Here is a 57,671-nt window from a genome sequence, read left to right as displayed (position 1 = left end):
TAAAAAAATGGGACTTGCTGCTGTAAAAGCTGCTGAGTTTATTAAATACGAAGGTGCTGGAACTGTAGAGTTCCTTGTAGATAAACATCGTAACTTCTACTTCATGGAAATGAATACACGTATTCAAGTAGAGCATCCAATTACTGAACAAGTGATTGATTTCGATTTAATACGTGAGCAAATTTTAGTGGCTGCTGGTGTGCCAATTTCAGGTAAAAACTACACGCCAAATTTACATTCTATCGAGTGTCGTATCAATGCCGAAGATCCATTTAACGACTTTAGACCTTCTCCAGGACGTATTACTACTTTACACGCTCCAGGAGGTCATGGTGTGCGATTAGACACTCATGTTTACGCTGGCTATGTGATTCCGCCTAACTACGACTCAATGATTGCAAAATTGATTACTACAGCGCAAACACGTGAAGAAGCGATAAACAAAATGAAACGTGCTTTAGATGAATTCGTTATCGAAGGGATTAAAACAACCATTCCATTCCACAGACAATTAATGGAGCATCCAGATTATTTGGCAGGTAATTATACTACCAAATTCATGGAAGATTTCGAAATTCAACCTGAAGAAGATTAATATTACAACTCCGAAATTTATATTTCGGAGTTTTTTTATGCTGTTTCCCTTTTCCGTATTCACTACAAAGGGTCAGGCTATCCGCTAAATCTTTTTATTGTCATATTGAGCGTAGTCGAAATATCTTTAACAATAAAAAGGATATCGCTTCTATCCTTAACAGGTATTCCTTTGCATTAAAATTTACATTACCTATTTTTACTAACACCTAACACCTAACACCTAACACCTAACACTTTGAACCTATCCTATTGGGAAATAAAATCATGGCTATCCAATGTAGACTTTACTATTGTTGGTAGTGGCATTGTTGGATTAAGCTGTGCATTACAACTCAAACAGCGTTTTCCTAAATCAAACATATTGATTCTTGAAAAAGGCATTTTGCCTCAAGGCGCAAGTACAAAAAACGCAGGTTTTGCCTGTTTTGGAAGTTTAAGTGAAATCATAGATGATTTGAAATCACACTCTCAAGATGAGGTGTTTCATTTAATTAAAAAACGTATTGATGGTTTACAACTATTACGAAGTACATTAGGAGACAAAGCTATCAATTACCAACAGTTTGGAGGCTATGAATTGTTTTCAAAATCTGACAACTTATTAGAGGAATGCAAAGCGAAGCAAGAACACGTGAATAAGTTCTTAAAACCTTTGTTCAGCACAGATGTATTTCGTTTTGAATCTAATACATTTGGATTTCAGAATTGTCAAAGTGAATTGTCTGTAAATCAGTTTGAAGGGCAAATCGATACCGGAAAAATGATGGCATCATTGATGCATTTAGCCCTAAAAAAAGGAATTAGAATACTTAATAATATAACTGTTGAAAAATTTTCAGAAAGCACACATTCAGTGAGCATTAAAACTAACCTATTTGAGTTTGAAACCTCAAAATTGTTTATCGCTACTAACGGATTTGCTTCAACTTTAGATATTTCCGAAGTAAAACCTGCTCGTGCTCAAGTTTTAATTACGAAACCTATAGATAATTTACAGATTAAAGGTACGTTTCATGTAGATAAAGGCTATTATTATTTTAGAAACATTGACAATAGAGTTTTATTTGGAGGAGGAAGAAACCTTGATTTTAAAGGTGAAGAAACTACCGAATTTAATCAAACAGATTTAATTCAGAATGAATTAGAACGACTTTTAAAAACCACGATTTTACCAGAAACTCCTTTTGAAATAGACCATCGATGGAGTGGTATTATGGGAGTTGGAGCCCAAAAAAAAGCCATCGTAGAACCGTTGAGTGATAATGTGTTTTGTGGTGTGCGTTTAGGAGGAATGGGAGTTGCTATAGGAAGTTTGGTAGGAAAAGAATTAGCCAATTTATTGTAAATATTAGCAATGAAATTCATAAAACGTTTTTTAAAGTTTCTTCTCAAAACTGTGTTTTGGTTCATTGTAATGTCTGTGGTTGTGGTTCTAATTTTTAAATGGGTTCCAGTGCCAATGACGCCTTTAATGGTAATTAGAAACACTCAACAAGCCGAAAGCCAAAAAAATGGATGGCAACACGATTGGGTTCCTCTAGAAGAGATTTCTACACAGTTACAATTAGCGGTTATTTGTAGTGAAGATCAAAATTTTGTGACGCATCATGGATTTGATATTAAAGCTATTGAAAAAGCTTACGAGAACAACAAAAAGGGTAAAAGGATAAAAGGAGGAAGCACCATTTCTCAACAAACAGCTAAAAATGTTTTTCTTTGGCCACATCGAAGTTGGTTACGTAAAGGCTTTGAAACGTATTTTACTTTTTTAATTGAATTGATTTGGAGTAAAGAACGTATCATGGAAGTGTACCTTAACAGTATAGAAATGGGTCCTGGTATTTATGGTGCAGAAGCAGCTTCATATTACTGGTTTAATAAACCAGCTTCAAGATTAACTAAGTATGAGGCTGCAGCAATTGCGTCCATTTTGCCAAACCCTTTAAGTTATAAGGCAAAGCCTTCAACGAGTTATATTGAACGCAGAAAATCATGGATTATAAAACAGATGCAATTTTACGGACCACTAATGTACCCAAAACGAGATGATGACAAATAAATTGAAGCAGGTATTATTTGATGGATGTCAATCGTTTGTAAATTACCGTTTACAGGCGATTCAAAAAACAATTGATGAAATTCAAGTGTCACTTAATTCAGAAACCAAAAGTTCTGCAGGAGATAAGCATGAAACTGGTCGTGCAATGCTTCAGTTAGAACGAGAAAAAGCAGGACAGCAACTTGCAGAAATTCAGAAATTAAATCAGGTACTTTTAAAAATTGAAACAGCAAATAGATCTAAATCAGTCAGCTTAGGAAGTGTTGTCTACACAACTAAATTTAATTATTTTATCGCTATAAGTGCTGGAGAACTTAAATTTAAAGATGAGGTGTTTTATGCTATTTCTACAAATACACCAATTGCCAAATTGTTATTAGGAAAGCAAAAAGAAGATAAAGTTACCTTTAGAGGTCAAGAGTTTGATGTTATTGAAGTAAGATAGACTCTATTGGATTCGTTTGTATTAGCTAACCGATAAGTTATTTATTGATATCTATATAAACTATAGATCCTTCAGAAAGCTCTTTAAAGTGTTCAAAATATAAAACGTCATTTTTATAACTTACTTCAATTAAATAATGACTTCCTTTAAAGTAACTTTTTATAACGTTTACTTTAATGCTAGAATTTTCAACTATTTGTAGTTGATTGGCATAAACTATTTGTCCATCAATCTCGTTAAACTCCCCAAAAAACGAAGCAATTAAAGGTGTTTTTGGGTTTCTGTAGAGGTGTTCTGGCGTGTCTATAGTTTCAATTTTGGTCTCATTTAGAAACATCATTCTATCAGCAAATCCTAAAACGTCATTTTTATCATGTGTAGCAACAACACAAGTAATGTTTTTCTTTTTTAAGTATTTAAAAACACGACGTCTAAGGGACTGTTTTTTAAAGTTATCTATATGACTAAACGGTTCATCAAGTAAAAGAATTTCTGGTTGTTTGGCTAAAGCTCGTGCTAAAGCAACACGCTGTTTTTGTCCACCACTCAAGTATTTTACTTTAGTTTTAGAAAACGGAGTTAACTCAACAACATCTAATAATTCATTGGTACGTGATTTTTTTTCCTTTGGAAAAAAATTAGACAAAAACTGACCTATGTTTTCTTCAACTGAAGTATATGGCATTAAATCGAACTCTTGAGCTACATACTTCATAAAATCGTAACCGATGACTAGATTAAATTTTGGACCAAGAATTTCTTCATCTTTCCAAAAAACGTGACCACTGTCTAAGTCATATTCACCATAAAGAAGCTTTAATAATGTGGTTTTACCAGAACCACTTTCGCCTATAACAGAAATATGTTCACCTAAGCCAGTTGTAAAAGAGATGTTATCTAAAATTTTGGTTTTGTTATAGCTAAAGGATAGGTTTTTAACGTGAAGCATAGAACAAAAGTACTATAAAAAAACCGCTATATTTTAATATAACGGTTTTTGTAATTTTAATTGAGAGCTTATTATTGTTTTATAAACTTTTGTGTTCTGATAGTGTTATCTGAAATAATACTTATAATGTAATTACCAGCAGATAATTGTGAAACATCAATTGTATTAGAATTATTTAACGAATCTGCCATTATACGTCTTCCGCTAATATCAAAAATATTGAAAATAGCGTTGTCTAAATTTAATCCAGTTGTAATGTTCAGTACATTTTTAGTTGGATTAGGAGATAAAATAAAATCTGAAGCAAATTCATTATCATCAACACCTAATGTTTCGCAAGATCCATCACCAGAACCTTCAATAGCAGTAAACGATTGGTTAATTGGAGGATTTAAAAACACTTCACATTCAGAATTTGGCCAGTAAATGACTAGGTGTGATATTTCAGTATCTGTACCAATACCAAAATGTGTGTTTAAAGAACTCATATATTCAAAGCCTTCACCACTTCTTACGTCTCTAATTTGAGTACCACTACTTGTATAAATTTCAACTCGTGCGCCAATACCATCAATATTACTTGCAGTACCTACTGTGTTGATTTTTATCCAGTTGTTATCTGTAGTAAGATTCCAATAGATATTACCATTGTAATATGCATCTATAAATCCATCATTATTTAAATCGCCTAAAGCTCCATTTTTATAATTGATTTGTGTATCATCAGCATCTTCAAAAGTTAAATCACCTTTACCATACATAATCATTCCATTGCATAAAATATCTAGATAACCATCATTATCTATATCATAACTAACATTTTCATGTCCATTAGGAGCACCACTTACTCCAGCTCCAGATGTAACATCTGTAAAAGTACTGTTGCCATTATTGCGCATTAGTTTATGATTACCAGAACTAGCACCAACAAAGACATCCATATCACCATCATTGTCATAATCTGCCCAAGTAGAAGACCAAGTTTGCATTGGATCTGCAAGACCTAAAGCACTAGCATTCTCAGTATAAGTACCATCACCATTATTGGTAAGCATCACATTAGTTCTTCTAGCGGTTTCACCTCCACACTTAGCGATGAACATATCCATATCTCTATCATTATCGTAATCAATCCAAATAGAACCATAATGACCTCCTGAATCGTAATCTCCTAAGCCACCTTGGTAGAATGTTAAATCACCAGATCCATCATTTATATAATATACGTTTGGAGCTACATCGTGACAAACAAAAGCATCTAAATTACCATCTTGGTTAATGTCAACAAAGTTAGAGCGTTGTGAAAATACATATTCTGAACCAGAAATTTCAGTAAAGCCATTTCCTGTTCCATCACTTTTCATGAATGTCACACCACTTCCAGAACCATAAAGTAAGTCTGTGTGACCATCTTTATTGAAATCGGCAGCAGCCATACTCCAACCTGGTAAAAAATCAGCATTAGGAGTTGAAATATCTACTTCATTAAAACCTCCAGAAGCTAATTGATAATGTATGTTCACATTAGTTGAAGTTACAGATACAATATCGTCTAAATGATCTCCATTCATATCTACGACGGTTAGATCATAACCACTAATTCCCATATTTTGTTGTGAGAAATTAACTCGTGATGGAATTAAAGTTGTGAAATTAACGGGTCCAATCCAATTGCTGTAATCTGAGCCACCACAATAGCCACGAACATAAATCTCGTATGAGGTGTTTTCAGTTAATCCAGAGATAACATGAGGGTTGTTTGTTGAGGTTGTTGTTCCTGATCCAGAAGGAGTTCCTGTGCCTAAGACTTGAACAACAATTTCCCAAGAGGTTTCTACATCTCCAGCATTCCAATATACATTTGCGCCATCTTCTGAAACAAAGGCTACATATAAATTGTCGATATTTGGACAAGCAGGAGGTGTTTCAGATCGTAATGTAGGTGAATTAAAACAGACACCCCAACCATAAGATCCCATATCATCATATAAGATTCGATATTTAAAATTTGAGAGCTGAGATGCTGTAAAGGAAGCTATATTTAAGATTTCACTAACCGGTTCTGCATTACCACTACAAAAATTTGATGTTGGAGCACCATTTGTTTGAGATAGTACATCTCCAAAATTTTGCCAAATTCCAGCATCATTATCCCAGTATTGGATTCTTAACTCTTCATTTTGAAAAATGTTTAAAACATAAGAACTAGTAACATATACCCAAGTCTCGCCAGCTGTATGAGCTGTAGTTAAATCAATGGTGTTAGACTCTAAAGCGATATTGTTTATAGAATTTGATCCAGCTTCATCTTCATCATAAGAAAAGCTTGATGAATCGTCAGTAGGATTATTAGTAAAAATGTCTGGACTAGCATCATATGAACCTGTAACAGTCCAATTGCTATTAGGCCAATTTGCAGGTTTATTTAATACCTGAGCAAACGAGACACAGTACACTGTAAGAAATGCTATTAATGTAATTTTTTTCATAATTATTTATGGATTAGGTAAATAGTTTCTAAAAATAATAAAAAAAACCCTCCAAATCTTATTTGGAGGGTTTTTAATCGAATAATTTTATTAAGGACTAATTTTTTATTAATTTTTTTGTACTTGTTCCATCAGTAGAGTGAATTTTTAATAAATATACAGCTGTATCTAATTGACTAACATCTATTTTACTAAAGTTTGTGCCTACTGTTTTTACCAATTGTCCATTTATATTAAAGATATCTATTTTCGTAATATTTTCAGTATTACCTTTAAAATAAAGAGTATTGTTTACAGGGTTAGGATATAAAATTAAAGAATTCGTTTCAAAAGAATTTAAGCTTAATGTACCAACGCTAGCAGCAGAACAATCATAATTATCATCAGTTATTTGCTCACCAGGACTGTTTGTACAATCGGGAGCACCTGAACCACCACACGCTGTAAAAAATTGATCTTGAAATACTCCATCATTATAGAAGCATATATTAGCATCTTCACCAGCATCGATATATTTGACTTTAATATGAAATAATAATTTAGGTGTTGATGTTATTTGAATATCTGGAATATTACTTGATATAAAAGATTCAGAGAAATTTTGTTGGAATGAGAGTGATACTCTTGACACTGTATTGTCGTTTTGTACAAAATCTTTATAAGCAGGAAGCGTAGCAAAATTACCACCTAAAATAGAATTAGTAGGTTGACTATACTCAATGGCATTATTTGAAGAGATATTTTCTCCAAATGCTAATGTATTATAGTCAAAATAAACTTGCCCTGAACCTACATAAAAATCTTCAGTAGAAGCAATTAAAATATCAGCTTCATAATAATAGTCGCTACCATCATTTGTAATTTGGGCATTAGCAAATGATAAGGTAATATTTGCCGCTAATTGTTCGGCTCCTGATCTTTGAAATTGTTGACCACGACCAATATTTGGGTTAATTAACGTATTCACATCAGTGTTTTGTATTTGTGTATTTATATCTATATCAGCATTACTATATCCTGAGCCACCAATAAGTTGGATAACTCCACTGGCATCAGAATTTTGTATTTGTTGGTTAGCATCAAAATCACCAGAGTACATACCAAATTTACCATTAGATAAAGCAACTACAGCATTGTTTGTGCCTTCAACAGCATTTGAGCTTGATGATAGGTCTAAAACGGTATTTGAAGGACTTAAGAAATAAGTATTAGCACTCAACACACCAATATGGTTACGATGCTTTATAGCAATATAATACCTGTCTTGTTCTTGTTCAAAACTTAAAGGAGAAACACCATCTACATCAACAACATCACCATCACGCTGTAAAAGAGCAGATTGAGAATCTATAATTAAAGTATTGTCGTCTTTATCACGAAGTTCAACAAAAACCCAATCGACAATAGCATCAGATCCAGTAGTATCAAACACAGTAGCATTGGTTGTTAAGCCATCAGCATAAGGGCTAGTTGTAGCATTAGAAGTTAGCCAACCATTAAGGCGTAAATCATCACGCATTAAGTCGTTTTCTCCAGAATTTGGATTTAAAGAAGCTCCTTCTAAGTAAACAACAGGAGACACAGCAAGATCACAATGTACACCAGAACCTTCAACTGCTGTAAATGATTGGTTAATAGAAGGGTTTAAAAATGTTTCACACCCAGAATTTGGCCAGTAAATCGTAATATGAGATATGCTTGTATCTGAACCGATACCAAAATGAGTATTCATGGAGCTCATATATCTAAAACCATCACCACTTTTTACATCTCTAATTTGCTTACCACTATCAGTGTAAATTTCAACACGAGCACCAATACCATCGATGTTACTTGTTGTTCCTACAGTATGGATTTTAATCCAATTGTTATTTGTTTCTTTATTATTTGTATAAATACTTCCAGAGTTAAAAGCATCAATGTAACCATCATTATTTATATCTCCATATGCTCCAGCTCCAGGGAATACATCGGTATGGACTGTAAAATTCATGTTTCCATCACCAAATAATAAGTTTCCTCCAGAAACTAAATCAAGATTACCATCATTGTCAAAATCGTATGTGACAGTCTCAGTAGAAGTAAGTGTTAATGCGCTAATACCTGAACCAGCAGTAATGTCTGTGAAGTCCATAGTACCAGTTCCAATAAGGTTGTTTCTCATAAGCTTATGACTACCAGAACTTGCACCAACAAAAACATCCATATCACCATCGTTATCAAAATCTCCCCAAGCAGCAGACCAAGTTTGCATAGGATCTGCTAAACCAATAGCACTTGCATTTTCAGTATAATTTTGGTTTCCATCATTGGTATGCATTTGATTCATTCTTCTAGCTGTCTCTCCACCACATTTAGCGATAAACATATCTAAATCTCTATCATTATCATAATCAATCCAAATAGAACCATAGTTTCCTCCAGAAGAATAATCACCTAAACCTCCTTGGTTAAATGTAAGATTTCCACTTCCATCATTGATGTAATAAACATTAGGAGCTACGTCATGGCAAACAAATGCATCTAAATTTCCATCTTTATTAATATCAACAAAATTTGAACGTTGTGAAAACACATCTTGAGGTCCAGATACTTCGGTAAATCCATTTCCAGTACCATCACTTCTCATAAATGTTACACCATTTCCAGCACCATAAAGTAAGTCGGTATAACCATCTCTATTATAATCTGCTGCAGCTAAACTCCATGAAGGAAGATAATTAGCATTAGTTGTAGTAATATCTTGTGTAGTAAATCCACCACCAGCATTTTGCTTTCTAATATTAACATTTGTAGACGAAATTGATACAAGGTCGTCTAAATGATCACCATCCATATCTACACAACCATATCTGTAAGATCCTGAAGCTCCTGAAGAACTAGATGTAAATGTCACAGGAGTAGGTACAGGAGTATTGTTTGTTGCTTCAAGACAGAATGCCACATCAGAAAGTCCTGTTCCTTCAAAATCATAAATTTGAATAACAAGATCATCTCCAATATTCCATCCTCCTATCGTTTCAGTAGCAAAGGTGTCTGTACAAGCAATTTCTACTGTACCTGTTGAATTATATACTACTATTCCTGGGTTTCCTGGGTTTTGAGATGAAAAGTATAATCCGTAAGTAGTGGCAGTCCAAGTAAAAAATTGATCTAAACCTGAAGCTCTACAAGACCCTTGTACACCACTATCTGTGGTGCCATCTGTTGAAAACGGAAGGAAAAAAGAATTAGCACAACCATCTCCATCAGCAGCAGGTGTAATTGGAATTGCACCTGAAAAAATATCATTTGCAGGTTGAGCAAAATTTTGAAAACTAAATGCTGTAAGAGCGATAGTTAGTAAGAGTAATTTTGTTTTCATAATATTTATTTTCAAATTTTTAGTTTAATTATTCACATTCTCCATCTAAGGAGTTTATCCACTCTTCAATAAGTCTAACGCCTTCAACATGTTGAAGTGTTCTTCCTAAAAGAGGCATTCTATATTGTTCTTCTGTAGAACTAATTCTGAAATGTAAAACAGATTTATCAATTTGTCCTTTTGCAATAATGTGTGTTAAAGGAGATATTTGAGTGTCTGGTGTAACACAAACACCTTTATTGGTATCATCATTATTTTCATTAAACGCTAATCGCATCGGACGATATTCACAGTAACTTTCTTCAGAATGACAATGCGCACAGTTAATATCTAAGTATGAACGAACTCTAAGTTCTAAAGGAAGAGATTCATCACTCCAATCAACTGTTGAAACAATAGTTGAAGGAACATTATCTTCTAAATAACCAACTTCAATCCATTTGTCTAACTGATTAAGTGTGCCATTAGAATAGTTATATTCTTTATTTAAATTTTGAGGTTTAGGACCAATAGGTACTGGTGTTCCAAATTTATTATGGCACGAAAAACATTCATTACGAGAAGGAACGCGATAATTGACAGACTTTTGAGTTTCATCATCATCAATCCAATCAAAACCAACAAAGCTACCATTGGTTGTAAAAGAAGCTTCGGTTTGTTCTTCATTCCATACGTAATTTGCAAAATCCCAACCGTCATCAGTCATAAACATTAAACGTGTTTCTATAATCTTTGTATCTCCAGAAGGAATGATATTGTCATAATAAAAGTTTTTTATAAGCATTGCTCCTACGGGAAAATCTAAAGGTGTGTGGTCACTATTATAACTTGCTATTGATCCTTCTGGCATCCACACAAAACGTTTTTTATGCGCATAATCTGTAAACAGAGGAGAATTTAAATTATAAGGCAAAACTCCAGAAACAGGTTCTAAATTTTTTAAGTCGCCTTGAAAAAAATTGTACTCTGATAAAGTTGCATAAGGCATTTCATCAGGATTATATACAACTGTTTCTTCTTCAATAGGCACATAATCATCACTACTATCATCGTTTGCACAAGACTGTATTGACACAATCAAGACAACAATTAATAATGATTTTAAGTAAATTTTAAACATCAATAGTAAAATTTGGAGAGTAAATATAATTACTTATATTAAAATATGTACAAATAATTAGATGTAATACTCTTTTTTTCAGACAACAAGGACACTTATTTGTCTTTGTTTTAGACGATTTAGGACAAAAAAGTCTAAGTTTATCAAACCTCTCTACTTTATAACAATCTCACCACAAAAAACCCTAATTGTTTTTAGCTGTTTTTTTATAATAGATTTTGATCTAACAAATATTCTGCTATTTGAATGGTATTAGTTGCTGCTCCTTTGCGAAGATTATCACTTACAATCCATAAGTTTAATGTATTTGGTTGTGAGCCATCTCGACGAATTCTACCAACAAATACATCATCTTTTCCATGAGCATAAATTGGCATTGGGTAAATGTTTACATCAATATTATCTTGTACAGTAATACCTTTAGTGTTGTTTAATAACTGTCTTATTGTTGAAAGGTCAAAATCATTTTCAAACTCAACATTTACAGCTTCACTATGTCCTCCAGCTGTTGGAATTCTTACAGCTGTTGCAGTAACAGCAATGGTGCGATCGTCTAATATTTTTTGAGTTTCACGTACTAATTTCATTTCTTCTTTGGTGTAACCATTGTCTTCAAAAACATCACAATGTGGAATTGCATTTTGATGAATAGGATAATGATAGGCCATTTCACCCTTAATTCCTGCAGCTTCGTTTTCTAATTGTTTTACAGCTTTTACTCCTGTTCCTGAAATAGATTGATAAGTTGACACTACAATACGTTTGATTTTGTATGTTTTATGTAAAGGTGCCAAAGCCATGACCATTTGAATGGTTGAGCAATTTGGATTTGCAATTATTTTATCGGTTGAAGTTAGCTTGTCAGCATTAATCTCTGGTACAACTAATTGTTTAGAATGATCCATTCGCCAAGCTGAAGAATTATCAATTACTGTAATACCTGCTTCAGCAAATTTTGGAGCCCATTCTAGAGAGGTGTTTCCTCCTGCAGAGAACAGAGCAATATTGGGTTTGCTATCAATAGCTTCTTGTATGCCAACAATTTTATAGTCCTTATTCCTAAATGTAATTAATTTACCTATAGACTTTTCGGAAGCTACAGGAATTAATTCTGAAACAGGAAAATTACGCTCTTCAAGAACCTTTAACATGACCTGACCAACTAAACCAGTGGCTCCAACTATTGCTACTTTCATTACCATTCAATTTTGTTAAACAAAAGTAGGTATTTATTCATTTTTATAATCTAAAAAGTATAAAAAAACCACCTCAATTGCTGAGGTGGTTAAGATTAAAAATATGTAATGTAGCGGTAAGCTATTTTATTTTTTTAATAAATCTCGAATTTCAGTCAGTAAATCATTATCTGAAGGTCCTGCAGGTTCTTCTGGAGCAGGTTCTTCTTTTTTCTTTGTTTTATTGATGCCTTTAATCATCATAAACATTACAAAAGCTACAATAATAAAGTCTAGTAAGTTAGTAATGAAATCTCCATAAAGCACAGCAACTTCTCCAACAACTTCACCAGCTTCATTAGCTGTTCCTTCTTTAATAATATATTTCAAGGCTTTGAAATCTGTGTCAAAAATGAGCCCAACTAAGGGAGAAACAATGCCACCAGTAAACGATTTTACAACATTGTTAAATGCGGCACCCATTACAAATGCTACTGCAATGTCTACCAAATTGCCTTTCATGGCAAATTCTTTAAATTCTTTAAGCATAATGTTTAGTGTTTATTAGTTAGTTAATACTAAATTGTTAGACTCTAATTTAGTAAAAAAGTCACAAATAACAAGTGTGTTTTTAAACTATGTTAAGAAAACACGCTTAACTCTAGCAGAAATTGAAGTGATAATTTCATAAGAAATTGTTCCAGCAGCTTTTGAAAACTCACTTGCTGAGTGTGGATGTTTGCCAAAAATAATCACTTCATCACCTTCGCTGCAATTTATGTCTGTAACATCTACCATAATCATATCCATACACACATTACCTATGATAGCAGCAGGTTTATTATTAATAAAAACAAAACCCTTACCATTGCCATAAATTCTGCCAATACCATCGGCATGACCAATAGGAATTGTTGCTGTTTTTGTAAACGATTCACTTTTGTAAGCTCTATTATAACCTACAGTTTCTCCTTTTTCAATTTGATGAATTTGAGAGATTACAGATTTTAATGTTGCTATGGGTTTTAAGTTTTTGTTTTCTTTTTCTGAATTTCCGAAGCCATATAATCCAATTCCAGTTCTAACCATATCTAAATGCGCTTCAGGATAATTTAAAATTCCTGAAGTGTTACAAATATGAAGCATAGGTTGATAACCGATTCTTTTAGAAAACTCTTCAGCAATTCCTTTAAAACTTTCAATTTGTTGAAGCGTAAATTCTTTTTCTGAAAGATCTTCGCTAGCAGCTAAATGTGAAAATATAGATTTAGCTGTTATGGCATCTGTTTTTTCTAATTTTGAAATAATGTAATCAATCTCATCATTCCTAAATCCTAATCTGTTTAAACCTGTATTGAATTTAATATGAACAGGATAATTAGTTTGTTTCCTTTCTGAAGCAACAGCAATAAATTCATTTAAAATTTTAGCATTGTACAAACTTGGTTCTAAACACCTTTCAATTAGTGTTTTTAAGTTTGAAGCTTGAGGATGCAACACTAAAATTGGAGTCGTAATACCAGCATCTCTAAGTGCAACGCCTTCAGACACGTAAGCAACAGCAAAATAATCAACTTTTAAATCTTGTAAATAATTAGCAATAGTATTGGCATCGTTTCCGTAAGCAAATGCTTTAACGACGGCTAGTATTTTTGTGCTTTTTTGTGTTTTAGATGTTATGTACTCGAAGTTATGTTTGAGTGCTTTTAAATCTACTTCAAGTATAGTGTCTTGTGCTTTAGGCATCAGAACTATTGTTTTTGGTCGTTACCTCTTCGACATCGTTAACATTCATATTTCTTACTTTATCTCGAAGCATGGCTTTGTAAAATGCAGCACGACTTAAAGGTTCATATTCGTCAACTTCACCAAGAAGAACAAGGCTATCACTTTTGGCTTTTCGATAGCTATATTGTGCTAAATTACCAGTACGAGTACATATGGCGTGTACTTTTGTGACATATTCTGCTGTTGCCATTAAGTTTGGCATTGGACCAAAGGGATTGCCTTTAAAATCCATATCTAATCCTGCAACAATAACTCGAATTCCTTTATTGGCAAGGTCATTACAAACACGTACAATTTCATCGTCAAAAAATTGAGCTTCGTCAATACCAACTACATCACAACCGTCGGCCAAAATAGGAATATTGGCTGCAGCAGGAACAGGAGTAGATCTAATTTCGTTAGCGTCATGAGACACTACCATGTCTTCATCGTAACGCACATCAATTGCAGGCTTAAAGATCTCAACCTTTTGCCTTGCAAATTTGGCGCGTTTTAGTCTGCGAATCAATTCTTCTGTTTTACCAGAGAACATTGAACCGCAAATAACTTCAATCCATCCAAATTGTTCTTTATGATTTACTGTATTTTCAAGAAACATTTTGTAATTTTAACACTAAAACAAACCGTTTGGTCGTTTTCCGTAAAGGTGGCGTAAATTTATTAAAAATCAATCGCATAAATTCGTTTTAAATTTAAAAAGTTATGAAGAAGAAGTTAGAATCTGATTTAGTAAGCATTGCTCACAGAATTTTAAAACTTAAAGGCAAGGAGGATGTTGCTAAGATGCATGCTGAAGTTTCTGCTTTACATGAAAAATTGAGTGTTCTAAAGTTTGCGCATGAAAATTTTGAAGGCGATATTCCTACTATTGGAAGTAACTCTTCATTTTTTGGGATGTTAGATACAGCATTTAACAATAAAGTGAGCGATAATATTGAAATTGAAGATAGAATCTATGTCAATCTCGATGAAAAAGAGGACGATCACATTTTCGAACCAGCGATAAATAAAATTAAGGACATGGTCGCTCAAATGCCGCAAGAATCTCAACAAGTTGATGATATCGTAGATACTATTGTAGTAGAAAATGAAACTCCAGTAGCACATTTAGAAGATATCACAGCAGGTTTTGAAAACATACCAGAGTTTGAACCTGTTTCTGAAGCTAATGCAAAAAAATCATTAAATGATAAACTTAAAAAAGGCGCTTTAAATATTGGATTGAATGATAAAATTGCTTTTATAAAACAACTGTTTGATGGTAAAACAGAAGATTACGATCGTGTCATTTCTCAATTAAACACCACACAATCTTTTGAAGATGCCACTCGATTTATTAATGACATTGTAAAACCAGATTATAATAATTGGTCTGGAAAAGAGGAGATTGCCACTCGATTTATGGAAATTATTGAAGGCAAGTTTGCTTAATAAATTAATAGTTTAAATACACCCAACCAATTATAGGCTTTATGTTTTCAGAAATGTCTAAGATGTAAAAATAAGTTCCAACAGGAAGTAATTCTGAACTCTTAGGAAATCCTCGATTTGCGCGACCATTCCAATTGTTTTTATAACCTTTATTGTAAAATACAAGTGTTCCGTAACGGTTATAGATTTTAATGGAATTTTCTGGATATAACTCCAAACAAGGAATTATTAATACATCATTAAAACCATCATTATTAGGTGAAATACCTTGAGGAATTTTTAAACAATTATTCACTGAAGTTTCAGCGGAAGCTTCATTATTTGTATCATCTCTATCCACTTCATTTACCTCATTTAAAACAGCGATATTTAGCAAATCTTCTGAAGAAATCACACGAACAGTAAGCGTTAAACTTTCAGATTGATTAAAATCTAACGAAGACAAACTCCACACAGAAGACAATTCATCATAAGTTCCTGCTGTGGTTACATGAGAAAGATATTGATAACCAAAAGGTAACTGTTCTAAAATTTCAATTTGTGTAGCGGTTGTTGTGCCAATATTAGTTGCAGTAATTGTAAAATCAATAATGTCATTTAAATGTACCGACGTTTCTGAGACCGACTTCAACACTTCAATATCAACATTTGAGGTGTCTTCAATCACATTAAGTGTGGCTTCAGTTTGTGTGGTATCAATGTTATTTTGATTGCTAAAGTTTGAGTTGTTGTTTAAATAACTTCCAAGCGTGTCTGATGTAATTTGAACTGAAAACGTACAACTTTCAACACCTTCAGGAAAAGTTAAGTTAGTTAATCCAACAAAATTATCTCCTATATTTCCTATAAAAGTAGCAGTGCAACCATTGGAATTAACCCAATTTGGAAGACTCGCTAAGCGTAACTCTGTTCCTAAATTATCTGTAAATGAAATATTTGTTTGTGCTGGATTATTAGCAAGATTATGAACAGTAAATGTTAGTGTGCTTTCAAAACCTGAAAAAATAGTGTCTGGCATATAATTTTTGGTAAGCGTTGGAGCTACGACTTGTGCATTACTAATAGAACTATTGGTTTCTGGTGTGAGCTCTTCATTATTTATAGCGCTTGGAAATACATCAGCAGCATTGTTAAAAACACCTCCAAAATTTGGAGCCATTACAGGAATTAAAACACGAACTGTTGATCCAGCTTCAAGCAAAGGAATTGTTCCAGTGATGGTTGAACCAGACACATTAAAATTTGTAATGCAGCTTGCTGTTCCTGTTTGAACTTGACACGTTGGATTGCCTACAATTGTAAAAGCAGGATTTAAAGTATTAGTGAATGCGGCATCAATTGCTGTAGAACTTGTATTACTATTAGTAATATCAACAACCCAATTAAATGTAGAATTTACAGGAATTATTGGTGAAGAAGGAAACGTTTGAATAATTAAATCAACACAAGGAGTAAAATAAGTAGTTACGCTAAACCCATTGTTTGTGTAGTTGTCATCAAAAGCTCCTCCATAAGAAGCGACATTAACATTATTGATTACAGGAATAGGTTCATTATTACAATCTGGAATCCAGGAATGAACCGTTCTAAAAGTTACTGAAGATCCTGCAGGCATTAGCCAGTTATCATCTTCAGTTATTTCCCAAAAAGTAGATTCGCTTGCAGACGATTCAATTTCAACATCAATGTTTTGAATAGAAATGGTTCCGCAAGATGCTCCTCCAGAAGCAGCAACACATTCTACACTTCTTAATATTCCAATAGCATTAAAACCAGAATTTGCATGTACATCTATAAGACTCATAAAGGTATCTTCGTCACCAATGTTACTTACAGTAATTTCATAGGTAACATTTCCCCAAGGCATCGGATTTTGATCTGAACTACCAATAGGTAATAGAGGATCTATTTGTGTTTTTGTAACGGTTAAATCTGAAGAAGGACATTTTTCAACAGGAATAAGGGTTACATAATCATCATCAAAATTATTACTGTAGTCGATGTCTATAATATCATCATTAAGAATATTTATCGCACTTCTAATTTGAGAAGTTGAAAAAATAGGATTCGGATTGCATTCAGGTTCAATGTAGTTTAAAACGGTTTCTATAGTAATGGTAGCTCCAGCAGGAATATCAAAATTTAAAGTGCTCCAGAATTCGCTATTTATATTAAAAAAAAGATCGTCACAATCTATTGATCCTGTGGTTCCTGTGCAAGTCACACTTATCAAATTCCAAGTACCAATTGCTGGTGTCAAATTTTGAAGAAAAAACCGAATAGGAACGTCAAAAGTTCCTAAGTTAGTAACTACAGTTTCTAAAACAACTAAGTCATTCCAATCATTAATGCTTCCACTTGTAGGTTGAATGACTTCAGTTTCAATTACCAAATCTGTAAGTAAACATGCTTCAGGAGATAATAAAGGTGTGTTGACAATATTTGATTCGTTTGGAGAGATATTATCATGACTTAATTGAAGTTCTATAAGACTTTCGATATTTATAACATCGGGATTTTCTGCACAATCACCTTCAAGAAATTTAACAACGATTTCAAAAGTTATAGAGCTGTTAACAGGAAAGACAATTTCTTCTCCAAACACAAAAGCTTCCGAAGTGTTTTCTAGATTAATCACATTTGTTGAGAAAGGAAGGTCATTAGGACATATAGCGCCATTGGTTGTTGCTACACAGTCTAAAGATTGCACTTGAATAAGAGGTTCTCCATTTTCTACAGGATTACTAATCATATTCATTATAAAACCATCTAAAGGAAATGCAATGCTGCTATAATGACTAATTGTTACTTGATAAGTTACTTCGTCTCCCCAAGCATTTATTGGAGTGCCTTCGCTTGGTGAAATTTGATTAAGAGCTACTGTAAAATCAATATCAATATCTGTGACATCTATAGAAATGATTGATGTATTATTAGTGTCATCAATATCTATGACATCATTAGGCGGAAATACTGAAGCATTAGTTGCAATGCCTCCTATAAAAGTTGGCGCAATTACAGTCACTTTTACCTCAATGCTGGAGTTTGTTGGCAATGATGTTACTGTTCCAGATAAGGTATTTGTAGTATCATCTAGATTAAAATTGGTAACAATTCCTGCACCACTAGTGGCATTTTGATAAGTATAAGAAATGACATCTATATTAGGGTTTATCTCTTGTGTAAAGGTTGCATTATTAACTGCATTTCCAGAATTAAGTATGGTGATTATATATTGAAATTCTTGATAAATATGAACTTGAGACACATCAACATCACTAGTGTTTTGTGCTTCTACTAAAATAGCTAAATCTGTGCTTTGTGCTTCAGAATAAAAAGAAGTGATAAATAAAAAAAGAAAAAGGAAATACCGATTAAGCATTGGTTGATTTGTATTTTAGATATCAATTTCTAATAATGGGTGTGTTAATATAGACTAAAGATTGTAAATTTGAAAACAATCAAAAAAATAATGCCTAAACTTTATATCGTTCCAACACCTATAGGAAATTTAAAAGACATGACGTTTAGAGCTGTTGAAGTTCTGAAAGATGTCGATTTAATTTTAGCAGAAGACACACGTACTTCAGGAAAATTATTAAAACATTTTGAAATTAGTACACAAATGCAAAGCCACCATATGCATAATGAGCATAAGATGGTAGAAGTTTTAGTACAAAAACTCAAAAGCGGAGTATCAATTGCGCTCATTAGTGATGCAGGAACACCAGCCATTTCAGATCCTGGATTTTTATTAACTAGAGCTTGTGTTGAAAATGATATTGAAGTTGAATGTTTGCCTGGAGCAACTGCATTTGTTCCTGCTTTAGTAAATTCTGGACTACCAAATGATAAATTTGTCTTTGAAGGGTTTTTGCCAGTTAAAAAAGGTCGTCAAACACGATTGAAGCTTTTAGCAGCTGAACCACGTACCATGATTTTTTATGAAAGTCCGCATAAACTCATAAAAACACTTTCAAATTTTTGTGAGTATTTTGGTGAAGAACGACCAGTGTCTGTATCTAGAGAGTTAACCAAACTCTATGAAGAAACCACACGAGGCACAGCAAAAGAAGTCTTAGAATACTATACAAATAAGCCTCCAAAAGGCGAAATCGTTATTATTGTTGGAGGTAAGAAAAATAGTTTTTAAAGAGTTGCCATTTTGAATTCATTTCAGAATCTCATTATTTTTAAGTGTGAAACTGAAACAAGTTCAGTTTGACGAAAGTGTGATGTTTAATAGTTAAAATGGAAGATTTACTTCACAACATAAGACAATGCAGAATTTGCGAAGCACATTTACCTCTTGGTCCTCGACCAGTCGCAACAGGACATCCAGATTCTAAAATTGTGATTATTGGTCAGGCACCTGGAACCAAAGTGCATCAATCAGGAATTCCTTGGGATGATGCTTCGGGTAGACAATTACGTAAATGGCTAGATGTTTCTACAGAAGTGTTTTATGATGAATCTAAGTTTGCTATTATTCCAATGGGATTTTGTTATCCAGGAAAAGGCAAAAGTGGTGACTTACCTCCTAGAAAAGAATGCGCACCACAATGGCATCAAGCTTTATTTGATGAAATGAAACAAGTAGAATTGGTGATTTTAATTGGGATGTATGCACAGAAGTATTATTTAAAAGAGAAAGCAAAACGAACTTTAACTGAAACGGTTGCCAATTATAAAGACTACTTACCACAATATTTTGTCTTGCCACATCCTAGTCCGAGAAACCGATTTTGGTTAGCTAAAAATCCTTGGTTTAGTGATGAGGTTTTAAACGTTTTAAAGTTGACTGTTAAAAAGGTTTTGAAAGATTAATCTGTATTTAGATTTTTTAGTCACTTGCTTCGCAATGTATTTTTGTTCAAAATATATTTTGATTTCAGTAGCCTTCAGAATGACAAAAACCGTTTAAATATGTCATTCAGAGCATAGCGAAGAATCTTTATTAAAACAAAGATTTAAAAAGATTTTGAACTTATAATAAATCCACCACATCCGCAAAAGGGATCATATTAATCTTTTAATGCTTTTATAAAAGATATAAGTTCTTCATTAAAGAAGATTAGTATTATACTAAAAATAGAAACAACGAAAACCATAAGTAACACTACACACAAAATAGATTTATGGAAGTGTTTTCCTTTGAGTTTGGGTAATATTTTTATTTCATTGTTAATCATTACTGCTAAATAAAGAAAACAGTTTTTATTTAATGCTTGTAATCAGTAATATGGTTTTTCAAAGTATCTAAAGTATTTTTATTTGAATCTTTTTCATATTTTCCGATTGACTCTATTTTAGAATCATTAAAGTTCTTGAATTGTTCAATTCTGATAGATTTTCCAAGTTCTTTAATGATAACACCTAGTAAAATTATTAGCCCAATAATGTTGCGAGTATCTTTTAAAAATTTCATATAACATATTTTTTGCTAATGTATTAAGCAGGAAATAGTTTACTGTGACATGGTTTGCATTGAAACAGAAAAGCAAAACACCTCTCCATTTCTGAAGAGGTATTTAATCTAATTATATCTAAACGCAAAGCGTTCTAAAAATCTAACAATCTAGATTCCTGCCAAGGCAGGAATGTCAATTTAATACAGAGAACCATCATGTTTTCCAACCTCAAAACCATGTTTTCCTAAATATTGGTTGCCGCTTTCAACAGCACCTTCTTCAATATCTGTTCCCATAGAATCATTCCAACGGTTTAGGTAGCCAAACAGCGATATGACACCAAGCATTTCTACAATTTCGCCTTCATCCCAATGTTGGTATAAACGGTCTTTAATTTCAGCATTCACTGCATTTGGAACTTGAGAAGCTGCTAAACTAAAATCTAAGGCAGCGCGTTCAGCTTCAGAAAAAGCCGAGTGTGTTCGGTATTCCCAAATATTATCTAACTGTTCTTGTTCTGCGCCATAACGTTCGGCAGCTCTAATAGCATGAGCTTGGCAATAACGACAACCTGTCGAGTTACTACTAACCCAAGCAATCATACGCTTTAAAGCAGAAGTCACACGACCTTCATTTGCCATAACGGCTTTGTTGAGGTTGATAAATGCTTTTGAAATTGCAGGACGACGTTGCATCGTAAGTACAGAATTTGGACAAAAGCCAAGCGTTTCATTAAAGAATTCTGCCAATTCTTTGGTTTCTAAATCGTGCTCTGGAGATAAAGGTGTAACTAATGCCATATAAATAGAAATTTGAGTTTTTTAGTAGTATTTTTGACTAAGATAATACATAATTACTTAAACAAGTAATCACTTAAATTTTAATATTATGTCTCATAAAGTCGTTACACATTGGAAAGGAAATTTACAGTTTGATTCAGATAATCCTAGTGGTAAACTCGTCACGATGGATACGTCTCCAGAACATGGAGGACACAACTCTGGATTGAGTCCGAAAGCCATGATGTTATCCTCTTTAGCTGGTTGTTCTGGTCTTGATGTGGTTTCAATATTGAAGAAAATGAAAGTTCCTTTTTCTGATTTTAGAATAGATACTTATGGCGAGTTGACCGATGAACATCCTAAATATTATCATACAGTTTTAGTTGAATATCATTTTTATGGAAAAGATCTGGATGACACCAAAATAAAAAAAGCAGTTGATCTATCTATTGAAAAATATTGTGGTGTGATGGAAATGTTTAGAAGATTTGCTGAAGTAAAAACATCTATTCATTACCACAATATTTAGCGTAAATTTTCTATATTCGTACATGCGTTGGACTCTCAAACCAAAACCAGATTCTAAAACTGTTGAAGATTTACAGAAAGCACTTCAGGTAGATGCTTCTGTTGCAACTTTATTAGTACAACGAGGTATTGAAACTTATGAAGCTGCCAAAACGTTTTTTAGACCAAGTTTTAACGATTTACATGATCCTTTTTTGATGAAGGATATGGATTTGGCTGTAGCTCGAATCGAAAAAGCATTGTCAAACAATGAAAATATTTTAGTGTATGGCGATTATGATGTTGATGGAACGACATCTGTTGCACTTATGTCTTCCTATTTAAAAAGCAAATCAGATCAAATTGCGACCTATATTCCTGATCGTTATGATGAAGGTTATGGTGTGTCCTATAAAGGCATTGACTTTGCTCATGACAACGATTTTACCTTGATTATTGCCTTAGATTGTGGCGTAAAAGCAATTGATAAAGTGGCTTATGCTTCAGAAAAAGGCATCGATTTTATCATTTGCGATCATCATAGACCTGGAGACAAATTACCTAAAGCTATTGCTGTTTTAGATCCAAAACGTGACGATTGTGATTATCCTTATAAGGAACTTTGCGGTTGTGGTGTTGGCTTTAAACTCATTCAAGCTTTGGCTTCAAAAGAGGGTCAATCTGTTGAAGATCTAGTTGTGTATTTAGATTTAGTAGCAACTGCCATTGGAGCAGATATTGTGCCTATAACAGGAGAAAATCGCGCCTTGGCTTATTTTGGATTGCAAGTTATAAATACCAATCCAAGATTAGGGATTAAAGCCTTGATTTCCGAAGTAAAAAAAGATAAACTTACCATTACAGATGTTGTGTTTATCGTCGCACCTCGAATTAATGCGGCAGGACGAATGAAACATGGTAATTATGCAGTAAATTTATTAACTGAAACGGATGAGTTTTTAGCTGAAGAGCATGCTAAAGAAATCAATACATTCAATCTCGACAGACGTGAAGCTGATAAACAAATTACTGAAGAAGCCTTAATTCAAATTTCTGAAAATAATGAAGTAAATAGATTAACCACAGTAGTTTATAATGCGTCTTGGCACAAAGGTGTGATTGGCATTGTGGCTTCTAGATTAACCGAAACCTATTACAGACCAACCTTAGTGTTTACCAAAAGTGGGAATCAATTAGCAGCTTCTGCACGATCTGTAAAAGGCTTCGATGTATATAATGCTTTGGAAGCTTGTAGTGAGCATATTGAACAGTTTGGTGGACATAAGTATGCTGCAGGACTGACATTAAAGGAAGAAAACTATGCTGCTTTTAAACAGGCTTTTGAAGATGAGGTGTCTAAAACTATAGATAGAGACTTACTCATACCAGAAATTAAAGTTGATGCCCAAATTCAACTAGATGAAATCACACCAAAATTTTACAGAATTCTTCGTCAGTTTACACCTTTTGGACCAGGAAATATGACACCAATTTTTATGACACAAAATGTAAAAGATTCAGGCTATGGTAAATGTGTTGGAGAAGATGATAAACATTTGAGATTAACTGTCGTGTCACCTCAAGCGCAGTCGAGAGGGCCGAAGTTTGTAGGAATTGGTTTTAACCTCGGAAATAAGATTGATCTGATCAAAGACAACAAATCCTTTGATGCAGTTTATTCTATTGACGAAAACCATTGGCAAGGTAGAACAAGTTTACAGTTAAAGTTGAGAGATATCAAGGCATAATATTCCAAACAGGTTTACGTTACTCAAAATATGAAACTCACCATAACGATTCTTTGTTGTTGTTTTCTAAAGATTGTTTTTGCTCAAAACCTAGTAATGAATCCTAGTTTTGAAGACTTTCAAGATTGTCCTAGAGACATTAGTTTCTTTCACCTAAACGTCAAGAACTGGTCAATTCCAAATAATGGTACTACAGATTATTTTAACTCTTGTAGTGAAAAAATGGGTTTTGATAATTTTATGGGTTATCAAAAGGCAAGAACAGGTAATGGTTATGCAGGAATCTATGTTTATATAAAAAAAGATTACAGAGAATACATTCAAGGAAAGCTTAAATCCACCTTAAAAAGAGGGAAAAAGTATCAAATCAAGTTTTATATCAGTTTAGCTGAAAATTCAAGATATGCATTAAAAGAGCTTGGCTTGACAATGCTATTCAAAAAATTTAATGCTATGAAAAGCAATACAAATATTCGCTCTAAAGCGATCTCTAAAAGGCACCCAAGAATAAAGTTTAGACCAATTTTTAGTAAGGCATTTTATGACGACGACAAAGAATGGATGGAAGTCTCATTCACATATACTGCTGAAGGATTTGAGAATTACTTCATCATTGGAAACTTTAACCCAAATTCGTCAACCCTAAAAAGTAAAACAAGGAAATCAAAATATGAGTCCTTTTCATACTATTACATAGATGATGTTTCAATCGAACCTTTTGAAAAGGAAAATATAGAAGCAACTGCTGAGGTTTCAGAAGCACCAGAAATTAAGACCGATCAAGTCTATACTTTTAAAACTATCTTATTCGATTTCGATAAAGCAGATTTATTACATAATTCCATAGATGAATTAAATCTACTTTATAATCATCTCATTAAAAACCCTAATTTAAAGATTGAAATCTATGGTCATACAGATAATGTGGGTTTAGATTCAAGAAATCAGGAATTATCAAAACAACGCGCAAAAGCTGTTGCAGACTATCTAAATTCAAAAGGGATTAACCAATCTAGAATTACCTTTTTTGGTTATGGAAGTTCTCAACCCATTTCAGATAATACAACAGAAAAAGGTCAGCAAGCAAACCGACGTGTTGCATTTAAATTGATTGAAAAACTAAAATAACGCCATTCTTTATTTTAGTTTTGTGCTATAATTTAAATTAAGAGAAATTGACTAAAACCGATCCATACGCAGCACTTCGATATCGAGAATTCAATATCTTTATATTGGTTCGATTTGCATTGGTATTTGCTTGGTCCATGCAGTTTGTCATTATAGAATGGCAAGTCTATGCACTCACGAAAGATCCATTGTATATTGGAATCATTGGCTTGATGGAAATTATTCCAGCCTTAGGCATGGCTTTGTTTGCAGGACATATTGTAGACCAACGCGAAAAACGCAATTTATTAGCTTTGTGCATTGCATTGTTTTCATTGATTAGTTTTGGTCTATTTTGGATTACCTCACCAACCATTACAGAAACATGGTCTGTTAATCGAATTCTATATACTATCTACGGATTTGTGTTTTTTGGTGGACTCTTACGTTCCTTTTTTGGACCAACGATTTTTTCATTGGTAGCACTTATTGTTCCGAAGAAAGTCTATCCTAATGCAGCTACATGGAATAGCTCTACTTGGCAAATGGCTCGAGTGCTAGGCGTAACCTTTGCTGGGTTTTCAATTAGTTGGCTTGGTACAGATGACCAATCTGGAGTGCATTGGTCGTTGTGTATTGTATTTGTTTTGGTATTGTTCTCGTTAACGATGCTATATCGAATTAAACGCAAACCAATTTTAAATCCGAATATTGGAGAACCGATGGTTCAAAGTTTAAAGGAAGGTGTATCGTTTGTGTTTAAAACTAAAGCTATTCTTGGTGCATTGACCTTAGATATGATTTCGGTATTGTTTGGAGGAGCTATTGCTTTGGCAGCAGTTTTTGCAACCGATATTTTGAAAGTTGGTTCTGAAGGTTTTGGTATTTTGGTTGCTGCTCCAAATGTAGGTTCGTTTTTAACGATGTTGGTCACAGCTTATATTCCAATTGTACGGAAAGCTGGATTGAAACTACTAATTGCTGTATTCGGATTTGGGTTAAGCATTATTGCTTTTGGCTTATCGTCTATATTTTGGATTTCAGTTGCTGCCTTGTTCTTTAGTGGTGTGTTTGATGGTGTCTCAATGGTGATTCGGCAAACCATCCTTCAGTTGAAAACTCCTGACCATATGAGAGGTCGTGTGTCTTCGGTAAATTCGATGTTTGTAGGATCTTCAAACGAATTAGGTGCTTTTGAAAGTGGATTAACTGCTAAATTAATGGGAACAGCAACTGCTGTAGTTTTTGGAGGAAGTATGACCTTGATTACAGTTATCACTACTGCTTTGGTATCACCTTCATTTAGAAAATTAGACTTAACCGAAGATATGGAAGCTCATGAAAAAGAGTAATACTTCCTTTTGAATAAAAAATGTCTATGAGTTTGTGTCATTCAGAGCGGAATATAATGAAGCGAAGAATCTTAATTGAAAGAGATTTCTCGACAAAGCCTGTGCTGAGCGAAGTCGAAGTACTCGAAATGACAATTATTTAAAAGTCTTTAACTCAAAACTATTTCCATCAAAAACACCATAGGTATAATACTGAATCCAATCGCCTAAATTGATATATTTTGATGTGTCGTTTAGTTCAATATCTAAAGGCAAATGTCTGTGTCCAAACACAAAATAATCACGATGTGATTCTTCAAGTTTCCGTTTACAATACTGCACCAACCACTCGTTGTCTTCGCCTAAAAACTTAGCGTCTTCATCTCCAGAAATAAGCTTGTTTTTTACAGACATATAATGTCCAATTCGCATTCCGAAATCTGGATGCAAAACACGTTTAAACAACCATTGACAAATAGGATTGGTGAATACTTTTTTCATGCGTTTGTAGCCTTTGTCTCCAGGACCTAAGCCATCACCATGACCAATAAAAAAAGATTTGTCGTTAAATGTAAATTCCTTTGGTTTATGATATACAGGAATATTAAGTTCTTCTTCAAAATAACCATTCATCCACAAGTCATGATTACCAACGAAGTAATAAATAGGAATTCCAGAATCACTAATTTCAGCTAATTTCCCTAAGGTTCTAGTGAATCCTTTTGGAACAACGCGTCGATATTCCATCCAGAAATCAAATAAATCACCAAGCAAAAAAATAGCAGCAGCATCATGTTTTATGTCATCTAACCAAGCCACGAATTTTTTTTCACGAGGCAAAGAAGCTTCTTTAGTTGGAGCACCTAAATGATTGTCTGAAGCAAAATAAATTGATTTGCCTTCAGGAATTTTTATGTGCGTTGGTTTAGTCATTATCTGAAGCGTACCATTCTGCAAAACTGGTTGCCGTTTCTCTTAGTTTAAGAGAATACAATTTTATGTTTTTAGGAAGACGTTGCTTGATTTTTTGAGCAAATTCTCCAATCATCATTTCGGTAGTTGGTTGATAGTCAACAAGTAATATGTGATGCCCAAGATCTTTAAGGTCTTTTGCTAAACTTAGGTGAGGTGTGTTTTTGTTAAATATCATTGAATGATCAAATACATCTACAATTTCTTCTTTAACTATTTTTTTAAGATCTCCAAAGTCTATAACCATTCCACATTTTACATTAGTTGTATCAGAAATTGGTGTTCCAATAACGGTTACATCTAGATGGTAACTGTGACCATGTAAATTTTTACATTTTCCATCATAGCCATGAAGTGCATGACCTGCTTCAAAAGAAAACTGTTTTGTAATGCGAATATTGCTCATTAGCGTCTTTTATTTCGATTAATGAAATATACTACAACGAGTACAATTCCTAAAATTAAGAATAAACCACTTCCGCTTAAAAATGACATGATATCCATAACCTATTTTTTAGATTTATTTTTAAAATACCTAAACACAAAAAATGCAAAAATTAAGATAATAACATAAGGTAAATTTTTACCAATAGCGTAACCAATATCATAACCCGAATCGTAAGTGTCGGTATTTTGTAGTACTACCAATAACACATTCATGTTTAAACATTATTATGCGTCAAAGTTACGTCTTTTGTGAAAGCGATAAAAATAGTTGCCTGAATTTTATGATTAAAGGAACACCTCTAGCAATTATCCAAAGGGTTAGCGCTATAAACACTGCATATAATTTTAGGTTATAGTTATCTAACAAGAATAATACAGGAACAAACACTAAACCTGTTGAGAGTAAAAGTAAGTTTCTTAAAAATTTCATTTTTCCCATACCTTTAAACATGCCATCAAAAATAAAAGCTAATGCACAAAGTGGTTGCATGATTAAGACAAGCCAAAAGACCTTGTAAAATTCATTGAGCACGAGTAAGTCTTCAGTGAAAATAGAACCAATAAAATTGTAGAATATCAAACCTAATATTGCTAAAACCACACCAACACCAATGCCACATTTAATAAGAAATCGACTAAGTTCAATTAACTTCTTATAATTTTGTGCACCTAAATATTTTCCAGATAAAATGTTTCCAGCACTAGCATAACCATCAATTATGAATGCGCCTAAAAACCATAAATTAATCGCAATAGTATATGCAGCTATATATTCAGTTCCGTAAGATGTTGCAAAGCGAGTCGCAAAATACAAGGTCGCATTTAAAGCTAAGGTTCTGACAAACAGATTTAAAATCATTAGGATGAAATTTTGAATCTCAGGATTGAATGGAAATTTTATGCGTAATGATATATCTGTCTTTTTTAATAAGAAGTATGCAGAACATAAAGCCATTATAATTTGAGCGATAACACTTGCATAAGCTGCACCTTTAATATGCATTGGGTTAATGACACCATCAATACCATACACTAAAACAATGTCTAAAATAATATTAATGATGGTGCCAATAATTGCAATTATCATTGGATAGAATGTGTTTTGAAGCCCTCTAAATGTTCCGAAAATAGCAATAGTGAACAAGGTGAATGGAAATCCGAAAACCCGAATATGATAATAATTCACGCTATACTCTAAAATTAGATTTGAGGCATTATACAGTTTAAAAATTTGAGACGCAAAAGGCCAGGTAAAAATGATAATTAGAATACTAATTGATGTTATTATAAAAATAGCTTGAGCAGGTAAATTTTTGACCTGATCTAATTTATTTGCGCCTAAATGTTGTGAAACTATTGAAGAAATAGCGCTTCTTGTTTGTCCTAAAACCCAGATAAGCATCGAAATAAAAGTACCAACTATACCTACTGCTGCTAAAGCTTCTGCAGAATTATAGTCTACATTACCAATTATGGCAGTATCAGTTAAAGACAAGATAGGCTCTGCTACACCAGCAATTAAAGCAGGAATGGCTAGTTTGTTAATGTTTTTTAATGTGATATCTGTTTTCAAAGGATTAATTCGTAGCAATAAAAAGGATATTCGCTTTGTTTCGGAAAATAAATTGAGCCCAACTTTTGGTAGCCACGAAGTTCGTAAAATTTTTGATTTCTTTTGTTTCTCGAAAAGGTGTCTAGCCTTACCGAAGTATAATTGTTACGTTGCGCAAAAGTTTCAGCAAAATCCATTAGTTGTTGAGCAAACCCTTTGCCTTGATAATTTGGATGAATGGCTAAACGATGAATATAGATGCTGTTTTCATTTGGAGTTAACCACTGTACAGGCATGTATTCTTCATCCATACATGTAGAAATTACAATACAGCCTTTTATAGTATTATCGGTTTCTAAAACATAAAGCTCGTCTCTTTTAAGGTCGTTTTCAAAAGCAGTTTTAGTTGGATAATGTTCGTTCCATTGAAAAATATTTTTATCGATCATAAACTTTGCACAAGCTTTAGTAATGCTTATAATGTGGCCAATATCGTTTACAGTAGCTTTTCGAATCATTTTTAATACTTACCTTTACCAAACAATTTAACAAAGTTACTTTTAAATATTTAGTTATGAAGTCTATTTTAGTTCCCGTTGGATCCTCAAAAAATGCAGTAAGCCATTTACAATATGCAGTTGATTTTGCACATGCTTTTGGTGCAAAGTTATATGTAGTACAAGTGTACAATGTAACTACCAAAGCAGGAACAATGATGAAAGTAGACGACATGATTGAACGTGAGAGCTTAGGGTTTTTAAAAAGTCATGTAGATAAAGTAAATACTAGAAATGTTGAAATTATTTTAAAAACATTTAAAGGTCAGTTAACAGATACTTTAGAAATGGCTTGTAATACGCTTGATGTAGATTTAATTATTCTAGAGCCTAGAACAACTTCTATTAAAGACGAAGTGTATTTAGGGAAGACATCTGGAAAAATTATTAAACAAACCAATATTCCTGCGTTAATTGTTCCTGAAGGATATGTTTATAAGCCTATTGTGAAAATGTTATTAGCAATGAAATCTGCTATTATAAAAAAGGAAGATGCTCTAATTCCTTTAATGACGATTAAAAACCAATTTAAGGCTGTTTTAAATTTGTTGTTGGTAAAAACACCATACTATAATGAAGGTGATTTAGAAGTTAGTGAAGACTTATCTAGCCAAATAACAAATACTACAATTAGCGAAAACGCAACAACATATCAAGGTGTTTTAGAACATTATAAAGATAATAATCCAGATTTACTTTGTGTGGTAAGACGTAAGCGAGGATTTTTTACTAAGAAATGGGAAAAAAGCACCATACTTAAAAAAGATTTTAGCAGTAAATTACCTGTATTAGTATTGAGAGGTCTAAAATAATTTATTGGACTACTCTTAATTTTTTATAAAATAGATACTTTTTTCTACAACTAAATTTAAGCTTTTTGGAAGTTCGGTTCCTTTCCAAGGATGCGAAGCATCAAAAACATGATTTGAACCTTCAACGTTATAGAGTTCACTGTTAGAATTCCATGTGTGTAGCTTATCAGCTTCAATAGGTTTAACAGAAGCATCACCTTGAGCATGAATGATTAAAAAGGGAATGTTTAACGTTTCAGTTGCTTGTTTAATATTCAATCGTTTTTCATTGGCTTTAAAATCTTCAAAGAATTGAAAATGATGAGGCATTTGTTGCTTTGTTCTTCCGTTTAAGACATATTTTACACCATTCTTTTTCCACTGATTAATATCTTCAACAGTTCCAAATCGAGAGCCAAAATCACTCACACTAGCCCAAGTAATTAGTTTTGTAATTCTTGAATCTCTTGAAGCTTTTAATATTGAAATGCCACCACCTCTAGAATGACCAATAAGTGTAATGCTGCATATGTCTATTTCATTTTTGTATTTAAAATTCTCAGAAATCAACATGTTGAGCATATCATCTAAGTCGTTTAACTCTTTGCTGTAGTTGTTTTCGGCAAATGCTTCTAAATCTGGAAAATCTATTGGGTTTTCTGGAGTGCCTCCATTATGAGAAAAATTAAATTTCACAAAAAACAGATTGTATTCACTAAACGTTTTAGCTACTAAATTCCAACTTCCCCAATCTTTAAAACCTTTATAACCATGACAAAAAATCACGAGAGGCTTTTTTACACCATCAGATTTGAAATAAGCATCCCAAACAATAGGTTTGTTACTCGTTCTGTGATGTACTTGATTTTTTAAAATCATTATGAAACTTCTTTTTCAATAAATTTTATTTCTGGGTTACAAATTTCAGAAATGAGTTTTTTTAGTTCTATTTCAAAAGCGAGCAAAGTGTCTTCCGTTATTAAGTTGTCTTTGGTTCGGGTTCTTGGTGATTCTTTTTTTCCAAATTTTATAAAACCTGAACCTAATTTTTTAAATGAAATAATGCCAGCTTCAATAGGTAAGGTTATTTCTTTTTGTTTATACATCATATATGCATACATCAAAATTTGAAAGCTTTTGCTGTATTTGTCATAGTCTGTTGTTATATCTTCCCAATTTACAACTTCAACTTTATTTTGCTCTACGCGTCCACTTTTATAATCGATTACTCTAGTAACACCATTATAACTATCTACGCGATCTACTTTACCTGTTAAAGTAACAGGAAAATTAATACCATCAATATCAATTGAGACTATATTTTTTGTTTCGATAGCTATGATTTTTATTGTATTGCCTTTTTTTAAAGCATTGCTTTCATGGGTTAAAAAAGTAGATATATAATGTTTCGCTATTTCGTATATAATGAGGTTTTTTCCTTTAGAAATGTCACCTTGTTTATACTCTTCTTTAAAATGATGGCTTACAGTGGCTTTTATGTTAGACCTCATTTTGGCAATAATCTCTAAGCTTAAGTTTTGTCCTTCAAGCGGTTTATAGAAGTCTTCAAGCGTATTGTGTATTATGGTACCTAAAGTGTTTAAAGCCACACTTTCTTCAACATCGTCATATTGTTTAACGCCTAATATTTTTTCGTAGTAAAAGGCAATTGGGTTTCTTATATAGTTTGTAAGAGCAGATGGTGAAAACCCAGATTTAGAATAGAGCTTTAATTTTTCGAGAATTTCTGAAGATTTAGAAACTTCTGTCAAGTGCTGTTCAGTAATTGGTATTTTAGGAGCAACTATGCAGTGATTAATATTATGAGTTTTATCAATTTCTAGTTGTGTAATAAAACGACTTTTTTCACCTCCATTTAGAACATCTGGTTCTGTATTATAAATAATATGTACATTTTTAGCACGTTGAAGTAATCTGTAAAAATGATAAGTATAAACAGCATCCTTTTCTTTATATGTAGGCATATTGTTTTCAAGCTTTACATCGAACGGAATAAACGAATTATTGCTCTTACCAGCTGGTAAGATGCCTTCGTTAACAGAAGTGATAATAACCGTTTCAAAATCTAGAACTCTAGACTCTAGCATTCCCATAATTTGTAAGCCTTTAAGAGGTTCTCCTTTAAAATCTAAAGTTTCACTTTTTAAAAGTTCTTTATATAAGCCATGAAGAATAATGGTATTGTTAATATAAGAATAGCTGTCGTTTAATATTTTCAATTCGTTAAAAATGCTATTAAATCGATATAAATACTCTAAGGCTAAGAGATTGTTTTGCTTATTTTGATCTAATGAGTTTTTTATTTTTAGAATGAGTTGAGTACATCGCTTTAGTGCGATATTGGCATTGTTTTGCCACGAGTCAAATAGTAAATTTATAATTTCAGGGTTGTTCTGAGAAAACGATTTAAGTTTATCTAAAGAGAGATAACTAATGTTGTTTTGTTGAATTTCATTAATGATGTAATCTGACTCATTTGTGTTTTCAGTTGCAAAAAGAGGTTTTATAAATTGATTCGATAAAATTGAAATAACATCTTTGTAGTATAACGTAGGAGCATAAGATTTGTGTAATCTGAACAAGTCTTCAAATAATGAAGCCATTGGAATACTATTTAAAGGAAGTCCCATTGTAATGTTTATAGGTCCAATATCTTTAGGGATAGAATTTAACAATGGAATTAGTAAGGATTCGTCGCCTAAAACAATAGCTGTATTTTCTAAGGAAGCCTTGTTAGTTTTTAACTTTGATAATAGTTCACCAACATATTTAATTTGACCAATATTTTTTGGAGTTCCTATACAGTTGATGTTCTTTTTAGTGGTATAATGATTTGTTAACCAATTAAAATCTTCTTTATCAAAAAAACGCCAATTAGCTTTATGAGCTCTTATAAATAAACCAGCATCATGTATTTTATCTTTTACAAAATGCGCATCTATATCCCAATAAATGTTTGCTATATTTTGTTGAAGCAGTTCTTGTATGATAATTTCTTCGGCTTTATTAAGAGCATTAAACCCAAGAAACACGTAGTTTTCATTACTGTGTGATGCTGCAAATTGTTCTAAATTTTCAATAGCTTCTTTATAGACTTGACCTTGATATCCCTTTTTGTTTTGAAGTAATTGAAGATTTAATTCAGTATAATAAAGCTTTAAACGATTCCAAAATGCGAGATAGTTTTTTATATATGAGGTTTGGTTTTCTTCTAAAGACCAATGTTTGTGTTCAAGCTCTTTAATAGCATTTAAATAGTCAAAAACATGTTCTGGCGGAACAAGGTAGCGATCAATTTCATTAAAATCTTGAAGTAGCATTTGAGCCCATTTTGAAAAAACATCAAAAGGCTCAATTAAATCTTTTGGAGTATGTTTTTCATATACTTTATAAAACTCGAACAGCAAATCTATATTTGTTGCGTAAGTTAGACCTGAAAGTGTTTCAATAAATTCTTCTATTGAAAGAATTTTAGGTGCAAAAAGTGTTTTATTAAGTTGTTTAGAAATTTGATTCTTAAGAAAAACGCCAGCTCGCTTACTAGGTAGTACAAATGTTAATTTTGAAAAATCTACATTCTGCTTTTGAAGATCGACAACAACATTGTTTAAAAAACTTACCATAGTATAAAAATAAAAAACGCTCCGAAATTCGGAGCGTTTTTTATTAAACTTATTTAATAATAAAACTTATTTTTTAAGTTTTACTTCTACACGTCTGTTGTTAGCTTTACCAGCTCTAGTTTTATTAGTGTCGATTGGGTAATCTTCACCAAATCCTTTAGCTGTTAATCTATCTGCATTAATACCATTTGCAATTAAGTAATCTCTAACAGCATTAGCTCTTCTTTCAGATAATAACTGGTTAGATGATTTTGCACCATCGCTATCAGTATGACCTTCGATAGAGAAGCTAGCTTCTGGATATTCTTTAAAGATAGCAGTCATAGCTTCTAATACAGTATTTGTTTCTTTCTTGAAAGATGATCTACCAGAGTTGAATAAGATTGTTCTAGCGTAGCTATTTAATTGTTCCATTACTTCAGCAGTAGGATTAATTTCTGGGCAACCATTATTAGCTACAGTTCCAGCTTCGTTAGGACATTTATCATCTTTATCTAAAACGCCATCACCATCAGCATCTGGCCAAGGGCAACCTTTGTTAGCAGATGGACCAGCTTCGTTAGGACAATCATCAGCATTATCAGCTACACCATCATTATCAGCATCAGGACAACCATTAAGAGCAGCAAGGCCTGCTACAGTTGGGCAATCATCAGCATTATCAGCTACACCATCACCATCAGTATCAGGACAACCATTAAACTCAGCTAAACCAGCTTCGTTAGGACAATCATCTTTAGCATCTTCAATACCATCGTTATCAGAATCTGGACAACCATTAAATGCTTCTAAACCAGGAACATCTGGACATGCATCGTTTTTATCATAAATACCATCTGAATCAGTATCTTTTCCACCAAACTTAATTGATAAACCTAAAGAATGTTGAAAGTGGTCTTCTAAATAATCTTCGAAAGCAGTCTTATATGTGCTTTGAGCTGTTACTCCAATGTTGTCACTAAACCAGTAGCTAATACCTAAAGCTCCGTTTAAGGTTCCCGCACCAATATCGTCAACCCAAGTGTAACCTCCACCAACACCTAAGAAAGGATCAATGCTGTTAGATTTGATAAGTTTCATAAAACTATATGACACTGTACCATCTAAAGCGTAGTAAGATAAATCATCAACTCGTGCATCACCAAATTTTTTAATTTCGTTGATAGAACCTGTTGCACTTAAAGTAAAACCTTCATCTATATATCTAGACACAGATATTGTTGATAAAGATGGAAGTATGTTCCAGTGATCATTTGCATTGAAATATTCGTCAAAGAATTCACCTCTTGGAGCATCTTCTCCAACAGGATAAAGGTCAACTGCATTTGCACCAATACTAATTTTCCAAGGGTTGTTTTCATCTTGTGCATTAGCATTGAAGCTTAAAGCAAGCAACAAAACGAAAAATAATCTGCTAAGATTTTTCATATTCTAATAATTTTAATTTTAAGTGTTATAAGTGTTAATTGTAAGCAAAAGTAAGTTGTTAAATTTTATTAACAAAGACAAATATATAAAAATATTGGTTAGTAGCATTAAATTTAGGGAGTTTGGACTCAATTTAAATAACATTTAGTCGTTTTCCAACCTTAGTAAAAGCTTCAATTGCTTTGTCTAAATGAATTTTGGTATGAGCCGCTGAAAGCTGTACTCGTATTCTTGCTTTTTCCCTTGGAACTACTGGAAAAAAGAAGCCAATCACATAAATTCCTTCATCTAACAACATTTTGGCCATAGTTTGTGAAAGTTTAGCGTCGTAAAGCATTACAGGTACTATTGCCGAATCTCCATCAATCACATCAAAACCAGCATCTTTCAGCCCTTTTTTAAAGTAACTTGTATTGTCTTCAAGGGTGTCTCTTAATGAGTTGTCGTTAGAGAGCATTTCAAATACTTTAATTGAAGCTCCAACTATTGCAGGCGCAAGAGAGTTTGAAAATAAATAAGGTCTTGATCGCTGTCTTAACATTTCAATCACTTCTTTTTTACCTGTAGTATATCCTCCCATTGCTCCTCCTAAAGCTTTTCCTAATGTTCCTGTGATGATATCAATGCGACCCATTACACCTTTGTCTTCTAATGTGCCTCGACCAGTTTCACCTATAAAACCAGTAGCATGACATTCGTCAATCATTACTAAAGCATCATATTTATCTGCTAAATCACAAATCTCATCTAGAGGAGCAACCAAACCATCCATAGAGAACACACCATCTGTAACTATAATTTTAAATCGCGCACCATTTTCATTTGCTGAAATAAGTTGTTGTTCTAAATCGTTCATATCGTTATTTTTATAACGATATCGAGCTGCCTTGCATAAGCGCACGCCATCAATAATTGAAGCGTGATTTAACGAATCTGAAATGATAGCATCTTCTTTTCCTAGTAATGGTTCAAAAACGCCTCCATTGGCATCAAAAGCTGCTGCATATAATATGGTGTCTTCTGTGCCATAAAACTCTGCAATTTTTGCTTCTAGTGTTTTATGAATGTCTTGTGTACCACAAATAAAACGTACTGATGACATTCCGAAACCATGAGTATCCATAGTGTCTTTTGCAGCTTGAATGACATCTGGATGCGATGATAATCCTAGATAATTATTGGCACAAAAGTTTAATACTTGCTGACCAGTATTTAATGTGATTTCTGCGCCTTGAGCAGAAGTGATAATGCGCTCTTCTTTAAAGAGACCATCATTTTTTATGTTTTGTAATTCAGATTGTAAATGTTCTTGGATATTTCCGTACATAATTGCTATTTTTTTACAAATTTAAAATTCTTTTATTGTTATTTCGTCATTAATATAGATGAGAATTTTTTTAATGACTTTTATATTCATATCTTCTAAAACCAATTGATAATCGTAAAGTTGTTCTTGGTGTTTTGAATTGGTTAAACCTGTTTTGTAATCAATAATTACTGCTTCATTTTTAGGGTTTATCACAATTCGATCTGGTCTAAGAAGTATTCCGTCTTTTGTTATGATATCTTGTTCATTATATATCGTAAGCTCAGAATTAAAATATGGTTGTAATTGATTATGATTTACAATATTATGTACAATTGTTTTTAGTGCTTCTTGCTGTGATTCGTTAATTTTTCCTAAAACCATAAAACGCTCCAATGCGTACGCAATATCTTCAGTAGTTTTAATTTCAGACATAATGTTATGAATCAAATTTCCTTTTTCTATGGCTTTTTCTTGAAGTGTATCCCATAAATATCCAGAGCTTGTCACAATATTTAGTTGATGGGTTTCTTTTGCTGTAGAAATAAACTCATTTAACGATGTAGTGTCGTGAGTAGTCGTTTTTTCTTCGGAAGTTTTTATAGGATTTCCAAAGCTGTATACAAAGGTGTTATTTTCCCAATGGTTCGTTGCTTTTAAATAATTTATAAACAAGCCTGAATATTGGTTTAGCTTTTCAGACTGTGTTTTTTTGTCTATGTCATATTCTGAAATCACATATAATTGTTCTACTGCTCTAGTAAGAACAACATATAATAAGTTCATACTATCTAGTTCAAGCTCAGATTGGTGTTTATGATATAAAAATTGGCTCGTTTCGTTATAACCTTCAAAATCTTTATTGAGGTTAAGATACAGATGTGAAAATCCGTTGAAGCGACTCTCATCAACCGGAAACCAAATTTTCGGATTCAAATCAAAATAAATACCTTGATTAGCATAAGGAAAGATAACAACAGGAAACTCTAAGCCTTTCGATTTATGAATGGTCATAATTTGAATAGCATCTTTTCCTTGTGGTGACACAATACTTAAACTGTCTTTTTTTCGATTCCAAAAATCTAAAAACCCAGAAATATTTGTGTTGTATTTAAGTGAATAATCTAAAACTTCATCTAAGAAAAACTGAAGGTATGCATTTGAGGCTGTGTTGAGTTTGAATGCTCTAATAATGCTTTCAATAGCTTCATATAATGGCAATTGCAAAAAGCGATTAAAATCAAACTCATAGCCAAAATGTTTGAGAGCATTAAATAATTTGAAACGACTTTTAGAAATCAAGTCACTAAAAAAAGCATGTGAATCGTCAAGACACAATTGATATTCGGCTAAATAACGTAACAGATCAACCTTAACTTCATCATTTTTTGGTTGAATGGCTAAGGTTAAAACATTAACGATAAAATTGACTTCTGGCGCATTTTTGAGCATTAAGGTTTCTGAAGAAATGATAGGATAGGAGTGGCTACTTAAATATTCTGCAATCGTTATACCTTCCTTTTTTCGTCTTACAATAATGCAAATGTCTTTGAGTGAAAATCCGTTTTCTAGAGCTTTTTTAATACGATCTACAACGGCTTCGCAGTATATCTCATCTGTATCATTATTATTGGTGTCTAAAAAAGATAATTCTACATAACCTTCATTTTCAAACGCTAATTCTTGAGATGCGTTTTTGTAAATAGCTTTATGTTGCGGATTTGTAAATACAAAATCAGAAACATGTTTAAAAAAGGAGTTGTTAAATTCTACAACGCGTTTGAAACTTCTGTAATTTGAAGGAAGGTTTTTTATAGTTTTATTTACAAAAAACGGATTTCCATCAGAATACAGATCAATAAATTGTTCTGCTCGTCCACCTCTCCATCTATAAATAGCCTGTTTGGCATCACCAACTAACATTGCTGTTCCAGTTTCACCTTTTAAGTTTTCGACAGAAACAGCATTAGCTACTAAAGGAATCAAATTTTCCCACTGTAAAGTAGAAGTGTCTTGAAATTCATCAACAAAATAGTGTTTAAACTTTTCACCTATGCGTTCATATATAAAAGGCGTAGGTTGCTCTTTAATTTCGTTATTAATAATAGAGTTAAATTCTGAAATTAATAGTAAATTATCTTCATCCTTTAATTCGTCTAAAGTCGATTTGATTGCACCTAAAACAGATAGAGGTACAATATTGCTCAAAGCGTTTTTTAGAAATTTTGATTCGTAAACTAACTTTTTTATTGCTTTAAAATTAGTTTCTATTTGTGGAAGTAATTCATCAATAATAGAGGCTTTACCAGAATCAAGTGTTTTGTTATAAATAGAAACACCTTGTGCTAAGTTATCTTCTAATTTATTGTCATATAGTCTGTAAAAATCTAACTCTGAAGCTTTTTTAAAATGGTTAGGAAGCGTCTTTCTGCTAAAGTCATCAAAATCTAATCCATGAGTCATGATAAGGCTTAGAGTTTCATTAGATAATGAAACGATTTGAACTTCAACCTCTTTTTGTTGTTTATTAAGACTAGATTTAAGCGTTTTGAAATCACTAAGTGTTTTGTCTTTAATAAGCTCTATATATGGTATTTCATTTTCATTAATTAACAGCTCTGCAATGGTATTAAAGTCGTAAGAAATGTCCCAACTTTTATCATCATTTGTTTTTTCAATGGCAAAATCGACTAATAATTTTGTTAACTCATTCTCACTTCCAGCCTTGTCTATAAGTTTATCAACAGCCTTACCTAACATGGTTTTGGTGTCGAGTTCAACTTCAAAATTAACAGGAAGTTTTAAGTCATGCGCAAAAGTTCGTATAAGCCTGTGATTAAATTTATCAATAGTAGAAATATCGAAAGCCGCATAATTATGAACGATAGTATGTAAAAGTAGTTTAGATCTTTCATGCAGTATTTTTGGCTCAATATTTAAATCGTTAGCAATGGTTTTAAACATGCTATTTGAGGATTCAAAAATTGAAGTCTCTGCAAAAGCTTTTAAGGTTTCGATAATGCGTTCCTTCATTTCTCCAACAGCTTTGTTAGTAAAGGTTAACGCCAAAACAGTTCTAAATGTTAGTAAGCTATTTGATGTAAACAAAATCTTTAGATAGTCTTGAACTAAAGTGTATGTTTTTCCACTTCCAGCAGAGGCGTTATAAACTGTAAAAGGTGATTGCTTTTGCACGCTTAAAATTATAAAAACTATCAATGAGTTCATAGCTATTTAATATTTTTAATTGCGCTGTTTTATATGTAAATTTGGTATCATTAGATATTAACTTATAAAACACATAAAATTATGGCTTTCGAATTACCGAAATTAAAATATGCTTACGATGCTTTAGAGCCTCATATTGATGCTCGTACAATGGAAATTCACCACTCAAAACATCATAACGGTTATACAACCAAACTTAATGCTGCAATTGAAGGAACTGATCTTGAAGGAAAATCTATTGAAGACATCCTAACTAATTTAGATATGAATAATGCAGGTGTTAGAAATAATGGAGGAGGTTTTTATAACCATTCTTTGTTTTGGGATGTTATGAATCCTGAAGATAGAGGTTATTTGTCTGGAGAATTAAAAGATGCTATTGAAGCAGAGTTTGGTTCAAAAGATGCGTTTATTGAAGCATTTAGTAAAGCAGCTGCAACTCAATTTGGTTCTGGTTGGGCTTGGTTGTGCGTTCATAAAGGTGGAAAAGTAGAAGTATGCTCTACACCAAATCAAGACAATCCATTAATGCCTGGTATTACTTGTGGTGGAACACCAATTTTAGGATTAGATGTTTGGGAGCACGCCTATTATTTAAACTATCAAAATAGAAGACCAGATTATATCGATGCTTTTTTTAAAGTGATTAATTGGAATGAAGTTGAAAGACGTTATGCTGAAGCAAAATAACTAACGTTTCTTATTATACTATAAAAGCAAGCTCATTTGAGTTTGCTTTTTTTATGCATTAATTTTTTCTGAAGAATTAGAGGATAAAGAGACTAGTCTTCGCTGGTATAATAAAATGAAAAAGGATGAACGTGCGTTCATCCTTTTTGCCCCAAATCTACCATAAACTTAACCTACTTATGTTATGGTGAAACAAATATAACAGCACTTTTTTTTAATAGTTAAATTTATTAGACTAACGACGAATAAATTGGCTTAAACGGAAAAAAAGACGTATTTGGTTATCAATTGTAGAAAATAATAAAGAGACACTTTAAATTGTAGATAAAAGAAATTGAGGCTCAATAGGTTAAGAAAATAAACATATGTTAATAAAAAAAGGTGAACAGAAGTTCACCTTTTTTTGCCCCAAATCTACCATGAACTTAACCTACTTATGTTATGGTGACAACAATGTATGTGTATTTTGTTTAATCCTATATAAATATTAGACGAAATGCATTTTTTTCAGACGAACGACTGTTTTTTTCGGATAAAATGCTAAAATTGAGTATTTTGTCTAATAAGCTCTTTCCTTATTTCCTTCGTAAAAATTGATAAAAGCCCTATTTACAACACGATTCCCTCCAGCTGTTGGATAGTTTCCAGTGAAATACCAATCTCCTAAATTTTTCGGACAAGCTTTATGAAGGTTTTCTATAGGCTGAAAAATGGTTTTCACTTTAGCCTTAACTGTATCGTCTGATATTAATTCTGCAATCTTATCTGAAATTTGATCTGCAGTAAATTCACTGTATAAATCCTTTACAAAGTTTTTGACTTTACTGTCTTTTAATTCTAATTGCGCTTTACATTTATGATAGACCTCTTCAACTAAATGGTATTTATCATTTTCTTTTAATAATTCCAACATGGCTCTAAAAGCAATTAAACTTTCGAGGTTTGCCATATCAATACCATAACAATCGGGATAACGAATTTGTGGTGCAGAAGAAACAACTATAATTTGTTTAGGATTTAAGCGATCCATCATTTTAATGATACTCTTTTTAAGAGTAGTACCTCTTACAATACTATCATCTATAATGACCAAATTATCTTCGGGTTTAATAACACCATAAGTAACATCATAAACATGAGCAACTAAATCATCACGACTACTATCTTCTGTGATAAATGTTCGAAGCTTTACATCTTTAATAGCAATTTTTTCAATTCGTGGTCTTTCTGAAAGAATATCGATAACGCTTTCTGCGGAAAGTTTTCCGTTACCATCTAATATGGCTTTAGTTTTTCGTTCGTTTAAATGTTCTTCAACAGTTTCAATCATCCCAAAAAATGAAGTTTCAGCCGTGTTTGGAATGTACGAAAACACGGTATTTTTTGTATCTTCTTCTATTGCTTCCAATACTTTTGGCATCAATAATTTTCCTAGATTTTTTCGCTCTTGATATATTTCGGCATCACTTCCGCGAGAAAAATAAATACGCTCAAACGAACAGGCTTTGCGTTCTAATGGTTCAATAATTTTTTTAATAAAAACTTCTCCCGATTTTTTAGTAATAATGGCATGTCCTGGAGCAAGTTCTTTAACCTCTTCAAAATCAACATTAAAAACAGTTTGAATAACAGGACGTTCTGAAGCCACGACTACGACTTCATCATCTTCATAGTAATAGGTTGGTCTAATTCCAGCAGGATCTCTCAACACAAAAGAATCTCCATGACCTAATAAACCAGCCATAGCATAGCCACCATCCCAATTTTTAGACGATTTTTTTAAGATTTTTGCAATGTTTAAGCGTTCAGCAATAAGAGGCGAACACTCACTTTTGCTATAACCTTCCTTTTTGAGTTTTTTATAAATATTACTAACAGCATCATCTAAAAAATGACCAATTTTTTCCATGATGGTTATGGTGTCTGCTTTTTCTTTAGGATGCTGACCAAGTTGTACTAAGCCATCAAATAATTGATTGACATTAGTCATGTTAAAATTTCCTGCAACAATAAGGTTTCTGTGCATCCAATTGTTTTGCCTTAAAAATGGATGAACACTTTCAACACTGTTTTTTCCAAAAGTTCCATACCGAACATGACCTAAAAGTAACTCTCCTATATATGGAATGTGTTTTTTTTGAAGCTCGACATTGTTTTGATATTCTGGATGTTCATTTAACTCTTCGTTAATACGCTCGTTAATTTGAGCAAAAATATCTTGTATAGGCTGTTGGGCAATTGATCGTACTCGACTAATATAACGTTCGCCAGGTTGGGTGTCTAATTTAATGCTTGCAAAACCAGCACCATCTTGACCTCGATTGTGTTGCTTTTCCATCATGAGGTACATTTTATTTACACCATAAAATGCACTTCCGTATTTTTCTTTGTAATACTCTAATGGTTTTTTAAGTCTTATGAGTGCTATTCCGCATTCATGTTTTAAAGCATCGCTCATTGTTGTGTTGTTGTGTTTACCAAAATTATAAATTTTGGATATAGTATTAAATAAAAAACGCGCTCAATTTTGAGCGCGTTGGTTTATGATAATTCAATATCAAACTGCGTGAGTTGTTTAAACTCTTTCAGTCTGTAATCGATTTCGTCTTTTGTTAAATTTTTCATGCGCTCTGTTCCAAATTTTTCTACACAAAAAGAAGCTAAATTTGAACCATAAATAACCGCGTTTTTCATGTTTTCAAAAGAATAATCTTCTGTACTTGCTAGATAACCAGCAAAGCCACCAGCGAAAGTGTCTCCAGCTCCAGTTGGATCAAAGACTTCTTCTAGAGGTAAAGCTGGTGCATAAAATACATTGTCATCATGAAATAATAAAGCTCCATGCTCACCTTTCTTAATCACGACATACTTTGGTCCCATGTCATGAATTTTACGAGCAGCAACAACCAATGAATATTCTCCAGTTAATTGTCTTGCTTCTTCATCGTTAATCGTAATAACGTCAACTTTCTTTATGACTTGGTGTAAATCATCAAGAGCGCAGTCCATCCAAAAATTCATAGTATCTAAGATTACTAGTTTTGGTGTTGCGGTCATTTGATTTAATACACTCATTTGCACTATTGGATGCAAATTCCCTAGCATAACCACATCTGAGTTTTTATAGTCTTCAGGGACTTTAGGGTCAAAATCTGCAAGCACATTAAGCTCTGTCGCTAACGTGTCTCTTGAGTTCATATCGTTATGATACTTGCCACTCCAAAAGAAGGTTTTGCCATCTTTTATGATTTCAACACCATCAATATTGATGTTTTTGTTAGATAATAAATCTAGATATTCTTGCGGAAAGTCACCACCAACAACAGATACTGCAGCAGCATCTACATCAAATTGTGAAGCTGCTAAACCAATAAAGGTAGCTGCTCCTCCTAATATTTTGTCAGTTTTTCCAAAAGGTGTTTCAATAGCATCAAAAGCTACTGTGCCTACTATAACTAATTTGCTCATATAAGCGATATATTTTAAGCGGCAAATATACGATTTTTAAGGACTAAAAAACGAATTTATTTTCTACCAAAATCTGCAGGAATTTCTCCCCAAGCTTTTGTTTCCCATTTTACGATTGTAGTCTTATAAGTATTGTTTTTTAACCAATCTATTGCACGATCTACCAATTCGAACAAGGCTTTGTTTTTGGCATTACGTTCTAGTTTTGTATTGCAGGCTTTTTTTCTGACCCAACTCATCGCAGTCCTAGAATCTGTATAAATAATAAGGTCACTGTTGTTCTTTTTTAAAAATGCCAAACCATGAACAATAGCTAAAAACTCACCAATATTATTAGTGCCTTCTTCAAAAGGACCTTGAATGAATAATTGTTTTTTAGACTTGGTTTCGACACCACGATATTCCATTTTTCCAGGATTTCCAGATGATGCCGCATCTACAGCAATAGATTTATAGTTAGGCTGACCAATTTTTTTGAGTTGTGCTTCAGAAAGCTCACTTGTAAATTTTTTACTTTTCCCAATATAATCTTTGTAGTTGCCTTTGTATGCTTTTTTTGCTGCTTCAAAGGTTGAAAATGATTTGTATTGTGCACCTTGAAAGTCTTTAATTTGTGCTTTGCAATCGTCCCAAGATTCAAAAACACCAGTATGATGGCCTTTCCAAACTGTGTAGTATTTTTTTTTCTTTTTTGACATTTTTAGTTTCTTCTCGATACAAAACCTCAATGCTTTCGGTTTCACTCGAAGCGACGTCAGTTCGAGTTGAGTGAAGCGAAGTATCGAGAACTATTTCTCATTTAATAATTTTTCAACTACCTTCGGAAAATGTTCCATTTCTAATTCATGAATTTTAGCTGCCACATCTTCAGGTGAATCCTTTGAACTTACTTCACATTTTGCTTGAAAAATAATAGCACCTTCGTCATAGTGTTCATTAACATAATGAATTGTAATTCCTGATTCTTTTTCATTATTAGCAACAATAGCTTTGTGAACATTCATACCATACATACCTTTGCCTCCATACTTGGGTAATAAAGCAGGATGAATATTAATGACCTTATTAGGAAACTCGTTCAGTATGTGCTCTGGAAACTTCCATAAAAATCCAGCTAAAACAATTAAATCAGGCTGAGTAGATGTTAAGATGTCTAAGACATCATTAGTTTCAGTAAATGCTATTTTGTTGAAAGATAGCGCACTAACTTTTAGTTTTTTGGCACGATCTAAAACTTTGGCATGAGGATTGTTAGTAAGCACTTGAATAACAGAAGCATTTTCTCTGTTGTGAAAAAACTTAATTAAATTTTCAGCATTAGTGCCACTTCCGGACGCAAAGATTACAATACGTTTCATTTACAGACAATACAGTTACTATTATTCAGAACAAAAAAAAGAATAATAATTAACAATTAGATCGTAAAAGATAAATTCTTCAAAGTAATTTAGTAAATTACAGACACATTTTTAATGTAAAGGTGTGTATTGAAATAAAGTTTTTTTATTTTTGCGACCTAATTAAAACTTAAAATTAAAAAATTATGTCAGACATTGCATCAAGAGTAAAAGCGATTATCGTAGACAAATTAGGAGTTGATGAAAATGAAGTTGTTACTGAAGCTAGTTTCACAAACGACTTAGGAGCAGATTCATTAGACACTGTTGAGCTAATCATGGAATTTGAAAAAGAATTCGATATTCAAATCCCAGATGACCAAGCTGAAAATATTGCTACAGTTGGTCAAGCAATCTCTTATATAGAAGAAGCAAAATAATCCAATAAATTTTTATGGAATTAAGGCGAGTAGTAGTTACCGGTTTAGGCGCACTTACACCTATAGGCAATACCAAGGATGAATATTGGGATGCACTTATAAGTGGAAAAAGTGGTGCTGCGCCTATAACATATTTTGATACTGAAAAGTTCAAAACAAAATTCGCTTGCGAAGTAAAAAACTTTAACGCTATCGATTTTCTTGATAGAAAAGAGGCTCGTAAAATGGATAGATTTACACAGTATGCTATGGTGGCTTCAGATGAAGCCATTATAGATGCTAAGTTAGATTTAGAAACAGTAAATAAATTACGAGTTGGTGTTATTTGGGGAGCAGGAATTGGAGGCTTGGAAACATTTCAGAATGAAGTATTAAATTACGCTGAAGGAGATGGTACACCAAGATTTAATCCGTTTTTTATCCCAAAAATGATTGCAGATATTGCGCCAGGAAACATATCTATTAAACATGGATTTATGGGACCTAATTATACAACGGTATCTGCATGTGCATCTTCTGCTAATGCTATGATTGATGCTCTAAACTATATTCGTTTAGGACATTGTGATGTTATAGTTACTGGTGGAAGTGAAGCAGCTGTAACCATTGCTGGAATGGGTGGATTTAACGCTATGCATGCACTATCAACAAGAAACGATAGCCCAGAAACAGCATCGAGACCGTTTGATGCAACTAGAGATGGTTTCGTCTTAGGTGAAGGAGCTGGAGCTATTATCCTTGAAGATTATGAGCATGCTAAAGCTAGAGGCGCTAAAATTTATGCCGAAGTTATTGGAGGTGGTTTATCTTCTGATGCGCATCATATGACAGCACCTCACCCAGAAGGAATTGGTGTAATAGCTGTAATGAAAAATTGTTTAGAAAATGCTGGCATCCAACCAGAAGAAGTTGATCATATCAACACGCATGGAACATCAACACCTCTTGGAGATGTTGCTGAACTTAAAGCGATTTCTGAAGTTTTTGGAGATCATGCAAAGCATATCAATATAAACTCAACCAAGTCCATGACTGGACATTTATTAGGAGCTGCTGGAGCTATTGAATCTATTGCTTCAATTTTAGCAATAGAGCATGGTGTTGTACCTCCTACAATAAATCACGAAGTAGTTGATGAAAATATTGATTCTAAGCTTAATTTAACATTAAACAATGCACAAAAAAGAGACGTTAAAGTTGCTATGAGTAATACGTTTGGATTTGGCGGTCACAACGCTTGTGTATTATTCAAAAAACTAGACTAAATCCCGAATGAGTTTCATTCGTAACATATTAAATTCCCGTTCTGTTAAAGACGGGAATTTTTTTTTACAACTGTCCAACATACTTGGTTATAAACCAAAAAACAAAACACTTTACATAAAAGCATTTACACACAGATCTTTAAATTTAAAAGATGATGAAGGTAATGCCATCAACTACGAGCGCTTAGAATTTGTTGGTGATGCTATGTTAAGCGCAGTGATAGCCTCTTATTTATTTGAAAAAGTGCCTCATGGAGACGAAGGTTATTTAACCAAAATGCGATCTAAAGTTGTTAGTAGAGAACACCTTAATGAGCTAGGAAAAGAACTTAAACTTATCGATTTGGTTGAAAGTAAAATCCCAAAATCAAATTTTGGAAATAATATTCATGGTAACCTATTTGAATCTCTTGTTGGTGCTATTTTTTTAGACAAAGGTTATAAGCAATGTGAAAAATTTATCTTTAAAAAAGTCATCAAACCACATGTAGATATTGAAAAACTTGAAGGAAAAGTTATTAGCTATAAAAGCTTACTAATTGAATGGTGTCAAAAAGAAAAAAAATCATTCGATTATAATGTTTATGAAGACACAGGTAATGACGATTTAAAACATTTTTCGGTCAAGCTATCAATTAATGATAAAGTCATTTCTAAAGCAAGAGCGACTTCTAAGAAAAAAGCAGAAGAAAAAGCTTCTAAGCGTGCATTTTTTGCTTTTCAAAAGGAAATTACCAAAGCATTTTAGTCATTTATATCTTAATTTATTAAACTATAACGTTTTCGCTACATTAAGCTGTTAAGAATAATAAAAACTTAATCTCTAACTAGTCATAATGTTCTATATTTACATTTGATAGTGGTTAAATTATGGCTTTACACAAGTTACTTGTAGACGATTTTTACGATACTTCTTTTACACTTTTAGCAATTCATTGCAGATTAGAAGATTATAGGCTAGCTTATCTTCTAAACAAATATCTTAATCTTAACTTAAGACGTAAACCTCAAGATTTAGATTATAATTACTTTGCTGCATCTTATGCTATTTATGAATGGGATCATATTGCAATGGATACCACTTGGAATTTAGTGTCAAATATTTGTAAAAAAGAAGAAGCTGCTTTACAAAGTTCAGGCTCTTTATTTGATAATCAAAATACAGTTTTAAAAACCTATAATTTATTACCAGAATTTAAAAATGTAGATTATCTTATTAAAGTCACTAACGAAAATCAAAATTTTAACGAGAAAAGCATTCTCAATAAAATACAATCAATTCCGCAAGTTATCACATCATACGTGATAGATGTTGATCAAATTAAATCAAAAGATCATTTAATTTTTAATTAATGTTACGAAGAAAGAAAACAAAAATTGTTGCTACTCTAGGACCAGCAACTAGCAGTAAAGAAGTTCTAAAGGCGATGCTAGAAGAAGGAGCAAATGTATTTAGAATTAACTTTTCTCATGCAGATTATGAAGGTGTAAAGAAACGTGTAGCCATGATTCGAGAACTCAATGAAGAATTTGGTTACAATGCTGCAATTTTGGGCGACTTGCAAGGTCCAAAATTGCGAGTAGGTGTCATGAAAGGTGAAGTCGTAGTTAATGAAGGTGATGAAATTATCTTCGCAACAGGAAAACGATTTGAAGGCACCAAAGAACGTGTCTATATGACTTACGATAAGTTTCCTCAAGATGCAAAGCCTGGAGAACGCATTTTATTAGACGATGGGAAATTGATATTCGAAGTTGTTTCAACCGATAAAAAATCTGAAGTTAAAGCTCGTGTTATTCAAGGAGGTCCTTTACGCTCTAAGAAAGGCGTTAATCTTCCAAATACAAATATTTCGCAACCAGCATTAACCGAAAAAGATATTGAAGACGCAAAATTTGCCTGCAGTTTAAAAGTTGATTGGATTGCCTTGTCCTTTGTGCGTCATGCCGAAGATTTAATGGAGCTTGAAGAGCTTATTAAAGAACATAGTGACCACAAAATTCCTATCATTGCTAAAATTGAAAAGCCTGAAGCTGTTGAAAATATTGATAAGATTGTTGCTTATTGCGACGGACTCATGGTTGCTCGTGGTGACTTAGGAGTTGAAATTCCTGCCGAAGAAGTGCCTTTAATTCAAAAGCAATTGGTACTTAGAGCCAAACGTGCCAGAATACCTGTGATTATTGCTACTCAAATGATGGAAACCATGATTACGAGTTTAACACCAACACGAGCTGAAGTCAATGACGTTGCCAATTCTGTAATGGATGGCGCAGATGCTGTAATGCTATCTGGTGAAACCTCTGTTGGAAATTATCCAGTTCAAGTCATTAAACAAATGGCAAGTATTGTTAAAAGCGTTGAAGACTCTAATTTAATTCAAGTACCACAATCGCCTCCACATATTCGCACCAAGCGTTACATCACAAAATCAATATGTTATCACGCTGCAAATATGGCAAATGAAATTAATGCCAAAGCCATTTCTACGCTGACTAATAGTGGTTACACAGCATTTCAAATTTCGGCTTGGCGACCTAGTGCTTACATTTTAGTCTTTACATCTAACACACGAATTTTAACCCAATTAAGCCTACTTTGGGGAGTTGAGGCTTTTTATTATGATAAGTTTGTAAGTACAGACGAAACCATTGAAGATGTAAACACAATTGCTTGTAAAAAAGGTTATTTAGAAACAGGAGATATGTTAATTAGCTTAGCAGCTATGCCAATTCAAGATAAAGGGATGGTAAATACCTTAAGAGTCACTGAAATTACGAGTTGTAGTTTTTAATCTTATAAACTCTACAGTTATAAAGACAATGCGTTTACTAAAATAGTAAACGCTTTTTTTTATAAATTTAAACGTGGTATATAAACGTTTAAACAAGTACGCTTAATTGTTTTTCAACATTGTTGTTATTTGAAGGTGTGCTAAATTGATTAGAGGTGTTTTTTTCTCCTCCAGCTTTTAAAGCTTTTTCTCCCGCAAAGAATGTTTTGTGATCATCTCCAAGATCTGAACCAGCCATACGTTGATGTTTCAGACATGAAACGCCTTTTCTAATTTCTTCTCGCTGTACGTTTTTAACATATGCTAGCATACCTTCATCGCCAAAATATTCTTGAGTTAAATTGTTCATATGAAGTGCTGTTGTATGATATGTTGGTAATGTAATCAAATGATGAAAAATTCCAGCTTCTTTAGCGCCATCGATTTGAAATGTTTTAATCTTTTCATCAGCACGATGACATAATTCTGAATTATCATACTGAGCATCCATTAAGTTGTTTCTATCATAAGCAGTCATATTTTCACCTTCTGCGAGCATCTCATCGTAGGCCTGATGGCGGAAATTTAAAGTCCAATTAAATGAAGGCGAATTATTATAAACCAATTTTGCATTAGGCACCACAGTTTTAATTTGGTTTACCATATGTGCAATTTGTTTGATATTTGGTGTTGGAGTTTCGATCCAAAGTAAATCGGCTCCATGCTGAAGACTGGTAATACAATCTAATACAACGCGATTTATATTTGAGCCCTCTTTAAACTTATATAAGCCATTTGCTAGCCTAACAGGACGTACAAGTTTGCCATCTCTTTTAAGAAGCACATCGTCTTCTTTGGCATCAATAATATTAATTGCTTCAGCTTCAATAAAGGCTAAATATTGAGATGCTAAATCACCGGGTTCTTGACTTACGGGTAGCTTTTGAGTTAAGCCAGCACCTTCAGAATCTGTTCTAGCCACAATAATGCCGTCATCAACTCCCAATTCTAAGAAGGCATATCTAATTGCATTTAGCTTAGCGATGAAATCTTCGTGAGGTACTGTAACTTTCCCGTCTTGATGCCCACATTGTTTTGCATCGGATACTTGGTTTTCAATTTGAATAGCACAGGCTCCAGCTTCAATCATTTTTTTCGACAATAAATAAGTTGCCTCTTCATTTCCAAACCCTGCATCAATGTCTGCAATAATTGGAACCACGTGTGTTTCAAAATTATCAATTTGTTCTTGAACATCTTCTCCGTTTTCTAATCTTTTGAATAAATCATTTAGTTCAATGGCATCAGCTTGGCGTAAGAAATCATAAATCTCTTTTATCAAATCTGGAACAGCATTTTTTTCATGCATGGATTGATCTGGTAACGGACCAAACTCTGAACGAAGAGCAGCCACCATCCAACCAGACAGATATAAATATTTTTTGTTAGTTGTTTTATGATGTTTTTTTACAGCAATCATTTTTTGTTGTGCCACAAAACCATGCCAGCATCCAAGTGACTGTGTATATTTAGTAGAATCTGTGTCATATTCGGCCATATCATGTCTCATAATCGCAGCGGTGTATTTTGCGATATCTAATCCTGTTTTAAAACGGTTTTGAGTGAGCATTCTCGCAGCACTTTCTGGGTTTATGGCGTTCCAGGTATTGCCATACTTTTCTTTAAGCGTTTTTACAGCCTGTAATGCAGAACTATAATTCGATTTTGATAAATTTTTCATAATTTTGGGATACGTTATTTATTATTAATAATTAGATCCTGTTGATTGTTGCTGCAATCGCAGGATTGTTTTTTATAAATATTGATAGGCAGGAAGGGTTAAGAATTCTTCAAACTTTTCGGATAAAACCAATTTGTCAAAAAGTTCAAAAGCCAATTTAAACTTGCTATTAGCAATACTATCTTCACCTATTTCGGTTATAATTTTTTCAACCTCGTTATCAAATAGTTCGATGTAGAGCTCAAGACTAAATGTTCTGCCATCGTCTAGTTTTACTTCATTTTTTAACCACTGCCATACCTGTGTTCTTGATATTTCGGCAGTAGCAGCATCTTCCATTAGGTTGTAAAGCGCAACAGCACCATGACCTCGTAGCCAGGCTTCAGTATATAAAATGCCTACATTCATATTTTTCCTAATTCCAGCTTCTGTAACACTACCTTTAGGGAGTTCGACTAGATCACTTTCAGTAATATTAATATCATCACGTGTTACATGTAACTGGTTTGGTGTAGGCATATGCTTATTAAATTCGTTCATTGCAACTTGAACTAAAGCGGGATGTGCTACCCAGGTTCCGTCATGACCATTTTTAACTTCACGTTCTTTATCTAGTCGTACTTTTTCTAAAGCAGCTCTATTGGCTTTTTCATTATTTTTAATTGGAATTTGTGCTGCCATACCACCAATAGCCAGAATACCGCGTTTATGGCAACGTTGAATAACCAATTTGGAATAGGCATCCATAAAAGGTGTGGTCATTGTTACCTGATCACGGTTTGGCACCACAAAATTTGGATGATTTCTAAATTTTTTGATGTATGAAAAGATGTAATCCCAGCGACCACAATTTAAGCCTACAATATGGTCTTTAAGTTCAAAAATGATTTCGTCTAACTGAAAACTTGCAGTAATTGTCTCTACTAAGACAGTGGCTTTAAATGTGCCTTTAGGAACCTTTAAGTAGTTTTGAGCAAAATTAAACACATCATTCCACCAACCAGCTTCAGTATAATGTTCTAATTTTGGCAGATAAAAATAAGGCGCTGTTCCGTTTTTCAACATGGTTTTTGTGTTGTGAAATACATAAAGTCCAAAGTCTACAAGGCTTCCAGAAGCTTCTTCATTATTAATAAGAAGGTGTCTTTCATTTAAATGTAAGCCTCTTGGTCTTACTAAAAGAACGGCAGTTTGATCATTTAATTTATACGTTTTTTCTCGCGTTGTATCAACCAAAGAGATTGTCTTTTTATTGGCATCAATTAAGTTTTGTTGTCCTTGGATACTGTTTTTCCATGTGGGCGAATTACTATCTTCTAAGTCGGCCATAAATGTTTTGGCACCAGAGTTTAGAGCATTGATTATCATCTTCCTGTCTACAGGTCCGGTAATTTCTACACGTCTGTCTTTAAGATCATTTGGAATACCACCTGCAACCCAATCACTTTCTCTTATGGTTATAGTTTCTTTAGGAAAATGTGGAAATTTTCCACTATCGAAAACCTTTTGTTGTGTTTCTCGATTTTTAAGTAAGCTTAGACGCTGGGAATTAAAATGCTCATGAAGGGCTGTGATAAATTCTAGAGCATCATCTGTTAAAACTTCAGGAAAGTAATGTTTTACACTGTTTGCGAATTGAACTTTTGACGGTTTTAAAAGTGTATTTTCCATGGTTTCAAATATTTTATACGACAATATTAAAACAAAGTTTTTAAAAAAACAAGCGAACGTTCGCTAAAAATATAATTTTCGCTTTTATTCATTGGTTCGCAAAAATGATTACCTTTGTTTTATAACTATGGAACAGGAATATATAAAACTCATATTTGGCTTAAAACTTAAGCAAATACGCACTGATAAAAATTTATCTTTATTTGGGTTATCAAAAATTTCAGGATTGTCGAAATCCTATTTAAACGAAATTGAAAAAGGAAAAAAATATCCTAAACCTGATAAAATTGCTATTCTATCTGAAAAGCTCGATGTGCCTTATGATCAAATGGTGTCTTTAAAACTGGATAAAAATTTAGCGCCTATAGGAGAGTTGCTTCAGTCTAAAATTTTAAAAGAGATTCCGTTAGAGCTTTTTGGTATTAAAGAAAGCAACTTAATAGATATTGTGTCTAATGCTCCAGCAAAAGTAAATGCGTTTATTAGCACCATTATTGAAATTGCACAGCACTATAATTTTAGTAGAGAAAGTTTTTTTCTGGCATCGGTACGTTCATTTCAAGAGGCAAATAATAATTATTTTGATGATTTAGAGCAGCAGGTTTTAAAATTTTCAAAAGCCTACCAAGTCGACTTAACATCGCCTTTTACATCTAAGGATATAGAAGAAATTTTAATTGAAGAATATGGTTATATTATTAATGAAACCGAATTAAGTACCTATGAGGCTTTAGAAAACTTACGTTCTGTTTTTGTACCCAAAACGAAGACATTATTACTTGCTGATGGTATCGATGAGGCGCAACGTACCTTTATTTATTCTAAAGAAATTGCTTATAATTTTTTAGGAATTACAGATCGTTTATATACATTTCCATGGATAAAATTTGAAAGTTTTGACCAGGTTCTTAATAACTTTTATGCGTCTTATTTTGCGGGAGCCCTTGTGATTCCAAAAGAAGCTTTAACATTACAGTTGGAGGCTGTATTTGAAAAACCATCATTTGATGAGGCTTTGTTTGTTAAAACAATGAATGCGTTTAATGCATCTCCTGAATCATTTTACCAACGACTGACTAATATTTTGCCTAAAGCATTTAATATTCAAAACTTATTTTTTTTAAGATTTACACATAAACTTGGTACTGAAAAATTTCATTTAAAAAAAGAACTTCATTTATCGCATCAACATTCTCCTCGTGCAAATGAAACTAACGAACATTATTGTAGACGATGGGTGTCTTTAAACGTTTTAAAAGACATAAGTAAAAGTAAAAAATCACATGAGTTTGATATTCAAATGTCTAATTACGTAGGTGATAATGCGAAATATTTAGTTTTATCATCTGCAACAAAAGACCCTTTTAGAGAGCATCAATATAGAAGTATTTCGATAGGCTTATTAATCAATAAACAATTAGAGCGTAAGTTAAAGTTTTTTGAGGATAAGAATATTAAAACGGAAGAAGTTGGAGTTACGTGTGAACGTTGTTCAATACAAAACTGTGAGGTAAGACAAGCACCAGCATTGGCTTTAGAGAGAGCGGCTAAAAACAAAAAAATAGAACAGATTGTTGAGGAACTGAACCAAAAATCTGTTCGTTAAAACTCAAACTTCAATTGTACGCTCACAGGTTTTTCTTTAATTTTTTGTGATTTGTTTTTTGAAATTTCCGTGTTCAAATTTGACAATGAAATTCCTAATAAGCGTACCGAATTTTCGAGCTTGTTCTGGTATAATAAGTCTTTTGCAGTGTCTAGAATGATACTTTTATCACTAATAAAATAAGGCAAAGTTTTGCTTCTCGTTTGCAATGTAAAATCACTGTATTTTATTTTAAGCGTAATGGTTTTTCCAGCGACATTGCTCTTGTTTAATCGTTTTGATACTTCTTCAGCGATGTGATTTAATTTTTCAAGCATAAAAATTTCCGAAGATAAGTTTTCGCTAAACGTACGTTCGGCAGCTAGTGATTTTCTAATGCGATTTGGTTTCACTTGGCTATTATGAATACCACGAACAATATAATAATAGGATTTACCCGATTTTCCAAAGTGTTCTTCTAAGTATTCAACAGATTTTTCTTTTAAATCCTTTCCTGTAAAAATGCCTTTTTGATACATTTTTTCAGCAGTCACTTTTCCAACACCATAAAATTTACGAATATCTAAATCTTCTAAAAATTTTAAAACCTCTTCTGGATTAACCGTTTTTTGTCCGTTAGGTTTGTTGTAGTCACTCGCAACCTTTGCAATAAACTTATTAATAGAAATTCCGGCAGAAGCGGTTAAACCAATTTCGGTTTTAATACGATTTCTAATGTCTTGTGCAATTAAAGAGGCACTCGGATTTCCTTTTTTGTTTTCAGTAACATCCAAATAAGCTTCGTCAAGAGAAAGTGGTTCAACCAAATCGGTATAATCATAAAAAATTTGTCGTATGCGTTTCGAAATTTCAGTATATCGTGCAAAATCGGTTCGCACAAATATCAATTCAGGACAAAGCTTAATCGCCAATCGTCCAGACATGGCACTTTTTACACCAAATTTTCGCGCTTCATAACTTGCAGCACTTATTACGCCTCGTGTTCCTCCACCTCCAACAGCAATAGGTTTCCCTTTAAGTTTAGGATTATCCATTTGGGCAACAGACGCATAAAATGCATCCATATCGACATGAATTATCTTTCGTATTGGTAAATTGTTTGGCATAATGTAAATTTAGACATTAAATATCTTTTTTTATGACAGAAATTGAACGTAAATTTTTAGTGGTTTCAGAAGATTTTAAAAAAGAATCTTTTAAACAAACACGAATTATTCAAGGGTTTTTAAATACAGATGCTGAACGCACAGTTAGAGTTCGTCTTAAAGGAGATCAAGGTTTTATAACTGTAAAAGGAAAATCTACTAATGATGGTTTAAAGCGTTTTGAATGGGAAAAAGAAATCTCAAAAACAGATGCTGAAGCACTTTTAGAGTTGTGTGAAGAAGGTGTTATTGATAAAATGAGATATGAAATTAAACAAGACGAACATGTGTTTGAAGTTGATGAGTTTTTTGGAAACAATAAAGGTTTAATTGTTGCAGAAATTGAGCTTAACCATGAAAATGAACATTTTCAATCTCCATTTTGGTTAGGAAAAGAAGTGACAGGAGATGTTAAATATTACAATTCACAATTAAGTTTAACACCATACAAGATGTGGTAATTTAATACATACACGATGAAACATATTACTTTAATTATTTGTTTTCTTTTCATATTTGCTAGCTGTAAAGAAGATGCTAAAACGTCTATGTTACCATTAAATGAAATAGAAACTGAAACAGTAAAAGAGGCAACAGAAAACACAAAATCTGTGAAAGCACTCAAAGAAGAATTGACATCAAAAGGGTTTAAGATTTTTGATTATGTCGATGAGAAAACACAAGATACTATCTTGATGCAACAGTATTTTATAGCGTTTTTAAAACGAGGTCCAATTCGAAATCAAAATGAAGAGGAAGCTAACCGACTTCAAAGTGAACACTTGGCACATTTAGGTAAAATGTATGAACTAGGTTACGCAGATATTTCTGGCCCTTTTGGTGATGATGGTGATATTCGTGGGATTACTATTTATAATGTTCCAACTTTAAAAATAGCAGATAGTTTGGCAAATGCTGATCCAATGGTTAAGGCAGGACGATTAGAAATTGAAATACATCCATGGTGGGCAGGAAAAGGGTTTCCTTTAAGATAACAAAAAAAAGCCACTCAAAATAAGTGGCTTTTAATATTTTTTTAAATATAGTTGTTATGCTTTTTTAGCACTACAAGCTTGTTTACATGCTTCAGAACAAGCTTTTTTGTCACCTTCAGACTTTAATTTATCACACTCTTTTTTGCACGTTGCTTTACAAGCTTTTTTTTCAGACGAAAACATATCAACTGTTTTCATGTCTTTAACTTTATAGACATCTCCAGCTTTGGCAACTGCTTCTTCTAATGAGTTTGTAGTTACTTTAGCTTCGTCATATTCTACCATGGCGATTTCTTTTTCAAAATCAACTT

The 57,671-nt window shown here is 32.9% G+C and carries 49 protein-coding genes (2 of these 49 only partly in view); 21 read left to right on the top strand and 28 right to left on the bottom strand.

Annotation, left to right across the window (positions count from 1 at the left end; all coding sequences use genetic code 11):
• From accC to ACP15M_RS06305, 4 genes are all read left to right on the top strand, one after another.
• A protein-coding gene (accC, locus tag ACP15M_RS06320; protein WP_425076342.1) for an acetyl-CoA carboxylase biotin carboxylase subunit crosses the window boundary here: on the top strand, positions 1-595 show its 3' end. 755 nt of this gene lie to the left of the window's left edge; only the last 595 of its 1,350 coding nucleotides appear in the window; its start codon lies off the left edge, out of view; its stop codon occupies positions 593-595.
• Between the two features lie 237 nt (positions 596-832).
• The gene (locus ACP15M_RS06315; protein WP_425076341.1) at positions 833-1,942 is read left to right on the top strand and encodes an NAD(P)/FAD-dependent oxidoreductase; all 1,110 of its coding nucleotides are present in this window, start codon (positions 833-835) and stop codon (positions 1,940-1,942) included.
• A 9-nt stretch (positions 1,943-1,951) separates the two neighbouring features.
• Entirely contained in the window at positions 1,952-2,656 is a 705-nt protein-coding gene (mtgA, locus tag ACP15M_RS06310) for a monofunctional biosynthetic peptidoglycan transglycosylase (RefSeq protein WP_425076340.1), read from the top strand.
• Positions 2,643-3,101 (top strand): 3-oxoacyl-ACP synthase, encoded by a 459-nt coding sequence (locus tag ACP15M_RS06305; protein ID WP_425076339.1) that lies wholly within the window; start codon positions 2,643-2,645, stop codon positions 3,099-3,101. The genes mtgA and ACP15M_RS06305 overlap by 14 nt, the downstream gene beginning before the upstream one ends.
• Before the next feature lie 37 nt (positions 3,102-3,138).
• On the opposite strand, the gene ACP15M_RS06300 is transcribed toward ACP15M_RS06305, so the two are convergent.
• The 8 genes from ACP15M_RS06300 to ACP15M_RS06265 all read right to left on the bottom strand — a co-directional run bounded on the left by ACP15M_RS06300 (position 3,139) and on the right by ACP15M_RS06265 (position 14,584).
• A complete protein-coding gene (locus ACP15M_RS06300) occupies positions 3,139-4,050 on the bottom strand; it encodes an ABC transporter ATP-binding protein (protein ID WP_425076338.1) in 912 nt (303 codons plus the stop codon).
• Between the two features lie 71 nt (positions 4,051-4,121).
• The gene (locus ACP15M_RS06295; RefSeq protein WP_425076337.1) at positions 4,122-6,539 is read right to left on the bottom strand and encodes an FG-GAP-like repeat-containing protein; all 2,418 of its coding nucleotides are present in this window, start codon (positions 6,537-6,539) and stop codon (positions 4,122-4,124) included.
• Positions 6,540-6,636: 97 nt separating this feature from the next.
• Complete coding sequence (locus ACP15M_RS06290) at positions 6,637-9,903, bottom strand: FG-GAP-like repeat-containing protein (RefSeq protein ID WP_425076336.1); 3,267 nt, start codon at positions 9,901-9,903, stop codon at positions 6,637-6,639.
• Between the two features lie 28 nt (positions 9,904-9,931).
• Positions 9,932-11,023 (bottom strand): hypothetical protein, encoded by a 1,092-nt coding sequence (locus ACP15M_RS06285; protein WP_425076335.1) that lies wholly within the window; start codon positions 11,021-11,023, stop codon positions 9,932-9,934.
• Positions 11,024-11,229: 206 nt separating this feature from the next.
• Positions 11,230-12,219: an aspartate-semialdehyde dehydrogenase gene (locus ACP15M_RS06280; RefSeq protein WP_425076334.1), complete on the bottom strand. Its 990-nt coding sequence runs from the start codon at positions 12,217-12,219 to the stop codon at positions 11,230-11,232.
• A 126-nt stretch (positions 12,220-12,345) separates the two neighbouring features.
• Positions 12,346-12,747: a large conductance mechanosensitive channel protein MscL gene (gene mscL / locus ACP15M_RS06275; protein WP_425076333.1), complete on the bottom strand. Its 402-nt coding sequence runs from the start codon at positions 12,745-12,747 to the stop codon at positions 12,346-12,348.
• An 87-nt stretch (positions 12,748-12,834) separates the two neighbouring features.
• Positions 12,835-13,944 carry an alanine racemase gene (alr, locus tag ACP15M_RS06270; RefSeq protein WP_425076332.1) on the bottom strand — a complete coding sequence of 370 codons (1,110 nt, stop codon included), beginning with the start codon at positions 13,942-13,944 and terminating at the stop codon, positions 12,835-12,837.
• Positions 13,937-14,584 (bottom strand): thymidine kinase, encoded by a 648-nt coding sequence (locus ACP15M_RS06265; RefSeq protein WP_425076331.1) that lies wholly within the window; start codon positions 14,582-14,584, stop codon positions 13,937-13,939. Before ACP15M_RS06265 ends, alr begins: the two co-directional genes overlap by 8 nt.
• Positions 14,585-14,688: 104 nt before the next feature.
• On the opposite strand from ACP15M_RS06265, the gene ACP15M_RS06260 reads away from it, so the two are divergent.
• Positions 14,689-15,417: a hypothetical protein gene (locus tag ACP15M_RS06260; RefSeq protein ID WP_425076330.1), complete on the top strand. Its 729-nt coding sequence runs from the start codon at positions 14,689-14,691 to the stop codon at positions 15,415-15,417.
• Positions 15,418-15,421: 4 nt separating this feature from the next.
• Here the strand turns inward: ACP15M_RS06260 and ACP15M_RS06255 are convergent, their stop codons facing one another.
• Positions 15,422-18,799, bottom strand: a complete 3,378-nt coding sequence (locus ACP15M_RS06255; protein WP_425076329.1) for a gliding motility-associated C-terminal domain-containing protein — start codon at positions 18,797-18,799, stop codon at positions 15,422-15,424.
• Between the two features lie 90 nt (positions 18,800-18,889).
• Here ACP15M_RS06255 and rsmI point away from each other — a divergent pair, with 90 nt between their 5' ends.
• Together rsmI and ACP15M_RS06245 are read left to right on the top strand one after the other, a co-directional pair.
• Positions 18,890-19,570 (top strand): 16S rRNA (cytidine(1402)-2'-O)-methyltransferase, encoded by a 681-nt coding sequence (gene rsmI / locus ACP15M_RS06250; RefSeq protein WP_425076328.1) that lies wholly within the window; start codon positions 18,890-18,892, stop codon positions 19,568-19,570.
• A 98-nt stretch (positions 19,571-19,668) separates the two neighbouring features.
• A complete protein-coding gene (locus ACP15M_RS06245; protein ID WP_425076327.1) occupies positions 19,669-20,244 on the top strand; it encodes a uracil-DNA glycosylase family protein in 576 nt (191 codons plus the stop codon).
• A 394-nt stretch (positions 20,245-20,638) separates the two neighbouring features.
• Here ACP15M_RS06245 and ACP15M_RS06240 read toward each other — a convergent pair whose 3' ends face one another.
• Together ACP15M_RS06240 and ACP15M_RS06235 are read right to left on the bottom strand one after the other, a co-directional pair.
• Positions 20,639-20,845 carry a hypothetical protein gene (locus ACP15M_RS06240; RefSeq protein ID WP_425076326.1) on the bottom strand — a complete coding sequence of 69 codons (207 nt, stop codon included), beginning with the start codon at positions 20,843-20,845 and terminating at the stop codon, positions 20,639-20,641.
• Positions 20,846-21,025: 180 nt separating this feature from the next.
• On the bottom strand, positions 21,026-21,628 hold the full coding sequence (locus ACP15M_RS06235) for a carboxymuconolactone decarboxylase family protein (RefSeq protein WP_425076325.1): 603 nt from the start codon (positions 21,626-21,628) through the stop codon (positions 21,026-21,028).
• Between the two features lie 88 nt (positions 21,629-21,716).
• Between ACP15M_RS06235 and ACP15M_RS06230 the strand changes: the two genes are divergently transcribed.
• From ACP15M_RS06230 to ACP15M_RS06215, 4 genes are all read left to right on the top strand, one after another.
• Positions 21,717-22,139, top strand: a complete 423-nt coding sequence (locus ACP15M_RS06230; RefSeq protein ID WP_425076324.1) for an OsmC family protein — start codon at positions 21,717-21,719, stop codon at positions 22,137-22,139.
• Positions 22,140-22,161: 22 nt separating this feature from the next.
• Positions 22,162-23,865 carry a single-stranded-DNA-specific exonuclease RecJ gene (recJ, locus tag ACP15M_RS06225; protein WP_425076323.1) on the top strand — a complete coding sequence of 568 codons (1,704 nt, stop codon included), beginning with the start codon at positions 22,162-22,164 and terminating at the stop codon, positions 23,863-23,865.
• A gap of 96 nt (positions 23,866-23,961) precedes the next feature.
• A complete protein-coding gene (locus tag ACP15M_RS06220; RefSeq protein WP_425076322.1) occupies positions 23,962-24,993 on the top strand; it encodes an OmpA family protein in 1,032 nt (343 codons plus the stop codon).
• Between the two features lie 47 nt (positions 24,994-25,040).
• Positions 25,041-26,324 (top strand): MFS transporter, encoded by a 1,284-nt coding sequence (locus ACP15M_RS06215; RefSeq protein ID WP_425076321.1) that lies wholly within the window; start codon positions 25,041-25,043, stop codon positions 26,322-26,324.
• 135 nt (positions 26,325-26,459) lie between these two features.
• On the opposite strand, the gene ACP15M_RS06210 is transcribed toward ACP15M_RS06215, so the two are convergent.
• The 4 genes from ACP15M_RS06210 to ACP15M_RS06195 form a co-directional block, all read right to left on the bottom strand.
• Positions 26,460-27,218, bottom strand: coding sequence for a UDP-2,3-diacylglucosamine diphosphatase (locus ACP15M_RS06210; protein ID WP_425076880.1), 759 nt, complete (start codon positions 27,216-27,218; stop codon positions 26,460-26,462).
• A 10-nt stretch (positions 27,219-27,228) separates the two neighbouring features.
• Entirely contained in the window at positions 27,229-27,681 is a 453-nt protein-coding gene (locus ACP15M_RS06205) for a 6-pyruvoyl trahydropterin synthase family protein (RefSeq protein WP_425076320.1), read from the bottom strand.
• A 279-nt stretch (positions 27,682-27,960) separates the two neighbouring features.
• Positions 27,961-29,295 carry an MATE family efflux transporter gene (locus ACP15M_RS06200; RefSeq protein ID WP_425076319.1) on the bottom strand — a complete coding sequence of 445 codons (1,335 nt, stop codon included), beginning with the start codon at positions 29,293-29,295 and terminating at the stop codon, positions 27,961-27,963.
• Positions 29,292-29,792: a GNAT family N-acetyltransferase gene (locus ACP15M_RS06195; protein ID WP_425076318.1), complete on the bottom strand. Its 501-nt coding sequence runs from the start codon at positions 29,790-29,792 to the stop codon at positions 29,292-29,294. The genes ACP15M_RS06200 and ACP15M_RS06195 overlap by 4 nt, the downstream gene beginning before the upstream one ends.
• A 56-nt stretch (positions 29,793-29,848) precedes the next feature.
• Between ACP15M_RS06195 and ACP15M_RS06190 the strand changes: the two genes are divergently transcribed.
• Positions 29,849-30,643 carry a universal stress protein gene (locus ACP15M_RS06190; protein WP_425076317.1) on the top strand — a complete coding sequence of 265 codons (795 nt, stop codon included), beginning with the start codon at positions 29,849-29,851 and terminating at the stop codon, positions 30,641-30,643.
• 15 nt (positions 30,644-30,658) lie between these two features.
• Here ACP15M_RS06190 and ACP15M_RS06185 read toward each other — a convergent pair whose 3' ends face one another.
• The 5 genes from ACP15M_RS06185 to ACP15M_RS06165 form a co-directional block, all read right to left on the bottom strand.
• The gene (locus tag ACP15M_RS06185; protein ID WP_425076316.1) at positions 30,659-31,501 is read right to left on the bottom strand and encodes an alpha/beta hydrolase family protein; all 843 of its coding nucleotides are present in this window, start codon (positions 31,499-31,501) and stop codon (positions 30,659-30,661) included.
• Complete coding sequence (locus ACP15M_RS06180) at positions 31,501-34,266, bottom strand: PD-(D/E)XK nuclease family protein (RefSeq protein ID WP_425076315.1); 2,766 nt, start codon at positions 34,264-34,266, stop codon at positions 31,501-31,503. Before ACP15M_RS06180 ends, ACP15M_RS06185 begins: the two co-directional genes overlap by 1 nt.
• 66 nt (positions 34,267-34,332) lie before the next feature.
• On the bottom strand, positions 34,333-35,694 hold the full coding sequence (locus ACP15M_RS06175) for an OmpA family protein (RefSeq protein WP_425076314.1): 1,362 nt from the start codon (positions 35,692-35,694) through the stop codon (positions 34,333-34,335).
• Positions 35,695-35,827: 133 nt separating this feature from the next.
• A complete protein-coding gene (kbl, locus tag ACP15M_RS06170; RefSeq protein ID WP_425076313.1) occupies positions 35,828-37,021 on the bottom strand; it encodes a glycine C-acetyltransferase in 1,194 nt (397 codons plus the stop codon).
• Between the two features lie 21 nt (positions 37,022-37,042).
• Positions 37,043-40,228: a UvrD-helicase domain-containing protein gene (locus ACP15M_RS06165; protein ID WP_425076312.1), complete on the bottom strand. Its 3,186-nt coding sequence runs from the start codon at positions 40,226-40,228 to the stop codon at positions 37,043-37,045.
• Between the two features lie 81 nt (positions 40,229-40,309).
• Between ACP15M_RS06165 and ACP15M_RS06160 the strand changes: the two genes are divergently transcribed.
• On the top strand, positions 40,310-40,918 hold the full coding sequence (locus ACP15M_RS06160) for a superoxide dismutase (RefSeq protein ID WP_425076311.1): 609 nt from the start codon (positions 40,310-40,312) through the stop codon (positions 40,916-40,918).
• A gap of 559 nt (positions 40,919-41,477) precedes the next feature.
• On the opposite strand, the gene ACP15M_RS06155 is transcribed toward ACP15M_RS06160, so the two are convergent.
• From ACP15M_RS06155 to purN, 4 genes are all read right to left on the bottom strand, one after another.
• The gene (locus ACP15M_RS06155) at positions 41,478-43,376 is read right to left on the bottom strand and encodes an amidophosphoribosyltransferase (RefSeq protein ID WP_425076310.1); all 1,899 of its coding nucleotides are present in this window, start codon (positions 43,374-43,376) and stop codon (positions 41,478-41,480) included.
• A gap of 83 nt (positions 43,377-43,459) precedes the next feature.
• Positions 43,460-44,386: a PfkB family carbohydrate kinase gene (locus tag ACP15M_RS06150; protein ID WP_425076309.1), complete on the bottom strand. Its 927-nt coding sequence runs from the start codon at positions 44,384-44,386 to the stop codon at positions 43,460-43,462.
• A gap of 56 nt (positions 44,387-44,442) precedes the next feature.
• The gene (locus tag ACP15M_RS06145) at positions 44,443-45,084 is read right to left on the bottom strand and encodes a viroplasmin family protein (protein WP_425076308.1); all 642 of its coding nucleotides are present in this window, start codon (positions 45,082-45,084) and stop codon (positions 44,443-44,445) included.
• A 90-nt stretch (positions 45,085-45,174) separates the two neighbouring features.
• Positions 45,175-45,744, bottom strand: coding sequence for a phosphoribosylglycinamide formyltransferase (gene purN / locus ACP15M_RS06140; RefSeq protein WP_425076307.1), 570 nt, complete (start codon positions 45,742-45,744; stop codon positions 45,175-45,177).
• 185 nt (positions 45,745-45,929) lie between these two features.
• Between purN and ACP15M_RS06135 the strand changes: the two genes are divergently transcribed.
• The 5 genes from ACP15M_RS06135 to pyk all read left to right on the top strand — a co-directional run bounded on the left by ACP15M_RS06135 (position 45,930) and on the right by pyk (position 50,223).
• Positions 45,930-46,163: an acyl carrier protein gene (locus tag ACP15M_RS06135; protein WP_008269813.1), complete on the top strand. Its 234-nt coding sequence runs from the start codon at positions 45,930-45,932 to the stop codon at positions 46,161-46,163.
• Positions 46,164-46,177: 14 nt separating this feature from the next.
• Positions 46,178-47,428: a beta-ketoacyl-ACP synthase II gene (fabF, locus tag ACP15M_RS06130; protein ID WP_425076306.1), complete on the top strand. Its 1,251-nt coding sequence runs from the start codon at positions 46,178-46,180 to the stop codon at positions 47,426-47,428.
• Between the two features lie 7 nt (positions 47,429-47,435).
• On the top strand, positions 47,436-48,176 hold the full coding sequence (rnc, locus tag ACP15M_RS06125; protein WP_425076305.1) for a ribonuclease III: 741 nt from the start codon (positions 47,436-47,438) through the stop codon (positions 48,174-48,176).
• A gap of 122 nt (positions 48,177-48,298) precedes the next feature.
• Positions 48,299-48,781, top strand: a complete 483-nt coding sequence (locus ACP15M_RS06120) for an IPExxxVDY family protein (RefSeq protein WP_425076304.1) — start codon at positions 48,299-48,301, stop codon at positions 48,779-48,781.
• The gene (gene pyk, locus ACP15M_RS06115; protein ID WP_425076303.1) at positions 48,781-50,223 is read left to right on the top strand and encodes a pyruvate kinase; all 1,443 of its coding nucleotides are present in this window, start codon (positions 48,781-48,783) and stop codon (positions 50,221-50,223) included. Before ACP15M_RS06120 ends, pyk begins: the two co-directional genes overlap by 1 nt.
• 88 nt (positions 50,224-50,311) lie before the next feature.
• Here pyk and ACP15M_RS06110 read toward each other — a convergent pair whose 3' ends face one another.
• Together ACP15M_RS06110 and aceB are read right to left on the bottom strand one after the other, a co-directional pair.
• Positions 50,312-51,943 carry an isocitrate lyase gene (locus tag ACP15M_RS06110; RefSeq protein WP_425076302.1) on the bottom strand — a complete coding sequence of 544 codons (1,632 nt, stop codon included), beginning with the start codon at positions 51,941-51,943 and terminating at the stop codon, positions 50,312-50,314.
• A 72-nt stretch (positions 51,944-52,015) separates the two neighbouring features.
• Positions 52,016-53,614 (bottom strand): malate synthase A, encoded by a 1,599-nt coding sequence (gene aceB, locus ACP15M_RS06105; RefSeq protein WP_425076301.1) that lies wholly within the window; start codon positions 53,612-53,614, stop codon positions 52,016-52,018.
• Between the two features lie 127 nt (positions 53,615-53,741).
• Between aceB and ACP15M_RS06100 the strand changes: the two genes are divergently transcribed.
• Positions 53,742-55,220, top strand: a complete 1,479-nt coding sequence (locus ACP15M_RS06100; RefSeq protein WP_425076300.1) for a helix-turn-helix domain-containing protein — start codon at positions 53,742-53,744, stop codon at positions 55,218-55,220.
• On the opposite strand, the gene dinB is transcribed toward ACP15M_RS06100, so the two are convergent.
• Positions 55,217-56,326, bottom strand: a complete 1,110-nt coding sequence (gene dinB / locus ACP15M_RS06095; protein ID WP_425076299.1) for a DNA polymerase IV — start codon at positions 56,324-56,326, stop codon at positions 55,217-55,219. The two genes, ACP15M_RS06100 and dinB, sit on opposite strands and share 4 nt — an antisense overlap.
• A gap of 32 nt (positions 56,327-56,358) precedes the next feature.
• Here dinB and ACP15M_RS06090 point away from each other — a divergent pair, with 32 nt between their 5' ends.
• Positions 56,359-56,826 carry a CYTH domain-containing protein gene (locus ACP15M_RS06090; protein WP_425076298.1) on the top strand — a complete coding sequence of 156 codons (468 nt, stop codon included), beginning with the start codon at positions 56,359-56,361 and terminating at the stop codon, positions 56,824-56,826.
• Between the two features lie 15 nt (positions 56,827-56,841).
• On the top strand, positions 56,842-57,360 hold the full coding sequence (locus ACP15M_RS06085; RefSeq protein ID WP_425076297.1) for a YciI family protein: 519 nt from the start codon (positions 56,842-56,844) through the stop codon (positions 57,358-57,360).
• 54 nt (positions 57,361-57,414) lie between these two features.
• Here ACP15M_RS06085 and ACP15M_RS06080 read toward each other — a convergent pair whose 3' ends face one another.
• Positions 57,415-57,671, bottom strand: partial view of a heavy-metal-associated domain-containing protein gene (locus ACP15M_RS06080; RefSeq protein ID WP_425076296.1) — the end only. It continues 259 nt past the right edge of the window; the window shows 257 of its 516 coding nt (coding positions 260-516); its start codon lies beyond the right edge, outside the window; its stop codon occupies positions 57,415-57,417.

The sequence above is a fragment of the Psychroserpens sp. S379A genome, assembly GCF_049800755.1.
Lineage (GTDB): Bacteria > Bacteroidota > Bacteroidia > Flavobacteriales > Flavobacteriaceae > Psychroserpens.
The sequence above is the reverse complement of the archived record's forward strand: the minus strand, read 5'-3'. Positions and strand labels throughout refer to the sequence as shown.

Coding starts and splice junctions, on each gene's coding strand:
- mtgA (WP_425076340.1), top strand. CDS start 1,952: ATGAAATTCATAAAACGTTTTTTAAAGTTTCTTCTCAAAACTGTGTTT.
- ACP15M_RS06305 (WP_425076339.1), top strand. CDS start 2,643: ATGATGACAAATAAATTGAAGCAGGTATTATTTGATGGATGTCAATCG.
- ACP15M_RS06300 (WP_425076338.1), bottom strand. CDS start 4,050: ATGCTTCACGTTAAAAACCTATCCTTTAGCTATAACAAAACCAAAATT.
- ACP15M_RS06295 (WP_425076337.1), bottom strand. CDS start 6,539: ATGAAAAAAATTACATTAATAGCATTTCTTACAGTGTACTGTGTCTCG.
- ACP15M_RS06290 (WP_425076336.1), bottom strand. CDS start 9,903: ATGAAAACAAAATTACTCTTACTAACTATCGCTCTTACAGCATTTAGT.
- ACP15M_RS06285 (WP_425076335.1), bottom strand. CDS start 11,023: ATGTTTAAAATTTACTTAAAATCATTATTAATTGTTGTCTTGATTGTG.
- ACP15M_RS06280 (WP_425076334.1), bottom strand. CDS start 12,219: ATGAAAGTAGCAATAGTTGGAGCCACTGGTTTAGTTGGTCAGGTCATG.
- mscL (WP_425076333.1), bottom strand. CDS start 12,747: ATGCTTAAAGAATTTAAAGAATTTGCCATGAAAGGCAATTTGGTAGAC.
- alr (WP_425076332.1), bottom strand. CDS start 13,944: ATGCCTAAAGCACAAGACACTATACTTGAAGTAGATTTAAAAGCACTC.
- ACP15M_RS06265 (WP_425076331.1), bottom strand. CDS start 14,584: ATGTTTCTTGAAAATACAGTAAATCATAAAGAACAATTTGGATGGATT.
- ACP15M_RS06260 (WP_425076330.1), top strand. CDS start 14,689: ATGAAGAAGAAGTTAGAATCTGATTTAGTAAGCATTGCTCACAGAATT.
- ACP15M_RS06255 (WP_425076329.1), bottom strand. CDS start 18,799: ATGCTTAATCGGTATTTCCTTTTTCTTTTTTTATTTATCACTTCTTTT.
- rsmI (WP_425076328.1), top strand. CDS start 18,890: ATGCCTAAACTTTATATCGTTCCAACACCTATAGGAAATTTAAAAGAC.
- ACP15M_RS06245 (WP_425076327.1), top strand. CDS start 19,669: ATGGAAGATTTACTTCACAACATAAGACAATGCAGAATTTGCGAAGCA.
- ACP15M_RS06240 (WP_425076326.1), bottom strand. CDS start 20,845: ATGAAATTTTTAAAAGATACTCGCAACATTATTGGGCTAATAATTTTA.
- ACP15M_RS06235 (WP_425076325.1), bottom strand. CDS start 21,628: ATGGCATTAGTTACACCTTTATCTCCAGAGCACGATTTAGAAACCAAA.
- ACP15M_RS06230 (WP_425076324.1), top strand. CDS start 21,717: ATGTCTCATAAAGTCGTTACACATTGGAAAGGAAATTTACAGTTTGAT.
- recJ (WP_425076323.1), top strand. CDS start 22,162: ATGCGTTGGACTCTCAAACCAAAACCAGATTCTAAAACTGTTGAAGAT.
- ACP15M_RS06220 (WP_425076322.1), top strand. CDS start 23,962: ATGAATCCTAGTTTTGAAGACTTTCAAGATTGTCCTAGAGACATTAGT.
- ACP15M_RS06205 (WP_425076320.1), bottom strand. CDS start 27,681: ATGAGCAATATTCGCATTACAAAACAGTTTTCTTTTGAAGCAGGTCAT.
- ACP15M_RS06195 (WP_425076318.1), bottom strand. CDS start 29,792: ATGATTCGAAAAGCTACTGTAAACGATATTGGCCACATTATAAGCATT.
- ACP15M_RS06190 (WP_425076317.1), top strand. CDS start 29,849: ATGAAGTCTATTTTAGTTCCCGTTGGATCCTCAAAAAATGCAGTAAGC.
- ACP15M_RS06185 (WP_425076316.1), bottom strand. CDS start 31,501: ATGATTTTAAAAAATCAAGTACATCACAGAACGAGTAACAAACCTATT.
- ACP15M_RS06180 (WP_425076315.1), bottom strand. CDS start 34,266: ATGGTAAGTTTTTTAAACAATGTTGTTGTCGATCTTCAAAAGCAGAAT.
- ACP15M_RS06175 (WP_425076314.1), bottom strand. CDS start 35,694: ATGAAAAATCTTAGCAGATTATTTTTCGTTTTGTTGCTTGCTTTAAGC.
- kbl (WP_425076313.1), bottom strand. CDS start 37,021: ATGTACGGAAATATCCAAGAACATTTACAATCTGAATTACAAAACATA.
- ACP15M_RS06165 (WP_425076312.1), bottom strand. CDS start 40,228: ATGAACTCATTGATAGTTTTTATAATTTTAAGCGTGCAAAAGCAATCA.
- ACP15M_RS06160 (WP_425076311.1), top strand. CDS start 40,310: ATGGCTTTCGAATTACCGAAATTAAAATATGCTTACGATGCTTTAGAG.
- ACP15M_RS06155 (WP_425076310.1), bottom strand. CDS start 43,376: ATGAGCGATGCTTTAAAACATGAATGCGGAATAGCACTCATAAGACTT.
- ACP15M_RS06150 (WP_425076309.1), bottom strand. CDS start 44,386: ATGAGCAAATTAGTTATAGTAGGCACAGTAGCTTTTGATGCTATTGAA.
- ACP15M_RS06145 (WP_425076308.1), bottom strand. CDS start 45,084: ATGTCAAAAAAGAAAAAAAAATACTACACAGTTTGGAAAGGCCATCAT.
- purN (WP_425076307.1), bottom strand. CDS start 45,744: ATGAAACGTATTGTAATCTTTGCGTCCGGAAGTGGCACTAATGCTGAA.
- ACP15M_RS06135 (WP_008269813.1), top strand. CDS start 45,930: ATGTCAGACATTGCATCAAGAGTAAAAGCGATTATCGTAGACAAATTA.
- fabF (WP_425076306.1), top strand. CDS start 46,178: ATGGAATTAAGGCGAGTAGTAGTTACCGGTTTAGGCGCACTTACACCT.
- rnc (WP_425076305.1), top strand. CDS start 47,436: ATGAGTTTCATTCGTAACATATTAAATTCCCGTTCTGTTAAAGACGGG.
- ACP15M_RS06120 (WP_425076304.1), top strand. CDS start 48,299: ATGGCTTTACACAAGTTACTTGTAGACGATTTTTACGATACTTCTTTT.
- pyk (WP_425076303.1), top strand. CDS start 48,781: ATGTTACGAAGAAAGAAAACAAAAATTGTTGCTACTCTAGGACCAGCA.
- ACP15M_RS06110 (WP_425076302.1), bottom strand. CDS start 51,943: ATGAAAAATTTATCAAAATCGAATTATAGTTCTGCATTACAGGCTGTA.
- aceB (WP_425076301.1), bottom strand. CDS start 53,614: ATGGAAAATACACTTTTAAAACCGTCAAAAGTTCAATTCGCAAACAGT.
- ACP15M_RS06100 (WP_425076300.1), top strand. CDS start 53,742: ATGGAACAGGAATATATAAAACTCATATTTGGCTTAAAACTTAAGCAA.
- dinB (WP_425076299.1), bottom strand. CDS start 56,326: ATGCCAAACAATTTACCAATACGAAAGATAATTCATGTCGATATGGAT.
- ACP15M_RS06090 (WP_425076298.1), top strand. CDS start 56,359: ATGACAGAAATTGAACGTAAATTTTTAGTGGTTTCAGAAGATTTTAAA.
- ACP15M_RS06085 (WP_425076297.1), top strand. CDS start 56,842: ATGAAACATATTACTTTAATTATTTGTTTTCTTTTCATATTTGCTAGC.